The organism is Limosilactobacillus gastricus DSM 16045 (genome assembly GCF_001434365.1).
Taxonomy (GTDB): Bacteria; Bacillota; Bacilli; order Lactobacillales; family Lactobacillaceae; genus Limosilactobacillus; species Limosilactobacillus gastricus.
The window spans coordinates 1-48,782 of sequence record NZ_AZFN01000015.1; the positions used below are offsets into that span (position 1 = coordinate 1).

Here is a 48,782-nt window from a genome sequence, read left to right on the forward strand (position 1 = left end):
TCATTAGCCTAAAATCATTATACCTAATCAACATCGATTATCATATTACCATTTCAGACTATCTAAAAGAGGGTGGAAAGAAATACCAATTAACATTTCTTCCCACCCGCATTTCTTTTGATTACACTCGTAATTACGGTCAAAAAGAGCACCCACGAGTCTAACTATGAACTCACGTTGGCCCGTTTCGTACCAACATTCGTTCCTGTTTAGCCTTATGGGACGCCTTATTGCTTTTTTAGCTTCAATTAATTCTGTCGATAGTGTAAATCTAATTAACCGAGTAATTGCCGAATCATTTGTATGAAAACTTTTACTTTATTGTTTGGATGTTTTTCCGCTAGAATTCCATATTCTACCTTAATATTAGTTTCCAATGGGAGCGTAACTAGATTTGGGTGAATGTTTTTCCAAGGGGTTAAATTAATTAAGGCGACATTTTCATCGACCGCCTGGTTAAAGACATTGATATCATAACGACCAATGGTGTATTCAATTGAAATATTAGGATTAGTTGCCAATATTTGTTGACATAATTGGTCGTTTTTTTCACTGATGCCAGGTGGGACCATTAAAAGCGTTTGATCTCGTAATTCTTCTATTGAGACTTTTTCCTGCGTAGCCAATGGATTATCACTGCGGACCGCAATACCAAATTGATAGGTACCTAATGGAATCGCTTGAACAAGGCTTCGGGTGGTGGCTTGGTCAAAGGTCCCAATCATGAGATCGCATTCCCTTCCTAACATGGAATATTCCCGATTACTTGCTGTTAGATCTCCAGGGAGCTGGACAATCTGTAATTGATAGTTAGGTAATTGGCCCTTAACCTGATTCCAAGTTTCCATAAAAGGGGTGCTGGGGTGGAGGAGAGAGGTACCTAGCCGAAGCGTTTGGATTGTTTCTCCCGTTTTGTGACATTCAACATATACTTCATCAGTCAAGCTAATCACTTTTTTAGCATATTTTTGAAAAATTTCACCACCTGGGGTCAGTGTAACCCCAGTACTGGAGCGCTCAAATAATTTAAGGTCTAGTTCTTTTTCTAAGCGGTTGATTTGCTTCATCACCGCAGTACTTGACATAAAATTTTGTTCAGCTGTTTTGGTGAAACTGCCGGATTTAACAACCGAAATAAAGGTTCGTAAATTATTGGTATCCACTGTTATCACCTCCGCATTAACTATTGGTTAATGCCATCTTAACTATGAGATTCTTCCATGTCAAGGAGTATCGCTTCATAATAAAGACATCAAATGAAGAGGAGGCCTAGTTATGAAACGGGTATTAATTTTGGGCGCCACAAGTAATATCTCACGTTATTTAATTCCTAAGTTAATGCTCCCAGATATCCTTTTGACTTTATTTGCCCGCCACGGACGAAGTCGGCTCAGTAAATTCGCAAATCAAGCTAATGTTCAGATTATGAGTGGCGATTGGAATAATTTGAACGATCTGCAAAGTGCCATTATGAATCAAGACATAGTTTTTATGGCAACTGGTCAATTTGTTCAGGCCAATAAAAATGTGGTAGCAATTATGCAAAAATGCCAGGTTAATCGATTAATTGTTGCTAGTGAATTAGGGATTGAAAATGAAGTTGCCGGCCAATTTGGTCAATGGAACGCCCGAATGATGGGTAACAATCAAAACTTAGTTGATGCGGCCGAAATTATTAAGCAGAGTGGTTTAAATTATACTTTGATGCGAATGGCGTGGCTTTATGATAAGGAAAATGATGAACGCTATGAATTGATACCTTCTGGGCAACCATTTCTGGATACTCAGCTTACTAGACAAGGAGCCGCTAAATTTGTCGCTGATGTTATGCGGGATCCTAACTTGGCCGCTTATGAGAGCGTTGGAGTGGCTGAGCCTGATACTCAATGGGATAAGCCATCCTTCTATTGAAAGTTGATTTGAATTAATACGCGAGGAGAGAAAAAAATGGCAAGTAATATTTTAATCGCATACTTTAGTCATTGGAGGCATAGTGAAAACTTTGCTAAACAAATTCAAAAGTTGACGGGCGGGTATCTATTTGAAATTAAAACGGATACTTATTATCCCGAACCCCATGATCCCTGCTCAATTCAGGCCCACAAAGAGCAGTTGGCTGACTTTCGTCCAGAATTAACTAGTCAGGTCAAAGATATGAATCATTATGAGACGGTCTTCATTGGTCATCCGATCTGGTGGTATCGGGAACCAATGGTCATTCGGTCTTTCTGGGAGGCTTATGATTTTAAAGGGAAAAAAGTAATTCCATTTGCCACTTCTGGTGATGTGGGGATTGAAAATACTGAAAAAGATACGAAAAAATGGCTTCCTGATGCAGATGTAAGAACAGGACTGCGGCTTGGTACCCATGCTGTGGAGACTAGTATCGCTGAAATCCAAGATTGGTTAAAAGCTAATGGGGTGGTCAGTAAAAATGATCAAGAAATGATAATGAACAATTAGGAAAGGATTGAAAAATGAATCAAAAAACATTAGTTGAAATTATTGTTAATAATGAAGTTAAATTATCAGCTCAGTTTATAGATAACGTAACGACTCGGGAACTGATTTCCCGAATGCCGTTTACCATTAAGATGGATAATTTATATTCACGGGAAATGTGTCATCGCTATGGACATGGCGGACTACCGGTGGATGACGCTAAAAACCGAGGCTATCAGATTGGTGATATTTCCTATTGGCCACCAATGGGAAGCCTAGTATTTTTATATGAACAAAATGGGGAGGTCTTTGAACAACAACCAATTGGTCATATTGATAGTGATGTCAGTTTCTTTAATGGAGTTAAGTCAGCTGAAGTAACCTTTCAGGTTAAGGATTAGGCAAAAATTAAATTAGGAGGACATAAAGATGTCAGTAGAAGGAAAAGTTGTTGTAATTATAGGTGCTTCATCCGGAATCGGGGAAGCAACGGCTAAATTGTTGGCGGCTAATGGAGCCATGGTAATGCTAGGAGCCCGTCGGGAAGATCGTCTTTATAAAATCGCTGATGAGATTAATGTTAAGGGTGGACGGGCCGATTTTCGGACGGTTGATGTTACTAATCCTGCAGATGTTCAGGCTTTAGTCGAGGCGGCTAAAGATAGTTTTGGTGGCTTAGATGTCATTTTTAACAATGCTGGGATTATGCCTAACTCACCAATGAGTGCGGTGCGGACGGATGAATGGAATCAAATGATTGATGTAAACATTAAAGGAGTTTTGAATGGGATTGCGGCAGTTATGCCAACCTTTACTGCGCAAAAGCATGGTCATATCATTACTACTTCTTCAGTTGCTGGTTTGAAAAATTACGTCGGGTCAGGGGTTTATGGGGCAACTAAATTTGCCGTTAAAAACGCCATGGAAGTGACGCGGATGGAAAGTGCTAATGAGGGGACCAACATTCGAACAACGACCCTGTATCCAGCCGCAATTAATACGGAATTGTTAGACCATATTGGGGATGAAAAGACGGCTACGAATATGAAGAACTTCTACAAGCAACACGGGATTTCTCCTGATGCTATCGCACGAGTAGTTAATTTTGCGATTGACCAACCAGAAGATGTTGATATTGCTGAATTTACCATTTACCCAACTAACCAGGCTTAGTAATCAAGCTTTCTAATTGAAGATAGTTAAAAACCAGGTAGCATTTTGCTACCTGGTTTTTGGATTACATAAAATTAATTGCTTTAAGCCACTGATCAATATCTTTAGCATTATGTAAAATTTGACCAGTTCTGACGGTTGTTTGATAGTTATTTTCTTGAATAGTCCGTTCAATAAACGATTGAGATCGCGCATAGGTGGATCCACCGGAAGTTGCAAAAGGTGCTAACACCTTCCCATTTAAATCTACGTGGTCAATGGTATCCGCAATTAAGCGTGGCGGGATTCCCCACCAGATTGGGTGCCCAATAATCACTTGATCATACCCTGTTAGATCAGGTAGGCTTTGGGGATCAACGGGGACCCGACTATGATGGTCATGTTGTTCAATCGTCGTGCGGGCTTGTTCATCATGCCAGTTTAAATCAGCGGGAGTATAGGGGTCTAATGCTTTAAGTTCGACCATCTCTGCCGCTAGTTTATTAGCGATAATTTCGGCTAGTTGTTTAGTAGTTCCGGTACTTGAAAAATACAATACAATGGTTTTTGTCATTTATGCTCACCTCTCTTGGATATATCCTACTACCTAAAGCTAACTTTAGGTCAAGCAAACCAGCTTTGCGCATTATGGTTTGAGCACAATCCGACCAACTTGTCGGTTAATTTGGAGATCCTGATAAGCTGTAACGACTTCTGATAGGGGATAGGTTTTTGCAACGTGTGGGGAAAAGTGACCGTCCTCAACATTTTGTAAAATATAATCTACGGCTTGCTTGCGTGCCGGTGGGTTTTCTACCACTTCGCTGACGGCCCAACCTCGAATGGTCAAGCCTTTGCCGATTAATTGGCTAACTGGTAGCGGCGCCTCAAGACCATTAATAACCCCATATTCAATGATCATCGCCTGTGGAGCGGCAACTTCGGCTAAATCGGTAATGGTATCACCACCAATGGGATCAAAGATAAGACTAACTCCTTGACCAGCGGTTAATGAATTAATCTGGTCCAGTAAGTTTACTTCACTTGAAATAATTATGTGCTCCTCGGGTAATCCAGTAATGTCCTTTAATTGTTGAGCCTTTTCACGGGAACGGGTCGTTGCAAAGACCTGGGCACCAGTGGCTTGGGCGATTTGAATCGCAGCCAATCCGACTGAGGAAGTACCAGCGACAATTAAGACCCGATCTGTTGCGGAAATGTGGCCGAGGTATTTTAAGGCATAGGCAGTTAGATAAGGTACCCATAAAATCGTCGCTTGTTCAGGCGATAGATTGGATGGAGTCAAGACTAAACGATCAGCGGGAACGATAATTTCGTCTCCTAGGCTAGGGTAGCGATTAAAGTCATAGGGACCGATGGGGGTCACAGCTTGATTTAACCACTTGGGGTCGACATCCGGGCCGATCTCAGTCACGATGCCAGTGGCTTCATAACCTAATGGATAGACATCATGGTGGTTAGCTTCACCAGGTAAGCGACGTCCGTTGATAAAATTAAGTTGATCGCCGGTAATGGTGGTACTGAGAACTTTTAATTTAACGTCATTGTTCTTGGGATCAGGTAAGACTAGCTGGTCAAGTTTTAAGTTGGACAAACCTGAACCATGAACCCGTGCAATTCTTGCCATTGTTTTCACCTCCATATATCTATATTATAGCGAAAAAGATCGTAAAATCAGATTATTATTGCTTGTTTACGAATCTTGTTATAATAGAAGCTGGACTGAATAGACTTGGAGGGAAATAATGAAATTAATCTCATGGAATATTGATTCTTTAAATGCTGCCTTAACCGGGACCTCAGACCGGTCTGAACAGACTCGCGTGGTATTAAAAACGATTGCGGCCCAAGCCCCAGACACGATTGCCATTCAAGAGACTAAACTGGGGGCTAGTGGTTTGACTAAGAAGCATCAAGCGGGACTAGCAGAATTTTTTCCTGGTTATCAATACGTGTGGCGTTCTTCAGAAGAACCGGCCCGCAAAGGCTATGCAGGGACTTTGTATTTATATAAAGATGAGTACACTCCAACTGTTACTTATCCAGTCATTGATGCGCCCAGTCCAATGGATCAGGAAGGACGGATTATCACCCTTGAATTCCCAGATTTCTTCTTAACAGAGGTTTATACGCCGAACGCGGGGAATGGCCTCAAGCGTCTCGCTGAAAGGGAAGTTTGGGATGATCGTTTCCGGGAGTATTTACAATCCTTGGATCAAGAGAAACCCGTATTGGTTTCTGGCGATTTAAATGTAGCGCATGAAGAGATTGATTTAGCTCATCCTGGGAGTAACCATCATTCCGCTGGTTTTACGGATGAAGAACGGTCGCACTTTACCAAACTATTAGCAGCTGGCTTTACGGATACTTTCCGCCACTTAAATCCAGATGCGAAAGGTCAATATACCTGGTGGGCCCAACGTTCGTTAACCAGTAAAGTAAACAATTCAGGGTGGCGGATTGATTATTGGTTGGTCTCTAACCGGCTAGCCGATCGCGTTACTAATTCGACGATGTTAGATTCAGGGGAACGCCGGGATCATACGCCGATCATGTTAGAAATTGACTTGCAAGCAGATTAATAGACATTTATCAAAGGCTTTGTTAGGATAATTCAATATTATTGATGAATGGAGTATTTAATCATGACTAAAGCTTTGATTGTTCTAACTAATGTTGCCAAGTACGATTCCCTTGATCGTCCGACTGGATTATGGCTAAGTGAATTAACGCATTTCTATGATGTTATGCGCGACCATCAAGTGGAGGTTGACGTTGTTAGCCCTACAGGAGGCTACATTCCCTTAGATCCACACAGTATGATGTCAATGGATGTGACGGATTGGAAGTACTATCAAGACTCTGATTTTCGCAATCAGGTTTTAGGAGCCACCTTAAGTCCTGATCAGGTAGTCCCTCAGGATTACGACTTAATTTATTATGCAGGTGGTCACGGGGCCATGTGGGATTTCCCAGCTTCAACTGTGATTGCTGATATCGCCAGCCAAATTTATCAAAATAATGGTATAGTGGCAGCTATTTGCCATGGCGTGGCCGGTTTGCTACCGATTAAGGATGAAAAGGGAGAGCCATTAGTTGCTAATAAACGATTAACAGGCTTTAGTAATACCGAAGAAGCAGCGAATGAAACGACGGATGCGGTTCCGTTCTTAGCAGAAGATGCCTTAAAAGAATTAGGCGCCAACTATCAAGCAGGCCCTTCTTTTACCAGCTGTGTACAAGTTGATGGTCGTTTATTAACGGGACAAAATCCTCAATCAGCACGTGATTTAGCGGAAACGGTAATTGAACATTTAGGATAATTTTTCAGGACAGGTGCGAAAACGATCGCATCTGTCCTTTTTTCGTTATAAAATAAAAGGGTAAGAAAGCGTTAACATCTGCTGGCTTACGGAAAGCGGTTTGACAGATTAGATCATTCTTACTATAGTCTAATTAAATCGTAATTTGATAGTTGATGTGTCAAGAACACTCGCTGAATCATCCACAAAGGGTGATTTGAGGAGGTGGAGAAGAGTGTTTAAAAAGGTTTTGGTAGCTAACCGTGGTGAAATTGCCACACGCATTATCCGCGCTTGTCATGAACTTGGAATTAAAGCCGTGGCTGTTTATCCCAAAGAAGATGAATTTAGTGCCCATCGTCAGGCGGCGGATGAAGCTTATTTAATCGGTGCCGGGCAAGCGCCAATTGATGCTTATTTGAATATTGACGAAATTATTCGCGTTGCCAAGTTAAGTGGCGCCGAAGCGATCCATCCCGGATATGGTTTTTTGGCCGAAAATGCTGATTTAGCACAAGCTTGTGTCGATAACGGCATTAAATTTATTGGTCCCAAACCGGAACACCTCCGGATGTTTGGGGATAAACTAACGGCGAAGCAAGTGGCTATTGATGCCGGCTTACAACCGATTCCCGGCTTAGTTGGTGATATTGATGATGTTAATCAAGTCCGAGAATTTGCTCATCAGCATGGTTATCCCATCATGATTAAGGCTGCTAACGGTGGTGGTGGTCGTGGAATGCGGATCATTAACGATGATCAAGAATTGGCCGCGGAATATGATCAGGCGCGTGATGAGGCGATGAAGGCTTTTGGATCCAGCAAGATGTATGTTGAAAAAGACATCCAAAATCCTAAGCACATTGAAGTGCAGATCATAGCTGATGAACATGGGCATGTTATGCACTTGTTTGAACGGGACTGTTCAGTGCAACGCCGGCACCAAAAAGTGATTGAATTTGCTCCCAGTGTAGTTTTGAGTCCCGAACGTCGTGCTCAAGTCTGTCAAATGGCAGTTAAGTTAATGGAGAGTGTTCATTATCAGAACGCGGCCACCGTTGAATTCTTGGAAACGCCGGAACAATTCTACTTCATCGAAGTCAATCCCCGGATTCAAGTGGAACATACGGTGACAGAATTAATTACCGGGATTGATTTGGTTAAGACCCAACTTCAAGTTGCCGCGGGTGAAGATTTACACGCCGATATCCATTTACCACAGCAGGCTGATTTGAAATACAATGGAGCCGCCATCCAATGCCGGGTGACGACCGAAGATCCGGCCAATAATTTTATGCCAGATACGGGTAAAATTACGACTTATCAGGCACCAGGTGGACCGGGAGTACGTCTAGATGGTAATGTCTATCCTGGTTATCAGGTGACGGAGTTCTTTGACTCACTTTTGGTCAAATGTTGTACCAAAGGGGAAGATTTTGATGATGCTCGGGTGAAAATGGTACGGGCACTACAGGAATTTACAGTACGGGGCGTCAAGACGAATATCCCATTTATGGAAAATGTCTTGCAAGATCCAACCTTTAGGCAAGGAGATTGTTCCACTACCTTCATTGATGAAACTCCAGGACTCTTTAATTTCGAGAATCAAACGGATGCTAAAGCTCAGTTGGTTAACTATATTTCTAATGTGACCGTAAATGGTTTTGCGGGTGTGGAGCAGCGACCAGAATTAACGCTTCCCGAAATGAATGCACCGCGTTTGGATCAAATTGAACCGACGACACCAACTCCAAGAACGGTGAAGGACATTTTAGATGCTGAAGGGGCGGAGGCAGCTTTAGCCTTTGTGAAAGAGCAACCGAAAGTCTTATTGACGGATACGACGATGCGGGATGCCCACCAAAGTCTTTTTGCAACGCGGATGCGGACTTATGATATGTTGCCGGCGATGAAAGTGTATGATCAAGCCTTGCCACAGCTGTTCTCAGTAGAAAGCTGGGGTGGCGCCACTTTTGATGTTTGTTATCGGTTCCTTGGTGAAGATCCATGGGTGCGGTTACGTTTATTAAAAGAGTATATGCCACATACCTTACAGCAAATGCTATTACGGGCTTCCAATTCAGTTGGCTATCAAAACTATCCAGATAATGTCTTAAAACGGTTTATTGATCACAGTGCCAAAAGTGGGGTCGATGTTTTCCGGATCTTTGATTCTTTGAATTGGATTGAACAGATGCAACGGAGTATTGATTATGTTCGGGAAACCGGTAAGATTGCCGAAGGGGCAATGTGCTTTGCTGGTGATTTCTTAAATCCAAATGAGCATAAGTATACTTTGAATTACTATCTTGATCTGGCCCAGTCCTTAATCGATGCTGGGGCCCAAATGATTGGGATTAAAGATATGGCTGGTTTGTTAAAGCCGCAAGCCGCTTATGAGCTGGTGGGTGAATTAAAGGCCAAATTTGATGTGCCAATTCACCTACATACGCATGACACTACTGGGAATGGGGTGGCGACATATGTATCAGCTACCCAAGCAGGAGTGGATATTGTTGATGTTGCCATGGCTGCTATGGCTGGGACGACTAGTCAACCAAGTTTGGGAACCTTCTATTACGCTCTAGAAGGAGATGAACGGCAACCAGCACTTAACATGAATAATGTGGCGCGACTCAATAACTACTGGGCAAATGTCCGACCACTATATCAAGACTTCTCCAATGGGGTAAACGCTCCACAACCTGATTTGTATCAAACGGAGATGCCCGGTGGTCAATATTCGAACCTGCAACAACAATCAAAATCCTTGGGAATTAATGATTTTAGCAAGGTGGAAGCTAAATACCGAGAAGTTAATCAATTGCTGGGTAATATCATTAAAGTAACGCCAAGTTCAAAAGTGGTCGGCGATATGGCGATCTTTATGATTCAAAACCAATTGGATAAGGACAATATCTTAACCAAGGGGCAACAAGTGGACTTCCCTGATTCCGTGGTGAACTTCTTTGCGGGGGATCTAGGTCAACCATATGGTGGCTTCCCAGCTGATCTGCAAAAGGTCGTGTTAAAGGATCATCCAGCAATCACCGTGCGACCAGGGAGTTTAGCTGACCCGGTTGATTTTGCAGCGGTCAAGGCAGAATTAGCTGAGAAGATTCATCGTGAGCCGACAGAAGATGATTTACTCGGTTACCTCATGTATCCGAAGGTCTTTGTTGATTACTTCCATAACAATGAACAGTATGGTCCATTGATGGATTTGGATACGACCACTTATTATCAAGGAATGCGTCCGGGAGAAGAAATTCAGATCCAATTGTCAGTCGGACAAACTATGCTTTTGAAGTTGCTTTTTGTAACGCCAGCTGATGCAGATGGTTACCGTTCCCTTTATTATGAATTAGATGGGCAGGCCTACCAGATGTCAGTGAAGGATCAAAGTCTTAAGGGGCAGGTTGTTAGTGTCCCGAAGGCAGATCCCGATGATCCTAGTCAAATTGGGATGCCATTGAACGGGACCATCGTTAAGGTCAATGTCAAGGCGGGTGATCAAGTTAAAGTCGGTGATGTGCTTGTCACTACTGAGGCGATGAAGATGGAATCGGCCGTTAAAGCACCCTTTACAGGAACGGTGCAAGATGTATTGGTTAAAGTTGGCGATACTTTAAAGAGTCAAGACTTACTATTAACCTTAGCTAAATAATTTTTATCATAATTAAAGCGCTCGAGTTATAGGATGTTATTTGAGAAATCTTTGAAATTCAGAGTATCCCTAATTTTTTGCCATCCCGTATCGTTATGGTGTGCTCACCGTATAAGTTTAAAAGAGTTTAAGTTAAAACGTAGATGTAGTGTCAATGATCAAAAAGACATAGGGTAGTCTTGATTAATAACCAACTATAGTTTATCATTGTAAATGAAAAGAGAGCCAACCAGTACCAGTGGTTGACCCTCAATCGTGATTTGGCACTTATTAGTTAGCTATCAACATAGCTAACTCGCTTGATTTGCTAGCTGCGACTATTGTCGTGGTTAGCTTTTTTTAATTGCTACATATGCATATGCGGAAGCCAGAATAACCTTATCTAGCCTGGCAATTAGCATACAGACAATTATTGTCAAAAGCGTAGTGCCCTTTCTTATTAAATTTCACTTTGGTGATACCTCCATGATTTGACTTTGGTGAGGGGTATACCCAAGTGCCAAATAATAAGCAAAATGAACTTGCCTATTGGCTAGCATCATGGTTAATTACTCCTTGGTGCTAGCCTATTTTTTATTATATAAAATTATTTAAAAAATAACAAGATGTAGTACGCAAGACATGCAGTAAAGGAAATTATGTGGTAATAATCATTAATTGTATCAATCGTTTCGCAACGTTTAGTGAGAGAATCACATCATATTGAGACGGTTATTGACCATTGCTATTATTATGCTTGGATAGCAATTCTAACTCTCTATTGCGAATGATCTCTAGTCGCCTTGATCTATACTTTATATTTTTACAGTGTAAAAATATGACAAATATGGCAAATACAAGTATGACTGCTCCAATCCAGCCAAAGGTTATATTAATATTTGTCGATGTTTCTTTAATTAAAGTATAGATGGAATCTGGGTCCTTATCGAATTTTAGATAATAATTTAGTTCGAGTGGAAGCATAATGTAGCCTAGAGTTAGTAATGATGCTGTAGTAGATGCGAGAGATAATGTTAGTGTAAGAGGGTTAGTAGACGATTTTTTATTTTGTTCTTCCTCCCATTTATAGGCGTTTAGTTGAGCTAATGTAGTACAGGCATTAACGTTTTTCTTGAGTAAGTTTAATTTCTTTGGTTGCATAGTTTCTCTTTCTTATCATGGAATTTAAATTGTGGTGGAGTAAATGTATTAGATTTTTTGATAATAATGAACTGATCAGTGGGTTGCCATTGCCTATAAATAAATTAGGTGAAAAGAACTAGCTTGAGAAATGGGTGCAAAATCCTAGTAGCCTAATGTAGATAAATATTGATGACTAGCTAATTGCTCCTGACAATCAAGTTGATTTTTGAGATTGATTTCATAAATCGTGGTGGCAGATGGATTTAGTAATGGGATCACACTCGACCAATCAATTTTACCGGTCCCAATTGGCAAACTATCATGAGTTTGACCCAGGGAATCAACTAAGTGGTAGTGATAAATATTATTTTTAAGGTGGCGCAAGGAAGCTACTAAGCGTTCATTATCACCATGTAAACTGAAAAAAATATGCGAAACATCCGCGACCAAGCGAAATTGGTGGCGGATGATTTCGTTTTCTACTTGAGGATCGCCATAAGCAAAGACCGGCGAGATAGAATTTTCAAACATGACGTGATTACCACCGAGATTTTTTAATTGATCTAAGCGGTGATAGCAGGTTGCTTGAGCGTTGGTTAAGTTGCCATAGGCTGAAAGCATCGCCTTGAAGCCATGCTCGCCATCATAAGAACCATGGATTAAACATTGGCTATCAGTAGCAATTGCTAAATCAATTAGTTGATGTGCGGTGGTCATCACGAATTCATATAGTTCTGGGAATTGCTGCTCTGGAACAATTAATTCACTATGATAACCTTTGAAATTCATGGGTTGATGTAAAACGATGTTAGTTATCCCCTGATCTTGAACATATTCAATCGCTTGGCGGAGATGTTGGATACCTTGGGGAGTAAAATCAGGCACGTCTGTAAAAATCTCGAAAACATCGGGATGGTATTGGAGCCGATCCTTAATTTGGCCCCAATCACTACTAGCCTTAAGTCCTAGTAACATAAACAAAACTTCCTTTGTTAAATTTTGTGGTGGTACTTAAATTCAATAAAGATAAAGAAAACAATACAGATAATAGCGGAAATCGCCACAATCCCAAAGGCCCCATTCCAATTGTTAGAGCCAACAATCGAGCCAATTCCATATGAGGCAATTACTTCTCCAAAGGCATAACCAAAGAATCCGGAAAGGCCAATCCCCCCAGCGACCGATTCAATTGGGAGAACATCCATAATCACAATGCCCATTAAAACCTGTTGGGCATAGATACAAATCCCCATCAAGCCTAAGAGTAAGTAGGTTATTGTCACACTGTGGGTTCCGGCATAGAGAGGGGTTGCAATTAAGACTAAGGTCGAACAAGCCAAAGTAATCGGGACCCGCCGTCCTTTGAGCACCTTATCAGAAAATAGCCCAATTAGAATGGTTCCGGGAATGGCCGCATATTCAAAGACCGTATAGCCAGTATTAGTAATGACTGATGAGAACCCTTTTCCCGTCGATAGGTAAATCGGGATCCAATTTTCAATTCCGTAACGAAGGATATAGGAAAAAGCATTCATGATACAAAAGGCCCAGACAATGGGATTTTTAAGAATGTTATCGCGAAAAGCACCCCAAGTCGTTTTGTGCTTGATGTTCTTTTGTTCATCTTTATTTACCCGAGGCAGCCCGACCGATTCGGGAGTATCAACGCCCATGGTCATGACGATAATCGCCATCACAATGGATATGATCGAGGGGATCATAAAAATATTCTGAATATTAGCGGCCCCGTAGATCGATACTATCGTTGCCACAATAATTGAGGCTGTCCCAGAACCAATATTATGGGAAATATTCCAAGTACTGGTCGCCGTTCCTAAATTCTCGGCATCAAACCAGGTCGCCAGTGATTTCTGGCAGCTCGGCGCCCCAAACCCTTGGGTAATTCCCACAAAAATCATTAAAGTAATCATGACCCCAAGGCTATGGGTATAGCCGAAACACCAGTTAAAAATCGCAGAGAGAATCAGACCGATCCCTACTGAAAAGCGGGGATTCATACGGTCAACTAATAAGCCAACAAAAAACTTTCCAATCCCGTAAGAAACCGCTAATGCCGATAGGACTAAACCGACCTGGGCAGTTGTAAATCCAGCATATTTAGTCAGGTGGGGTGAAGCTAAGGTGAAGTTGGATTTAACAACATAATAAGCAGCATAGGCTAAAATAGTGCTGATAAGAATTCGACTCCGATATTTAAGATATGCCCGTGGTTGCTGGTCATTGGGAATAAGTTGAGTAGCAGGTGCACTGGGTAATAGCCAATTAAACATGTTTGAAGCCTCCTTTGCAAAGTAATCGCTTTCATGATTTTGGCTTTATTATATAACACTAGTAGCTAATAATGAATGGCTATCAGAGTTTTAAGTTTTATAAAAAACTTGCCTGTTGATAACGATGTTGGTAAAATAACCATATCCACCAATGTTAATCGGATTAACATTGGTGGAGAGAAGGACGTACCAAGGAGAAATAATAATGAGTGAGAAACAGAGGTTTCATCACGGGGATCTAAAAAATGCTGCCCTTAGAGAAGGTCTGAAAATTATTGAAACTCGTGGCTATCAGCAGGTTGAAATTAAAACGATTGCTCAAGCTTGTGGGGTTAGTTCACCGTCAATTTATCGCCATTTTAAGAGCAAAAAGGACTTAATGAATGCTTTGCTAGTTAAGACTTCAGAACTTTTCTATGATTATTTAGATTATCAGGATGACCAAGCTAAATCTCCTAAAGAAGAATTAATTGCTATGGGAATCAGATTTATTCGATTTTCGTGGGAGCAGCAGCATTATTTCGAATTTCTATTTAACAGTGGGTTTGCTTATAAGGTTAACTATGATCACGAGCAACTCTCCGTGGAGATGAATAATCACAATAGCTTTTCATTATTTGAGAAGACGGTAAAACGATATTTATTAGCCATGCAAGTTAAAGATAATATGGAAATGCATGTCATCAATTTGTGGTCATATATAAGTGGGCTCGCAAAGGTATCAGATCTTATCGAGAGTGGCAATAAAGAACAACAGTTAGAAGGTTACGTTAGGAATATGATGGCTATTTATACTAGTGGGATCAATAAGGCATAGATTTAAATACGGGGTGAAAAATGGATATAAAATACATAATGCAAGAACGGCATACTGTTAGAAAATATAAGGATGAACTAATTAGTGAGGATATCAAGGATAAAATCAACGCAAAAATAATAGAATTATGTCATGATCACGATGTTTTGGTGGGTTTAGAAACCGATGGGGCGACAGCTCTACGGGGTGTTATGACAAAGTTCATGTCCAGTAATGTTAAAAATATGCTTGTTTTCAAAGGTGACCGCTATCAGGTTGGGTATGTCGCTGCGGAGTTAATGTTATTTATCCAAGAGTTAGGCCTAAATTCTTGGTTTGTCGGTGGGAGCATTAATCGTAAAAAAATAGGCGAAGATGTGGTGGCGCTACTTGTTTTCGGTCATGGTCAGACCAATGGTAAAGGTCATCAAACTAAAACCATAAGTCAGGTCAGTGATTATCAACCGAATAGATATCCCGAATGGTATTTAGCAGGTCTGAATGCATGTCTTTTAGCACCGACGGCCTTTAATAAACAACATTTTTATGTTGATTATAATAATGGGAATCCGCAAATATATATGAAAACGGGTCCTTACGCAGAGCTTGAGGCCGGCATCTTAAGTTACTTTTTTGAAAAGGCTTCTGGTTATAAGCTAACTTATGGTGAAGCTTGATATATTATTTAGGATCAATCGGCCATCAATAGTGTAAAATAATCTAAAAAGGACAAGATCAATGTTAAAAATAAGGGTAGATCAATATCAGACCAAGGCCTTATTAAACGGGTTTTTGTATCGTGAATATCGTGATTTAACATATGTCGAACGGCCGGTATCGGAAATTCAACAGCTTAATCTATTCATTCCACAAGCATATTATCAGCAAGAATCCATTAATGGTTATACGGCAGCTACTGCACCAATTTTTGTTCCCAACACCGTGGGTGATTATTTGCCGGGGCCGGCTGATTTTCCGGGGAATGATCAATGGCCGAGTCGCTCCAAAACGATTGAAGCAGCTTTGCAACGAGGCTATGTGGTCGCTTCACCGGGGTTGCGGGGCCGGACTCAGCAAAATGAATCAGGCGACTATATTGGTAAAGCACCTGCTTTTATAGTCGATTTGAAAGCGGCGATCCGCTTTTTACGGCATAATGCTGATCATTTGCCGGGGAATTACGAAAGAATCATTACTAATGGGACCAGTGCTGGCGGCGCAACCTCGGCGCTGGCAGGAGTATCAGGTAATCATCCGTTTTTTCAGCCCTTGCTAGATGAACTTGGTGCGGCAAAGGAGTCCGACGCCATTTATGCCGCAAGTTGTTATTGCCCGATTCACAATTTGGAACATGCTGATCTGGCTTATGAATGGCAATTTAATGGGATTACCACTTACCATAATCAGCAAATGGATTTTAAGACTGACCCACCTCGAGCAATTGCGGTTGATGGGGAATTAACCAATGAGCAACAAAAATTGTCAAAAGAATTAAAGCAGGGCTTTAGAGCATACTTCAATCAGCTGAATTTACATGACCAGCAAGGAAAAGAACTGACCATTGATCAGGATGGAAAAGGCTCCTTTTTGAAACTCATACAAGCTCTAATCATGCAATCAGCTCAACAGGTACTTAATGAAGGACAAACACTTTCAGCGGAGGCGGGATTAACTGTTGTTGACCAACAAGTTGTGGGCATTGATTGGCCACAATATCTTGCCTATATTGGGCGAAAAAAGGCGGTACCGGCATTTGACGATTTGACCTTAGCTAGCGCTGAGAATGACCTCTTTGGGACTCGTCAGATTCCGCAACAACATTTTACGGATTTTGGTCAATTGAATTCACAGGTTAAGGCAAGTCAGGCTGATCCAGCTTTGGTCGCAGCAGTTAATCCAATCCACTACTTGACCGAAACGTCAGGTCAAACAGCCCACTATTGGCGAATTCGACATGGAGCGAGTGACCGAGATACTGCATTTTCCATTCCTCTCATCTTAGCCTTATTCCTTCAAGATCAAGGAAAGCAGGTTGACTTTGCTTATCCTTGGGGAATTGGTCATGATGGTGATTATGATTTAGTAGCCTTGTTTGATTGGATTGATCAGATTTGTCAGTAAAAAAGGAGTGATGAATCATGAAAAAAATCGTTGTTTTATCAGGAAGTCCGCATCATCCAGGAACATCTGAACAACTAGTAGATGCTTTTGTGAAGGGAGCAATAGAAGCTGGCAATGAGCTTTATCGGTTTGATGCTGGTCGGCGAGTTAATGAATTCTCTTTAATTCAACTGGTTGATAATCATTCTGGAATGGAAGTAGAAGAGGAACCCGATGATGTCATTAAAGAAGAAGTGATGCCGAAATTATTAGCAGCCGATTTAGTGGTCTTTGGATCGTCGCTTTACTATTATGGAATTAACTCCGCTTTAAAAGCCGTGATTGATCGTTTTTATAGTTATAATCATGAATTGCATGGTGACAAAGAAGCGATAACTTTGATTTCTGGCTATGGCGATGAAGATGCCTTTAAGTCCTTAGAACTTTACTTTGATCAATTATTACAATATATGCGCTGGCCACTGGTAGGTAAGGCCTTAGCGGCAGATTCATGGAACGAAGCTAAGCTTGCTCAGCATGTTGAAGCGGCCTATCAGTTAGGAAGGAAAATCCATTAAAAAGAGGGTAGGAAGAAAACGGATGTTTTCCCTACCCTTGTTCATTTGATTATACTAGTAATTGCGGTCAATAAGGCGCCCCACGAGCCTAATTGATTTTTTCACCAGTTTGTATCTTAATATTCACGCAAGGCTTTGATTTGGCGACCGTTAGCATCAAAATTAGCGGGATTAAGCCAACTTTCGAAGCGTCGTTTTAGAATCGGCCATTGTTCAGGAGTGATGGAGAACCAAGCGGTATCCCGGCTCCGTCCCTTATAGATGACGGCATTTTTAAAAGTCCCTTCATAGCAGAAACCTAAGCGAGAAGCCGCCTTGCGGGAGCGTTGGTTTAATGAATCACATTTCCACTCATAACGACGGTAGTGTAATTCTTCAAAGACGTATTTCATGACTAGATATTGAGCTTCCGTCGCTAACCGTGAGTGGCGAAGTTCCGGAAAGTAAATGACTCGTCCCATCTCAACCGTACGCCAATCTGGATTGATATTTAATAAAGCGAAAGTCCCAACCACTTGACCAGTGTCGTTAGTAATGGCGAGATGATAGGGATTGGCTGATTGTTCATAACTAGTGAGTAAGCTTTGGACCTCGGCCTTAGTTTGGTAGGGTTCCTCAAATAAGTAGGTCCAATCATCTAAATGGCTAAAATCAGTATAGTAGCGGCTGATGTCATCAAGATGACGAGCTAGGTCAATGTGTTCAACTTGACCATATTGACCAGCCAAGGTGGTGAAATTAGGTAGTTGGCCAGGCTGATCATTTTCAACGGTGGGACCAACTAATTGATTAAAACGATTCAATGGCATAATAATAACCTCATAATTATTTAATTTTTTATTAGTTTAGCACAGGAATTAAATAACGTTAATATGATAAGATGAAATTATTATGATTTCTTGAGGAGTGAGAAAATGGAATCAACCTTAATCATTGAGGATTTCTCGGCCTTAGGGCAAATTTCAATGGTTGCTTCATTAAGTATTTTGCAGACCTTTGGTTGTGCTACGGCAGCTTTACCAACGAGTTTGTTATCTACCCAAACGGAAGGCTTTGGTCAGCCGGTTCAGCTAGCAACTTCAGCTTGGTTCAAGGCAACTACAAGCCATTGGCAGGACCAGAATGTTAAGATTTCGGCGGCTTTAATCGGTTATCTTGGGAATCAGGCAACAATCAGTGATGTAATTGATGCCTTGACTAAATTCCGACCGAGTTTGGTCTTGGTGGATCCAGCCATGGCGGATCAAGGTGAACTGTACCCAGGCTTGAATTCAGACTATGTAGATGCCATTCGGCAGTTGTGCCATTCGGCAAATTTGATCACGCCCAATGTGACCGAATTAGCTTTGTTGACGGATTGTGAAGTGCCCAAGCAAATTGATTTAGCCTGGGTGCAGAATTGCTTAAATAAATTAGAATTATTGAGGATCTCAGCTTCGGTTGTGGTATCGGGGGTACGGATGGCGGATCAAATTGGCAGTGTAATTGCGGCGAATAATCAATTAGAATTTGTTGCTAGTCCATATTTTTCCGGGCACTTCTATGGAACGGGTGATACCTTCGCTCCCTTGCTATTAGGCTTTTTGCAACGTGGAATGTCACTAAAAGAAGCGGTTCAAAAATCGACTAAGCTTATGGAGATTGCGGTAGAAGAAACTAGTCACTTAACCGCAGAAGATCGCAAGTATGGTTTACAGTTAGCAAAATTGTTAGGAAAGTTAAGTACGGAAGTAGCTAATGGCCGCCAGAAAGATTGGTAACAACGACACCAATAACAATTAAGGTGATTCCAAGTCCTTGCATCATGGAAATATTTTCTTTGAAAATAACAAATGAAACAATTGCGGCGAGGACAATTCCGGCACCACCCCATGTTGCATAGGCAATATTCAGTTTAATGCCTTGTAAACATAAAGACAGAAAATAGAAACAAAGGGCATAGGAAGCTAGGGTTCCCAAGGAAAACCATAATTTGGTAAAGCCAGCCGAAAATTTCATTAAATTAGTCCCAAGCAACTCAAATAAAATCGCGAAAAATAGTTCTAAATAATATACAAACATGTGTAGATATACCTCCATTAGATAGTATTTGGATTATATCAATGCGATTTTTTTAAAAGTTGACTTGAATTTAAAAAATGACATGCGAGGTAACCTATTGGGAGGAGAGTGTTTAGTAATGAATCAGACCCAAACAAAAATTTTAGATTATATTGACCAACATTTGATGGAATATCAGAAATTAGCCCATTTTATTCATGAACATCCAGAAGTTAGTAACTATGAATTTGAATCATCAAAAGCTTTGGCGGACCGGTTACGAAAAACTGGTTTTACAGTCCAGATGGATGTAGCCGGTCATCGAACGGCTTTTGATGCTCGCTACCGATCCGTTAAAGATGGGCCAACCGTGGTCTTTTTAGCTGAATATGATGCTTTACCTAAGCTTGGTCATGCCTGCGGTCATAATTTGAATGGGGCCTATTCACTTCTAGCGGCGATTGCATTAAAAGAAGTGATGGATGAACTTGGTGGTGAAATTCGGGTTTATGGAACACCTGGGGAAGAAGGGGGCGAACTTGGTTCATCCAAAGGCTATTTTGTCGATGAGGGCTTCTTTGACGATGTCGACGCGGTCCTGTGCATGCATGCAGGGTGTCGTTGGATGCGCACAGTGCCGTATTTAGCTAATGCGCCGATGAATATTAAATTCACTGGAACGCCGTCTCATGCAGCCGCCTACCCAGAAAAAGGCCGTAGTGCCTTGGCTGGCGTCATTGAGACTTTTAATGGATTAAATGCAATGCGGGCCTACTTACCAAAAGATGCTAATGTCCATGGCATCATCACTGATGGAGGTGAGTTCCCTAATATTATTCCCGAACATGCAGCCGCCCAGTTCTTTATCCGTGCTTTTCAACGAAAAACGGTTGAACAAGTTTATCAACAACTGGAAAAAATTGCCCAAGGGGCGGCCTTAGCTACGGGGACCACCGTGACTTGTGAACCGGCACAACATCGGGTGGATAATCAGGTGTTGGTACCAGCATTTGATGAATTAGCTTGGCAACATATTGGAGATGCTCAAATACCCGATCGGGATCTGCAAACTGATACTTTTGATGTGGCGGCTTCATCTGATGTGGGAAATGTTAGTCAAGTAGTTCCCACCATTCAGCTAATTTCGTCAATTACTGATGATCTCATTAGTTTTCATACCGAAGAGTTCGCACAAGCTGCTGATAGCGAAAAAGGGATGAATTCAATTGCTCCGGGTGCTAAATTATTGGCGTTAACGGCCTATGATTTACTTGTTCAACCAGCAACATTGCAAGTCATTAAGGAGCAATGGCGGCTTGCGCTAGCGGATAATAATTAAGTAGCTATATAGAAATATATCAAGTTTAAAAGAGTTTAAAAATAAAATTAGAGTTTAAAAGAGTTTAAAAATAACGTGAATATAAAAGCAGGTTTTCTTCAATTTTTAGAAGTTAGCCTGCTTTTTATTTGTTATGGAGAATAGTTCGAAAAGATGGTTCGACGAGAGCTAATTTGCCAGCCTTATCCATGAGACGGTCAAGTTTTTCGTGATCAGATTGGCGAGCTTGTTCAGAATATTGAGTACGTTGTTGCAAAAGTTGCTCGTAAAAGGGAGTTAGTTTAGCGGCTCGCCAAAAATAGTCTTCATACATGACCTGATCGAAATGCCAGGGCTTATAGAATAGATTGTAGTGGACTAAGCGAGGATTAGCAACCATCTCATCGACATATTGCCAGTCTTTGGGCATTGCATTATTGATTTCAGCTAAATACTTAATTTTTCCTTGACCTAACCCGTTCAAATAATCTTGATCAGGAGCAATGCAGTCAAAGTGATATTGATCAATGAGGGATAATAGTTGTTCTTGGAACTTGATAGTGCGCATTTGAGCTAGATTTAAAACTAAAACCCCCGAATTAATATAATCGGCCGGCAATACTCCAATTGCCCCTTTAATATAAGCTAGCATGGGCGCAACGTGTTCAATGGAATGATCAGGCGCGGCCGCCATAAGGTAATCATCAAGCGGAGTATCTAATAACTTATCTGGGCAATCTGCCCACACCGTATCCGCATCAATATAGAGCGCCCGATCAAATTGTGGGAAAAGGTTAGCGATGAAAAGTCGATAGAAGATGGCTGGGGTATAGAAGTCGGCCCGCAAAAAATTTTCCGGTCGATTATCGATTCCCTCTAGCAGATCTGGGCCGATCTGGTAAAAATCAACCTGAATGTGATCTGGTACGAGGCTAGCTAAAATTGCTTTTGATTGTGCTGTGAGATCTTCGTGGATGAAAATTACTTGGTAGTCGCGGTGGGGACTGGCATATGAAATTAATGATTGAAGAGAAACGGCTGCGTAGGGGACAAAGTCATTGCTGATCGTGTAGAAAATGGGGGTGTTAGTGGACACGAGCTGCTCCTTTCAATTGGGGAATTAAGGCTTGGTATTGGTCTAATAATTGATCATATTCGTGTAAATGAAGTTGATTGTGCATCCGGTCCACTTCCCAAGGCTTAACAGTTAAAGTGTGAACCCAAGGGAAAAAGCGAAAGCTAGTCGGGAAATGCTGGAAAATCGTATTTTTATGGAGGCGTCGTTGGTCATTGTAGCGCCGCGGAGCGATCCGCTTGTGCTGCGCCAAAATATTCAAGGCAGATTGATCCGGCATAAATAAAGTTTTCGTCGCAAGGTATTGCCGGCATTTTTCAAATAAGCCGGTTTGTTTGATTTCGGCGAGGTTTAGTAAAAGGACGCCTGAATTTAAATAATCTAAGGCCCGGTGTTCGTGGTGGAAAAGCCACTTTCCGTAATGATCTAGGACGCCGACCATTTCGATCCCGGTCAGATCTTGATAATAAAATTGGTTAAATGGTTTCCGACAGATGATGTCATTATCTAAATATAAAATTCGATCAGGAATTGTGGGAATTTGATCAGCGTAGAGTCGTAACATCGAAAAGGGCGTGAAACGTGACGCCAGATTGGCAACTGGTGGTTGGGCTTGAAAGTAGTCGCCAGCATCAATTAAAGTCATGCGACTATCTGGATTGACTAGCTTAATTTGTTGCTCTATTAACTGAGCTGTGGCTGTATTGACCGGTTGGAATGTTTTCTCTGACGTCGTGATCGCCATAGTCATCACATAGATATGGAGAGGTTCACTAACATGCTCGGCTAGTGACAAACTAGTAATTAAAAATCCATCCGCAGCTTGCTGATCGCCACAAAATAGAATATTCATTGGTTAGCGTCCTCCTTTTGATAGTTAAATTGTTGATAGGTATTTAGTTGGGCGCGTTGTTGCATTTGACGACTAACTTGATCATGGAGCCATTTTTGCTGGGCTTTTGTTTTGAGATTAGTTGGCGCTTGATAAGGGCCATCCAGATAGACCACGATCTTAGGTTGGCCCGTCCACCGTTTTCCTTGATAGGTGGTGGTCATGACAAAAGTGGGGACCTGATGACTAACCGCAAAGCGAAATGAACTGGTCGCAAAGGGACGAATCTTGGTGTAGCTGGGCCAGACATGCGCCTCGGGATAAATGACGAGGTGGCCAGCTTGGTGCATAAGTTGGTCAATGGCGTCAATCATGGATCGTAGTTGGCTTTGAGTCTGACCAGTTGGAATGGCGCCACCATATTTTAATAGCTTTCCAATTATAGGAATGCCCCAATTAGCGGGTGCAGCTAAGGCATAGAAATGATAGGGATTGGTAATCAGTAGGGGCATAAAGACATCGTTAACGGGCTGTGTATGATTACCATAAATGATGTAAGCTTGCTGACGAAAGGGTTTGAGCTTAGCCAGATTGACGATCTTAACCCCGCAAAATAATCTGGTATAGATAAAGGCAAAGCCAGTTGCTCCGGTGCGGACTAACCAACGGATTAAGGATTGCCAAAGGCCGCGAGGTAGCCATTGGTAATCAGATGGTAACTGATAATCTTGATGCCGACTCTCGACAATATCATCGGTAAGGGAATCATAATAATATGTCTTTTGGTTCATGCAATGCTCCCCATATGTTTCGGATCATTAGGTTAATAAGTATATATTATAAACCTTTTTAATGAGTTACAAAACCGCCTAAATTAATTGGTTTATGACAAACAAATTAAGAGGAATAGCTAGCAGTGGAATATCAGCTTTGCTATAATAAAACGTATCTTTGAAAGCGGATTCACGGAGGCGACGATGGACGTATTTGACCGGATGCAGAATGGTCATCTATACAAACCAGAAGATCCCAACCTCGGGATTTCAAATACCAAACAATTAAAGAAGCAACGGTTGTTCAACCAAACGGCGGATCAAACCATTTTAAAAAGGATGTTCGCCGCTTTTGGTGATGGAAGTCAACTGAGACCTCCGTTATCTTCTGTATGGGGCGGTCAATTCGTAGAAGTAGGTCAGGATGTTAAGATTGGTCCCGGTTTAACCTTAGTTGATGATGCGCCGATTATAATTGGTGATCGGGTTCAGATTGGTGCCAGCGTAACCATTTCGGTTGCTGGTCATCCGGTTGACCCGGCCTTACGTCGGTGTCGATTAGCTTTTAATCTGGCTGTCCACCTAGAGGATGACTGTGTGATCGGTGATCAAGTCATTATTTTGCCAGGAGTAACTATCGGCAAAGGAGCAATTATTGAAGCCGGCAGTATTGTGACGAAAGATGTTCCAGCTCACGTGGTCGCTGCTGGCAATCCATGTCGCGTGATTCAGCAAGTGCAAGTAGAAAAAGGAGAACCTAAGATGGCAAAAAGTGAATTTGAAAAAATGCGGGACGGTAGTCTTTATTTACCTGAGGATCCAGCGATCTTAGCTGAACAGCAGATTCATATGAAATTGCAGTATCAGTACAATAATCTTGAACCAGGAGATCCCCAACAAGCTGCCATGTTAAAAAAGATGTTTGCAGAGTGTGGGGAAGAATGTTATGTTGAACCGCCCTTGCATGCCAATTGGGGTGGTTTCCATACTCATTTAGGTGATCGGGTGTATGCGAACTTCAATTTAACCTTAGTTGATGATGCCGATATTTATATCGGAGATGACACGATGATTGGACCCAACGTTAATATCTCTACGGCGGGCCATCCGATTTGGCCAGCATATCGGCTTAAAAAATATCAACATAATCAACAGGTTCATATTGGTAAAAATTGTTGGCTTGGGGCTAACGTAACAGTCTTACCAGGAGTAACCATTGGTGACAATACGGTCGTAGGGGCTGGAAGCGTGGTTACCAAGGACTTGCCTGCTAATGTCGTAGCCGTTGGGAATCCATGTCGGGTGCTCCGTGAAATCAATGATCATGATCGTCAATACTATTATAAGGATCGACGGGTAGATTTGGATGAGTAGAAAAAGGGTGGGAAGAAACTAATTTACAGTCTCTTCCCACCCTTTATAAGATTATCCGTGTAGTTGGTAACGACCAGTAGCCATGGCGGCAATGACTCCGCCATCAATTAAAAGATCAGTTCCGGTAATGAAACTATTTTTGGGATCAAGTAAGAATTCAGCGGCAGCCGCCACTTCATCTGGGGTTCCAGGACGTCCGGCCGGGCTTGTTTCGATCATTTCACCATAAGCTTCCGGTTGAGCTGCTAATTCGTGCCGGGCCAAAGGAGTGATGATGACCCCAGGACTGACTGTGTTCAAGCGCGCCCCATGATCACCCCATAAAACTGCTTCGTGTTGGACACGAACGATGTTAGCCCGCTTAGCAACACCATAGGCTAAGCCAGAATTATCAATTGCTTTAACGCCAGGTAAAACGGCCAATTGATCAGCGGGGACGGTGGCTAATTGTCGTTCTAATTCCGGATCGAGTGGGAACATGTGACCAGCTTGACTGGAAATAACTAAGCCGGCACCGCCAGGAGCGATCACATTGCGAAAAATTTCTAAAGCAATTGCGGTTCCGACTAGGTCCACATCAATAATAGGTTGTGGATTAGCCATGTTGGGCGAGACCCCAGCGGTATGGATATAGTTAGTTACTTCACCGAGTGACTGAGCATAATCAGCAAAGGCTTGGATCGACTCTCGCTGACTTCCGTCGACAATTTTAGTTTCGACGACGAAGCCGGCATCAAGCAAGCCTTCCTTTGCCCGAGCAAGATTGTCTTCGTTAATGTCACCTAATAAGATGGTGTGGTTACTAGCTAGGCGTTGGACGATTTTTAAACCCATTTGACCGGCACCTAACAAGACGATGATTTCTTTTGGTTGTTTTAACATAATTGTTGCCTCCTGATTTGTTTACAAGTTAATTGTAAAGGACCATAATAGAAAATGTTAGCTGAATATTTCTATTATCAATTCAAAAATTTAATTATGAGTTCAATAATGAATTCACGACAAATTAACTCCGCCTTAGAATTGGCGCGAACCTTAAATTTTAATCAAGCTGCAGAAAACCTATTTATTTCCCAACCAACTCTTTCCTACCACATTAAAACCCTTGAAGAAGAGGTGGGCATCAAACTATTTGAACGCTCAGGGAAGGGCGCCGTATTGACCCCAGGGGGGAAACAATTTATTCATGATCTTCGCCAAATCAACCATGACCTATCAATGGCGATTGAACGAGCTCAAAATTTAGGGTGCCAATATCAGTCCTCTATTCGCTTGGGGGTGTTTGGCCTTTCAGCTTTGCCCCATTTGCCAGAGGCCATTTTAGAATTTAATCAGCAATATCCAGAAATTTTTGTGGATGTGGTTTTTGAATCGGGAAACGATCAATTAGACCAACTGCTAACGGGCCAGCTAGATTTGTCTTTTGCAGTGACCTCGAGTTTGCCTAAGGGCGGAGATTTACAAACTATTCCCTTATACGACAGTCCCATTAATTTATTAGTTAATCAGCAGGATCCCCTGGCTAATTTAGGGAAAGTTGAGTTAGGTCAGTTAGCTAACCGGACTTTAATCGTCGGTTCGGTTAGTCCGAAGGAATTAAAACATCTTCAGAATCAAGTTGTCACCAATTATCAGGTCCAAACGATTAATTCCCCCAATCACGCCACCACCATTACCCATGTGTTAACGAAGCGGGGGATTTGTCTAACGCCGACTTTTTTAAAGGATGCGACGCCGGGCTTGACCTGGCTATCATTAGCAGAAGAAGTGTTGATCCCTTGCTCAATGGTGATGCGACGCGGTGAAATTCCAGCGTCTTTACGAACCTTAATTGATATCTTAATCCAGGTCCATCAAGGGGCTGGGCAGCGATCTGATTAACGAACTTAAAAAAGTTAAAAATCATCCTTGACAAAACAAAAGATGATTGTTAGGATAATTAAAAATTAATTATAAAACGCTGAGAAGAGATAAGTAGTAATGGTTTCGAGGAACAGAGAACTAACGGTTGGTGTGAGTTAGGCAGGTAAACCTTATGAAAATGGTCTTGGAGCTAGATTTATTGCAAGGATGACAAGCGATAAACGAGTGATGAACGATATCTCATCCGACTATAATTTTGTAGTTAGTAAGGGCTAATATGTGAGTATTAGCTGAAACGAGGGTGGTATCACGTTAATGGTTCCATTAACCGTCCCTAGGAAGTATCCATTGATATTTCCTAGGGACTTTTTATTTGCTCAGCGGAAAGGGGTTTAGAAATGACGAAAACTTCAACACAAGCGCTATTTGAACAATTAAAAAGTAAGCACTGGGTGGATTTGACCCATCCCTTTGGCCCGGATAGCCCACACTTCCCAGCTTTCCAGCCGGCGGAATTTAAAACAATTTTTACCACGGATCAGGATGGCTTCTTCGTTAAGCAATATACTTTTCCCGGTCAATATGGGACCCATTTGGATCCACCCGTGCACTTTTACGCAGGTGATCAACGCTATATTGATGATTTGCCGATCAAAGATTTAGTGTTACCTCTGGTGGTCATTGACCACAGTGAGCTAGCTGCACAAGATCCAGATCGCAGTTTAACTGTTGCGGATCTGCAAGCTTGGGAGCAAGAACATGGTGAAATCCCAGCGGGGGCTTTCGTGGCCCTGCGGACGGATTGGAGTAAGCGGTGGCCATCACAAGCCAAATTCGAAAATCAGGATGCGGCCGGACAAAACCATTATCCCGGCTGGAGCATTGAAGCACTTAAATATATTTATGAAGAGCGCCATGCCAAAGCGAACGGTCATGAAACCTTTGACACTGACACGGCGGTGGATCAAACGGATGGTTTGCCAGCGGAGTATTATGTGTTATCGCATGGTCACTTTCAAGTGGAGTTGTTAACGAATCTTGATCAAGTTCCAGCTACGGGAGCAGAAATTCTAATTTCAGTGCCGCGGGCTGAAAAAGCCCCAGGTTTTCCGGTACGAGCAGTGGCCATTTTTGATTAGTAACGAGGTAGAAGAGAAAGAGAGTGTGTAGATTATGACAAAATTACATTATGATATTGTAGGTAGCTTTTTACGTCCAGCAGCTTTAAAGACGGCGCGCGAACAATTTGAACATGGCCAGATTGATCATGACCAATTAAAGCAAGTTGAAGATCAAGAAATCAAAAAGTTGGTTCAAAAGGAAATTCAGGTCGGCTTAAAGGTGGTTTCCGATGGCGAATTTCGGCGGAGTTACTGGCACCTAGATACCTTCTGGGGCTTTGGGGGCGTTAAACATACAGTTCCTAAGAATGGTTACTTCTTCCATGATGAAGAAACCCGGGCCGATTCAGCGCAAGTTGCTGGTAAAATTAGCTTTCAACCAGGACATCCTGATGTAGAGGCCTTCAAATTCTTGAAGACTTTAACGGATGGGACCGATGTAACACCTCGGCAAAGTATTCCCGCTCCAGCTCAGTTCTATGCGGAATTAGTCCGCGGGGAAGAAAATATCGCCGCCATCAAGCAATATTATGACCAAGAAGCTGACCTTTTGGCTGATATTTCCAAGGCCTATCGTGATTTGATTTTGGCTTTGTATGACGCGGGGGCCCGGGATATTAAGCTGGATGATTGTACTTGGGGAATGGTCGTCGATGATGAGTTTTGGGCTACGATGGCCTCAGCTGGTTTTGATCGGGATGCCTTACAAGACACCTACTTAAAAGTTAATAACGACGCTTTAGTTGATTTGCCGGCGGATTTACGAATTTCAACCCATATCTGTCGGGGAAACTATCATTCTACCTGGGCTGCTCAAGGTGGCTATGCCCCAGTCGCTAGTCATCTGTTTGCCAAGGAAAAGGTGGAGGCCTTCTATCTTGAATTTGATGATGATCGGTCTGGGGACTTTGCGCCGCTTGCCGGGGTGCCAGCCGGTAAAGAAGTCGTGGTTGGTCTAGTCACTAGTAAAAAGCCGGAACTTGAAGATCCAGCAACGCTTAAAGCGCGGGTTCAAGAGGCCAGTCAATATGTAGCATTAGAAGATTTGGCGCTTTCAACGCAATGTGGCTTTGCCTCAACCGAAGAAGGTAACAAGCTAACTGAAGACCAACAGTGGGCCAAGATTAAGTTAGTAATTGATACTGCCAAGGAAATCTGGGGATAAAAGGAGATAATAAATTATGACGAACTTACATTACGATATTGTGGGGAGTTTTTTACGCCCCGAAGCTTTAAAGCAAGCCCGCGAACAATTTGAACAAGGTCAAATTGATCATGATCAATTGAAACAAGTTGAGGATCAAGAAATCCAAAAGTTAGTGCAAAAGGAAGTCGAAGCCGGCTTAAAGGTGGTTTCTGATGGTGAATTCCGGCGGAGTTACTGGCACTTAGATACTTTCTGGGGCTTTGATGGGGTTGACCATACCCAAGCGGAGCATGGTTACTTCTTCCACGATGAAGAAACCCGGGCCGATTCGGCGACTGTGGTCGGAAAGATCAAGTTTAACCCTCAACATCCTGATTTGTTGGCCTTCAAATTTTTAAAATCCATTACGCCAGCTGGAATTGTTCCCCGCCAGAGTTTCCCTTCTCCTGCACAATTATATTTTGAATTGGTGCGGGATGAACGTAATGTCAAAGCCTTAGAAAAGGTTTATCCAAATACAGACGAATTGTTGGCCGACGTTTCTAATGCTTATCGGGATTTAATCCTCGCTCTTTACGATGCGGGAGCACGTGATATCAAGTTGGATGATTGTACCTGGGGTGTCCTAGTGGATGAATCATTCTGGCAGGGACCCGGAAGTGAAATCTTTGATCGGACCGACTTACAAAGTAAGTTCTTGCAATTGAATAATGATGCCTTGGTTGATTTGCCGGATGATCTGCGGATTTCGACCCACGTTTGTCGCGGGAATTTCCACTCGACGTGGGCTTCTAGTGGTGGTTATGCCCCAGTTGCCGAAGATTTGTTTGCCAAGGAAAAGGTCGATGCCTTTTACCTTGAATTTGATGATGATCGGTCTGGAGACTTTGCACCTTTGGCCGAAGTGCCAGCCGGCAAAGAAGTGGTGATCGGTTTGGTAACAAGTAAGAAACCAGAACTAGAGGACCCAGCAGTCTTAAAAGCGCGGGTGAAAGAGGCTAGTCAATACGTGGCATTAGAAGATTTGGCACTTTCAACACAATGTGGCTTCGCCTCGACGGAAGAAGGAAATAAGTTAACCGAAGCTCAACAATGGGCCAAGATTAAGTTAGTAATTGATACCGCCAAAGAAATTTGGGGATAAATTAATCATGAGAAGATGGGGTAACTGTCTTCTCTTTCTTTTTGCTTTGTAAAATTAAAAGAGCACTGTTAGATTTCTCTATCAGTACTCAATAGTGAATAACCAAAGTTATTTTGTTATCTGTTTATATTTATTTATAGTGATCTCTAAAAGACAAGAAAAAGATTTCATCTTTTTCTACCATATAGACCAATCGATGTTCATCATTAATACGGCGCGACCAAGTTCCTGAGTAGCGATATTTCAATGGTTCAGGTTTCCCAATACCTTCAAAAGGATTGCGTTTAATATCATCAATCAAACGATTAATCCTCTTGAGTATTTTTTTGTCTTCACGTTGCCATGGAATGTAATCTTTCCAGGCCTGTTCTGTAAAGTTAAACATCTTCATCCTCTACCAGTTGGTGCTGTTCGACATTTCTTTGCTTAACCTGTTCTATCCCGGATAGAACCTTATCAGAAAGATATTCATTACTCATTAGTCGAATTGTTTCTTGAATACTATCCCAATTTTCTTTGGATAAAACAACAATGTCTTCGTCAGGGTTTTTGTTAACTACCATTAATGGCTCATATTCGTCATTAACCTTTTTCATGTAGTCCTTGAGGTTATTTCTAAAGTTAGAATAAACTATAGCGTCCATGTACATGACCTCTCTTTCTTATTTTATATAATTATATTATTTGACAAGAAGTTGTACAAGTTTAATTCGATTAATTTTAATATTTTTTATCTGTCAATAAAATGGGCAATTTTTCAACCCAAATTATATTAAGGATGGTTACCAAATTGAAATGCCCCTCTATACTGGATTTGTCTATCCAGCATAGGGGGCATCTCAACTAATTAACTAATTCCACTGTTCTTTTTGATAAGCCATTTCCCAGAATTGAAGCTCATAAGCGCTACTACGGATAAAGGCTTCCGCCATTTGATCCCGGGTAGTTGAATCAACTCGTTGAGCTCCTTGATTCACGAGATCTAGCATGCGATTAACTGCTTGGACATAATCATCATCAATATAATTGTCAATCCATTGTTGATAGAGGGCGACTGGTGAACCGTGGGCTTGTAAGTGCAGACCAACAGCATGATAGAGCCAGTAGCAAGGTAATAAAGCCGCGATGCCAACTTCTGGACCGCCTGAAGATAAGGCAGCACGCATGTGGTTGACATAGTTATAACAAGTTGGGGCGATGCCTAGTTGATTGACCTCAGCTTTTTCTATCTTGAGGGTTTTAAACATTCCCTGACGGATAGCGACTTCACCATGATTTAAGGTTCGCTCACCAGCTAAGAGAGCGTTTCTTTCTGCCTCAACTTGTGATTGGGCCGCGATTTTGCCATGTAGATCACAGAAATTCTTTAAATAAAAATAATCTTGGATCAGATAGTAACGGAAAGTGGACAGTGGTAAAGTTCCTTGAGTTAATTCTTGGATAAAGGGATGGACAAAACTACGTTGCCATAATGGCATGGCAGCTTCTTGAATTTGATCAGTAAAAGTCATGTTAATCCTCCTGTTGTTTGATTAAGTAACGGTTAATAAGTGGCCAAGCCGCCTTTAAAAGTAGGTAGGCAACTAGAGATCCGACCAAGGTACTGAGGAAAAAACTGGGCACAAAAATCCAAATTGCGCCCTTCGTTCCCATAAAAAGTGCTGCTACTGGTTGGGCAATAATGGCTCCAATGATTCCCGTGCCCACGATTTCACCTGATACTCCGGCCCAAAGCTTTTTCGTGTGTTGATAGAACCAACCACTTAAGAAGGCTCCAATCATACTGCCAGGGAAGGCCAGAATAGTTCCAGTTCCTAAGAGATTTCGTAATAGCGAAGTCAAAAAGGCCTGCAACAAAGCCCATTCCGGACCTAGCAAAATCCCGGACAAGACATTAATGAAGTGCTGGACGGGAGCAACTTTGGCAGCGCCTATGGGGAAGGAGAATAAACTAGCTCCACAAGTAGCTAGAGCCACCAGAATCGCTGTAAGAGTCAGGCGATAGATGTGTTGATGTTGATAATTCATTTCAACAACTCCTTTCTAAATAGATTTGACAATCCGTTATTAAGCGCTGTTGAAATAAAGAAAAAGGTTCGGTAAGGGTAGAAACCTACACGCTTACCGAACCGACTTAGATTCTTTAGATTAAGCAGCTTCCCTTCGCTAGTACNCTTAGATTCTTTAGATTAAGCAGCTTCCCTTCGCTAGTACTAACTAGATCAGGTTCAAAGGGTCGATAAAAATCTCTCAGCCGAAAACCGGCACCCCTAGCGTGTTGTCGCCTATATTGTGACATGGAGAGAAACCGCTGTCAATAGTGATTCGCCGGCTTTTTAGAGTATAATAGCCCTAAGAAGAAGTCGGGGGATTTATCATGAAAAAACAGAAATTAACGATCATTGGGCTCATTATCGTTGTCGTAGCCGTGATTGTTGGCTTTGCTTGGGTCAAAACGAGTAAAGCACAACGCTATGTCCAATCAACCACGCCAACCTTATTTTTTCATGGGGGTGGCAGTAGTTATCACGCCGAAGAGCATATGGTGAATGCAGCCAAGCGAGCTGGTGTAACCAATACCGTTATTCGGGCGAATGTTGATCCAAACGGAAAAGTAACCTTATCGGGTTCAATGACTAAGCATTCGATTAACCCGATTGTAGAAGTTAATTATGAGAACAATCGCCAACTTGATTACAGCCAGCATGGCCGCTGGGCTGCTAATGTCGTTAAACTTTTGCAAAAACGCTATGGTATTAAGCAAGTGAAAATGGTGGGGCACTCTTTAGGTAATATTTCCATCATTTACTATGAATTACAAAATGCGCAAAAGAAATCTATGCCTAAAGTAGTTAAGCAAGTCGATATTGCAGGGCACTTTGCGGGCTTGAACTTTTCCCAAGTCCCCGCTAGTATTCGCCAACCAGCTGGCCTGAAATTAGATTCTAAAACCGGTAAACCTAATCAGATGAACGCCACTTATCAAGAGATGACCAAGCTCCGGCAAGTCTTACCAAAGAATCAGGTGCAAGTCTTGAATATTTATGGAGATATTGGGGGACAGACGGATGGAACGGTGCCAAATGTTTCATCCCTATCACTCAAATATCTAATTGCTTCGCGAGCTAAGTCATATCGAGAAGTAAAGATTACTGGTAAGCAAGCACGTCATAGTAAGTTGCATAGCAATGCTAAGGTTGATCGCGCTTTGATTAATTTTTTGTGGAGTAAGTAAAAAGTAGCTCAGGCAAAGCGCCTGAGCTACTTTCGTAAATGGGATTATTCAATTTCAATATGGGTATCGCTGTCATTAACCGCATCTAGTTTTGGTAAGGTCAAAATCAAGACCCCGTCTTCATACTTAGCACTAGCATCATTGATGTCCACATCTGGTAGGCGGAATTCCCGACTCATTTGACCATAACGCCGCTCACTGTGAAGAATGTTCCCATCTTTGTCGGAAACATCATCAAAAGTATCACGAGCGCCGGTGATGGTCAAAATGTTGTTAGCATAGTTGATGTGAATGTCTTTCTTTTGGAAGCCTGGCATATCAACCTTAACCCGATAGTTCTTTTCGGTTTCGGCAATGTCAGTCCGCATGTGACCATCATTATTAGCCATCTTCGAGAAGAAACTATCATTCATCCAGTTCCGCATATCAAAAATGTCACCAAATAAATCGTTTCGACGTTGAATTTCGTTAGCCATAAGATTACTCCCTTTCTATATGTATATATCACTTCTTTGATACAACTATATTATAGCACCAACTTTTGACATAGTACTAATTATTTTGACCTTTTTTGACCAAATGAAATTGTGATTAGTTAATAGTAGTTAAGTCCGCTTGGAAAAGGATTTTAAGGTATAATATTTTCATCAAACTAAAGGAGCTGATCATCAATGGCAGCTGAAATTACGATCCAATATAACCAAGTTAATTGGCCCCTCAATCAACCCTTTGACCAGGATGGCTTTTTACAATTAGTCCAACCCCGGGTGGTTGATGGTGGGCAAGACTTGACTAATCAGTACGACTTATCCGTTGAACACCGCAATCTATTAGTTAATCAAGCGGGTCAATATCAAGTGACGATCAATGCCGTCTATGATTACCAAGTTTTAAAACGGTCGGTCACCGTGGTGGTTGGTAATGAAAATCAATCCTATGCGGCGAATAATCAGTCGAATAAGCGTCACCGTTGGTGGAAGTGGGCCTTAGTGATTCTGGTAATTCTAGTAGCCTGGTTTGCCCTGCATCAACGCAATGTCAATCGAGCTAATGAAGCCCTCCAAGAATCGCAATCGAGTCAGATTGCATCCAATTCAAGTCAAATTTCGAGTTTGTCGAATGACAATCAAAAGTTAACTAATCAAATTAATCAATTGAAGGCGGCAGTTCAACAATACCAATCTGACCATGATCAAAGTGAGTTGACTCAGAGTTTGAATACGATTAAGCAACAAAACGAGGAAATTAAGGCCGATTTATCAACGACTTCTCAAGCTAAATTACAAGCCATCAATACGGCGATTAATTCCATCAGTAATCACCCAGATCAAGCGGCGACAACAATTAGTAATTTGGAAGATAGTATGCAAACCGCGACAAATTGGTTCAATCAATTTACACAAACCATCTCTAACTGGCTCAATCGAATATAAGTGAGGAAAAGCAATGGATGAAGAAAGAGATTTAAAGATATTACAAGATTTAATTCGGCTTCAAACAGTCAATGGTAATGAGGCCCAGGCAGCTCATTACCTACAGGAGATTTTAAGGCAAGCTGGTGCCCGAGTTGAGATGGTAGAGTTTGCTCCAGAGAGATCAGGATTAGTTGCTGAAATTGGGCCGACCACGGGACCAGTCTTAGCTTTAGCTGGTCATTTAGATACGGTGGCGATTGGCGATCCAGCTAGTTGGCACCACGATCCCTTTGGCGCTGAAGTTGTGAATGGCCGGATTTATGGCCGGGGGTCCGTGGATATGAAGGGGGGTTTGGCGGCTATGGTAGCCACCATGCTAGCACTGGCGGAAGAAGCCGATCAGCTTAAAGGGCGCCTCCGCTTGCTGATTTCTGTAGATGAGGAAGTTGGTGGGCAAGGATCCCTCCAGTTAACCCGGCTGGGCTATGTTCATGATGTTGACGCTATGATTGTGTGTGAGGCGACTGATGATCAGATTCAGTATGCTCACTGTGGCTCCTTTGATTATCAGATTGACTCACAAGGGAAATTAGCCCATAGTTCACGACCACAACTGGGAGCGAATGCGGTCATGAATCTGGTAGATTATATCAATCAAGAGGTCCATGCCTTTGATGATCATCCGACTAGTCCGGTTTTAGGCGAATTAGTCCATAGTGTAACGGTCTTTCACGGGGGCGAACAATTAAACTCAATTCCTGCCAAGGCCTATTTACAAGGCAATGTACGGACAATTCCCGAATGCGATAACCAAGCGACTAAGGAACGACTCCAAGCCATCATTGATGACTTGAACCGAGATCCGAAACATCAGTTATCCCTTTCGATTGTGGCTGATTTTATGCCGGTTGTGACGGATCCCAATGATCCTTTTATTGGACAACTCCAAGATGTCGTCGAAGCAGTCACTGGTCAACGACCGACCGCAACTATTTCTCATGGGGCGACGGATGCTTCGCGCTATGTCATGGATGATCATCAATTTGCGGTGGTTGAATACGGACCGGGGTCAGAAGATCAATCCCATCAGGTTGATGAATCCTTAGACCTGGAAGACTATTACCAAGCAATCACTGTTTATCAAAAGTTAGCTCATGATTTCTTAATTTAATTTTAATAATAGGATTGACTTTTGGGATGCCCTCTCGTAGAATAATGGCAATATCAAAATACGTTGATCAGACTAGTAACTAATGACCGTTATATAGCAAGCCAATGTTGATGGGAGATTGGTAAACCGTAGTTAGCGAATCACATCTGGTAGTTAATCGTCTGAAAATAGTAGGATGATTCGGGAAGGCCCGTTAGCGCTGCGAGTTTAAAGTTTGAACTCTCTGAGGTGGTTATCGTGAGGTAATCATAAAATGAGGTGGCACCGCGTCCTACGCCCTCATCGTCGATATGACGATGGGGGCTTTTTAAAACTTTAAACTTGATAAGGTGATGAATGTGAATTGATCACGAAAAAAGGTGGTACCACGCCCTGGCGTCCTTTGGCTGAATTAGCCGAGGGCGTTTTTTGTTTGAGGAGGAAAAATTATGAAGAAGATGAAACAGTTCCTGGCCCTGTTATGCTTGGGAATAGTGGGGGTATTACTAGTTGGTTGTCAAAAACAGTCGGTGACCCAAAAGGCTAATACCCAAGACACTTGGGCGAAAATCAAAAAACGCGGCACCCTCTTAATTGGGGTAGATGACAGCTTTGTGCCGATGGATTTTCGGCAAAAGAATGGTCAACTGGTGGGATATGATGTGGATTTAACGAAGGCCGTTTGTAAAAAGCTGGGGCTAAAAGCGGAGTTTCAATCGATTGATTGGTCAATGAAGGAGACCGAGTTACGGAACGGCACGATCGATGTGATTTGGAATGGCTACACCCGGACCAAGGCACGAACAAAGAAAGTTGCTTTTAGTCGGGTTTATGAACGGTCTGGTCAAGCCCTCGTGGTCCGTAAAGATAGTGGGATTAATAAGTTTTCGGATATGAAAGGCAAGACTTTAGGGGTTCAACAGGGATCGACGGCTTATACGGATCTCCTAAAGTATCCAAAGTTATTGAAGCAATACATTAAAAACGGCACGCCAATTATCTATAATGACAATAACTCTTCTTTCTTGGATTTAAAGGCGGGCCGAATCCAAGGGGTACTAACTGGCTCGGTTTATGCTGGTTATTATGCGACCCACTTGGATAAAAATAAGTACAAACTGATTGGTTTGGATGTCTTTCCGAGTGATCAAGTCGCCGTTGGGATGCGTAAAGGTGATCGGACCCTCCTCAAGAAGATTAATTGGGCTTTAGGAGAACTACAAAAAGACGGTACCCTGCGCAAGATTAATCAAAAATGGCTGGGGATTGATGATGATTATTTGGGCCCCGTGGATTAGGTTTTGATATATAAAAATATGCATTGCCTGATACTCAGTCCTTCGCTATACTACTACGGTAGACAAATATTAACGTGTCAGAATGTTAAAGACTTTTTATATCGGGGGACGAAAATGACAACTTTTATGATGCAACTAATCACCGGAATCGTCTGGTTGGTTTTAATCATTGTTGGTTGGCGGCAAGGTCGGTTTAACTGGCTCGGTTATGTGTTATTAGTTGCCTTGGCGGGAATCATGCATGGGCTAGCACCACGGTTGCCAGAAAGCTGGATGCTCTGGTGGGCATTATTATGTGTCATTTTAAATTTCTTAATCTTTTTTGCCTTTAAGAAGAAGGTTAATTAGCAATAAGTAGCGTTTCTGAATAGGAGACGCTATTTTATTTTAGAAAAATAAGCCACTTCCTTAGATTTATGTTATTATTGATTACAATTCAATGAGAGAATACTAATCAAACAGAACGGAGGAAGATAAAATGTCACGAAAAATCGGAATTGTTGGGATGGGAAATGTTGGAGCTGCGGCGGCGCATTACATTGTGGCTAACGGTTTTGCGGATCAATTAGTGTTAATTGATAAGAATGAAGCCAAGGTTAAGGCTGATGCCCTTGACTTTGAAGATGCTATGTCAAACTTACAATACCATACTGATATCACGGTTAATGATTACAGCGCCTTAGAAGATGCGGATGTGGTGATTTCCGCGATTGGAAGCATTAAGCTCCAAGATAATGCAGGAGATGACCGCTTTGTGGAATTACCATTCACGCGGGTTAACGCCCGTGAAGTGGCGGAAAATCTCAAGGCGGCTGGTTTCCATGGTAAGTTGGTTGTAATTACCAACCCGGTTGATGTGATTACGTCGATTTATCAACAAGTTACTGGGTTACCAAAGAACCATGTCATTGGGACTGGGACGCTTTTGGATTCATCACGGATGAAGCGGGCGGTTGCTTCTCGCTTAGGCTTGGATCCTCGTTCAGTGGTTGGCTATAACCTTGGGGAACATGGGAACTCTCAATTTACCGCTTGGTCAACCGTCCGGGTCTTAGGAAAACCGATTACCGAATTGGCTGAAGCCGGGGGCTTAGATCTAGAAGAATTGGATCATGAAGCCAAGGTTGGTGGTCACACGGTCTTCCATGGCAAGAAGTACACTAACTACGGGGTTTCCACGGCCGCTGTTAAGTTAGCCTTAACGATTATGTCGAACTCCTTAACCGAAATGCCGGTCTCAAACTATCGGGAAGAATATGGAATTTACCTTTCATATCCAGCCGTTGTTGGTAATGACGGGATTGTAGAACAATTGCAATTGGACTTAACTCAAGAAGAATTAGATAAGCTCCAAAATTCAGCTAACTTCATCAAGCAAAAGTATGCGGAAAGTCAAGAAGCCTTAAAAGACTAGTAAAAAACTGCGCTATGATCGGCGCAGTTTTTCTTTTGTCCAAGACCAGCTAGTATGAAGCATAGCGGCGGTTCCAAATGCCAGCAACCAAGTACCGATCCACAGGGCGGTTATGGTAATGTAGGGGTGGGAGTACCGGAATGATGCAATCCCACTGTACCGCCATAGTAATTGTTGCCAAAAGACGTTGGCTAGATAAGCTCGATAGGCATAGTTGGCGAGCCAATGCATGATGGACGACCAAGTTTGCCAAGAGCGCTGGGATTGCCAGATGATCCCCACTAGGATAATCACCAAAAGACTATAAAAGGTCATGGAAGGCTGATAATAAGCCGCCCGACTTAAATTAACGGGGAAGCCACGGGAAAATAATTGTTGATTGGTCCAAGACCAAGTAATTAACCAAGCAAAAATTATTAACAACCAATATTGTTGTAGCCAGGGCAGAACTTTATCAAAGAAGTTCCAAGCGAGGATGCCACCGATTCCATAGATGATGAAGCTAATAAAAATATGATCCAGCAAATACCAGGAGTGCTGATGAGGACCATTTAAGACATTGACGTCATAAAAGTAGATCCAGGTACCGTAAATGACAGTTGTGATGATAGTAACGATCCATCCTCGTTGCTTTTGGGCATGTAACCAATGATGAATCCACCAGAAAAGGGGCATCAAGATAATGAATTGGAGCATCATTGTGTTGTACCAAAGATGGGGCGCGGCGTTCCCGTTAATTGCTTGCCATAAAAAACTTTTAACGGAGTGGTAATGCTCATGTTGTTGGAGCTTAGGCATGATAAGTAAATAAGTCAGTGTCCACCAAATTGTTGGAACGCCAAGTTGGTGCCATTGCTGGCGATAGTAGGGCCAAGCTTGCCAGCTTTGATCATGCTTGCGCATGGTGGTGTACAAAATTCCCCAGATGAAGGCCGGGGCGGTATATTTAACCAAATCATAAAGCATTCCCAAATTAAATTGGACACCGGTCGGCTGATTGGTAATGACCAGATTTAAAATTGGTTGCAACATGACGGCCGTACAAGCAAAGACTTTCAGATAATCTCCCCAATCAGCGGGCGCTTTATTCTTCATGATCCTTTCCTTTCGTAGAAATATTCATGGGTCTATTTTATCATTGCTTTCTAAATTAATTATCTTTAAAATTGTAAAGGTAAACTATTTTTTGTTAATTGTGTGAGGGGTACGGCTTTATTATCACAACCAAAAATTTAGAATAGTTAAAATATGTAACTTTTTTACCGAAAACCATTAAAAAACGATGAGAATAGGGTAAAATAGTTAACTATAATCAATTACTTGCTCGACTAGAAAAGGAGGCTTTTATGTCAAAATCTAGCCAGCCGAGTGGCTATGTGGAAGGCTCGAATGTCAATCCAGATGGAACTCGGCGCGAATTATCAAACTTAAATGTGCAAATGATCGCGATTGGTGGGGCCATTGGGACCGGGTTATTCCTAGGATCGGGGAGCACGATTCACCGGACTGGGCCATCGATCCTGTTGGTATACATCATTATTGGGTTCTTCTTTTACCTGATGATGCGGGCGATTGGGGAAATGATGTACACCGATCCCAGCAAACATACCTTTGTGGCCTTTATCCACCGTTATATGGGGCCTAAATATGGACGGTTTGCGGAATGGAATTATTGGTTAACCATCGTCTTAACCGCCATGGCTGAAATGATTGCCATTTCGACCTATGTCCGAACCTGGTTCCCGTCTTGGCCGGGATGGTTGGTGCAAATTGTCTTCTTATTGGCGATGATGGGCTTGAACCTATTTGTAGTTTCCGCCTTTGGGAAAGCCGAAACTGTGATGGCCTTAATCAAGATTTTTGCCATTTTGGCTTTGATTGTGATTGGGATTATTATGGTGATTATGCATTATAAGAGTCCAACTGGTCATATTGCTAGTTTTACCAATGTGCTTGGAAACTTTAAGATGTTCCCAAATGGGATTGATCAATTTATCTTTGCCTTTCCAATGGTCTTCTTTGCCTTCCAAGGAATTGAATTCGTGGGAATTACCACGGCTGAAACGAAAAATCCGCGGCAGGTGTTACCAAAAGCGATTAATCAGACCCTGTTACGGATCTTAATTTTCTATGTTGGGGCTTTGTTTGTTATCATGTCGATTACCCCATGGCGGCAAATTAATGCTGATTCCAGCCCGTTCGTCCAAATCTTCTCGTTAGCCGGGATTCCAGCCGCAGGGGACATTATCAATCTAGTGGTAATTATTGCAGCCACTTCGTCCTTGAATAGTTTTCTCTTTTCTGGTGGTCGGCACCTGTATCAATTGGCCTTAGAAGCGGGTCCTAATAAGATGCAGGTCTTTAAAACAATTTCATTAAACGGGATTCCCGTTTATGCTGTGATCGGGACCGCTGTCTTGACCTTATTTGCGCCGATTATTACCGCTACGGGAATGACGGATGCCTTTAGCTTTGTGACTTCCATCTCTAGTGATATCTATATTATCGTTTGTGTCTTGACGATGATTTCACATTTACGCTACCGTCAATCGAGTGAATTCTTAGATCATGAATTCCAGATGCCATTGGCGAAGTTCTCGAATCCACTGACAATTCTCTTTTTCGTTGTCATTTACGCCAGTCTCTTCTTTAGCCCAACATCCATTTGGGCTGCGGTCGGCGCTTCGGTCTGGGCAATCGGCTTCTTCTTAGTGATTGCTTACCGTGATAAGCATGGTGCCTACCCTAAAGATGGCTCTTTAAGTGAGTAGAGGTTAAAAATGGATAATATTGAGGCGTGGAACCAATTAACTGAATTTTGTGGTCCTCGCGATTTACCTGACTTATCACCAATATCTATCCAAGAACGGCTAGCCACAAATCAAGTGGACGTAGCCGTTCTTTTTGGTGGATCGATTATTGCTGGTGGAGATGCATTTGCTGAAGCGATCAGCCATGGGATTGCTAAGCATTATGTGATTGTTGGGGGACATGGTCATACGACGGCGACCCTTCGACAACTCATGCAAACAGAATTGCCAGAGCTGCAGGTGACTGATCAATCAGAAGCGGCTCTTTTTCAAGCATACTTAAAGACAAAGTATGACCTGGCTGCTGATTTGCTGGAAACAGCCTCGACTAACTGCGGTAATAACATTACTAATTTATTAGCTTTATTGGATGCCCAGCAAATTCAGGCCACCAGTTTTCTATTGATGCAAGACGCTAGTATGCAACGTCGAATGGCTGCCGGATTGTTAAAGGAGCGCCCGCAGGCACAGATTATCAATTACGCAACTTATCAGGTGCGGTTCGTTAAGCAAGGTGATCACCTGGGGTTTGATCATCAGCCGGCGGGAATGTGGGATCTAAAACGGTACCAGAGCCTGTTAATGGGAGAAATTCCCCGCTTACGAGATGATGAAGCGGGGTATGGACCACGGGGCAAGCATTTCATTGCCCATGTCGAGGTACCAGCATTGGTGCTGGCGGCTTTTGAGCAACTGCGTCAGCAATATCCGGGACTAATTCGGGAGGCTAATCAAAAATTTGCTAGTCATAAATAAAAAGAAGTTGGTGAAGAATCATTCTTCCCAACTTCTTTTGGCGTTATTGATTGTATGCTTGTAAAGCGGCCAAGACGTCGGTCTTTTCAGTTTGGACGAGAGCGACACGACTAGCAATTACCTTGGTATCCATTTCGATTTCTCGGGTAAGACCAGGCGTGTTCAGCTTTGGTTCAAAGAAGGCTTTAAATTCGGCTAAGCGATCGGCAGTCTTAAAGACTCGCGAAATTACCGTGATGTAAGTGGCAAATTCCATATCACCACCGACCGTAGCTTCTAACCAATCCCAATCATTACGGATCCAGTCCCAAGCATATTGTTGAGCAAATTCATTGGCTAAGAGGCCTTGGAACCAACCACGGAGATCTTGTGGTTTAATTGTTTCGGCATTTTCAAATTCACCAATTAAATGTTGAATTAGGTCAGCATCAGTGATGCTGGTGAGGGCCCCCCGTAAGGCTACTTTAAAGCTTGGATCAGTGGTTGTCCGGTATGTATTGAGCATTTCGTGGAAAATTTCAGCTGAAAGGTAATGTTGCAACTCATTTTTGATGATGGCCCCTCGCGTGTCAGCCGGCAAGTCCACTAGATGGTCATGATATTCAGCAAAGAGATCGTGGGCTTGACGGATGGCAACCTGGTTATGACCATACAAAGCAGCACTAATAATGGTTGGCCGCATTAAGATTTGATCGTTGGTATCCTGTTGGTTAGCCGTCCAGCCGAGTTGTTCTAATTGATCTTGACTCAAGGCTTTAAAGAAGTCTTGAAGATACTTTTCTTCCGCCTGGCCGGCTTGGATGAATTGTTTTAATTTATTAGCCGTTTGGTATAAGACATCGGTCACAATGTATGATGATTGATTAGCAAATTGTCCTAACCGGGGAATTAAATCAGCATACGAAATGTATTGACCTTGGGCTAATAGCGATAAGTCTTGAAGAAGTTCCCGTTGATCACTATTAGATAGCTGATCAACCTGGTCAAGCAGATCATTTAATAATTCGGTATCATATTGAACGATAAAGTGGGCTTGGTTGTCCTGGTTCAATAAGAAAGGTCGACCGGCCGTTTGACGTAAGCTTTGATAATCACCCAAGTCGAGACTTTCGGCAGTCATTAGCTTTGGCACGTCAGCGTAATTACTGTTCAGCGGAATCTGCCATTGGCGTCCTTGATCTTGATGCTCGCCAATAAAGAATTGGGCTTGCTTTAAGATTAGGTGACTGTTTTCTACCTTAGCTTGGACGACCGGATAACCAGGTTGTTCCAACCACGAGTTCATGATGTCGCCGATCGGCATGTTGGCGGCCTGTCCTAAGGCTTCCCAGAGATCGGTTCCCTTGGCATTACCATATTGGTGAGCAGCAAAGTAGTTTTTCAAACCTTGCCGTAGCGCATCATCGCCGATTAGCGAGCGGACCATCACGAGCATTCGCGAACCTTTGGCATAGACAATCGCGCCGTCAAAAATGGAGTCAATTTCTGCAGGGTTGTTAACATTAACATGGACGGATTGGACGCCATCGGTTGCATCCCGGTTAGTTGCCATTGGAACTTCAGTTGTTTGGAAAAGATCCCAAACATGCCAATCAGGTTCGAGGGCATCCACCGCCACGTATTCCATCATATTGGCAAAACTCTCGTTTAACCAGAGGTCATCCCACCATTGCATGGTCACTAAATCACCGAACCATTGGTGAGCTAACTCATGAGTAATTACAGTGGCGACCACTTGTTTCATTTCCAGGGCCGTGTTATCTGGATCTAGTAATAAGTAAGCTTCCCGATAGGTGACTAAGCCCCAGTTTTCCATCGCCCCAGCGGAGAAGTCAGGGAGGGCTAGTTGCCATGAATGTGGTAGCGGATATGGAGTTTGGTAGTAATCTTCGTAAAATTCAATGGCGCGTTTGGCGATATCCAAGGCAAAATCAAGTTCCTTGGCGGCATGGGCTTTGGTTGCGAAGACCCCGACTTGGACGCCGCTCTTCGTTTGGGTTAGCTTGCTTTGCAAGTCCCCAAAGGCAAAGGCCACCAAATAAGTTGACATTTTAACGGTCCGTTGGAAATAGTGATAACCATCGACCACCTTGGTTTCCGGCATATTGGCCAGGATTGTTTCTCCGGGTTGTTCGTCAAACTTAATCGCCAGGTCAAAAGTGGCCTTAGCTTCCGGTTCATCGATTGACGGGAAGGCTTGGCGAGCAAAGGTGGTTTCAAATTGGGTCCCAATTAATTGCTTCCGTTCGTCACCGATTTGGTAATAAGAAGGGTAGATCCCCATCATGGTGTCAGTTAAGGGAGCGGTATAATCAACGGTGATCGTTAATTCACCGGTGCTGGGACTCGTGAATTGGAGACTTTCCTGCTCATCATCACTCGTAAAGTCGACGGGACTTTGGTTAACAAGAACTTGACTAACTTGTAAAAATTTTTGGTGTAATTGTAGGTCGGTTTGGCTGGCATGACCTGTAATGGTGACTTGACCAGTAATGGACTTGGACTGACGATCAATCGCTAACTTAATTTGATAATTTTCCGGTTGGAAAAGATCATAAAAACGTGAAATTGCCATCTGAGAACTCCTTTATATCTGTGATAAGATTAGTATACGCTATTTAATGAATGAAACCCTAATTAAAACTTTAAGAGATGGAATGAATCATGTTAGAATTATCGATTTTAATGATGGAACGGGTCGGAATTGTCGTCCTGCTGGGCTTTATCTTGGTGTCGATTCCACAAATGCGGCGCTGGCTCTTTAATCCCACCATGGCCGGGAAATTTTGGCTAATTGTCCTCTTTTCCTTTGTGGCGGTAATCGCGAATATGACAGCGGTAGTAATTGGTCCTCATAACGAGATCGAATCATCCATCGTAATGATGAATTTGCCCCATGGCGATTCCTTAGCCAATGCACGGGTGCTGGCTATTTCTTCGGCCGGGATTGTCGGCGGACCTTTTGTTGGCGGTATGGTAGGACTAATTGCCGGCTTGCACCGGATGATGCAAGGGGGCCCGTCTGGCTGGTTTTATGTGATTTCTTCTTTAATTATTGGGCTTGCTTCGGGTGGCATGTATCGGTCACGCAATCATGAAGAGCAAGGTGGGGATCCCTTTGCGATTTTGACAACTCACCAAGCTTTTATTGTCGGCCTAGTCATGGAAACTCTCCAAATGGTCTTTGTTCTACTCTTTAGTGAACGGGGCTGGGAATTAGTTTCCTTTATTGCCTTTCCGATGATTGTAATTAATACCCTGGGGACGATGGTGTTTATCTCGGTTATTTCCATGTATTTCAAGCAGGAAAATCAAACTCGGGCGCTTCAGACTCAAACCGTGCTCAACTTAGCTAGTTCGACTTTGCCTTATTTTAGACAGGGGCTTAATTACGACTCGGCCCAAAAAGTCGCCCAGATCATTTTGGACAATACCAATTTTGCGGCCATTTCTTTAACGACCACGAAATCGATCTTGGCCCATGTGGGGGCGGGGAGCGATCACCATGTGGCGACGCATCAAATGGTGACTAATTTGTCACGAGAGGCGATCACGACTAATCAAGTTCATATTGCCCAGAGTAAAGAAGAAATTGGGTGCTCAAATCCTAATTGCCCTTTGCGGGCGGCGATTGTGGTCCCGCTGAATGTCGATCAAAAAATCGTGGGGACTCTTAAAATGTACTATACCGAAAGTTGGCGCCTGACCCCGGTGGAAATTGAATTGGCAAAAGGGCTAGCCGATCTTTTCTCTAGCCAAATTGCCTTAGGTGAAGCGGAACACCAAGCTAACCTGGTGCGGGATGCCGAGATTAAATCACTCCAAGCCCAAGTTAATCCCCACTTCTTCTTTAATGCTATTAATACCATTGCGGCAATGATTCGAATTAATAGCGAGCAGGCCCGCGAGTTGCTAATTAAGCTGTCGCAATACTTCCGGTCGAACCTTGTTGGCGCTCGGGCGACGACGATTACCTTGGATCAAGAACTCGCACAAGTAGAGGCCTACTTATCTTTGGAGCAGGCTCGTTTTCCGGGTAAGTATCAGGTTAAATTTGATGTTACGGCCAATCGGTCCCTCTTACTGCCACCCTTTGCCATTCAGATTTTAGTTGAAAATGCGATTCGCTATGCCTTTAAAGATCGACGCCAGGATAATCAAGTGACCGTGACCGCCCATGCTGATCAGCAATGGTTATCCATAGCGGTAGCCGATAATGGAGAAGGGATCGACCCAAATACTCTAGAAATTTATGGCGACCAAGAAGTCGAGTCCCAACACGGGAGCGGGACGGCGGTTTATAATTTAAACCAAAGATTAATTGGCCTCTATAACGATCAGAGTCGCTTACAAATTCAATCGAGTTCAGACGGGACAATTGTGAAGATGAAGATTCCAGTACAAATGGGAGGATAGGCATGAAAGTTTTAATTGTCGATGATGAACCACTGGCCATTGAGGAACTGAAATACCTAGTTGGCCAACATCCCCAAGTCACCCAAGTTGACCAGGCTGATGATGCCGCATCGACTCTAAAAGCCGTCAATGATCATCACTATGATGTCTTATTTTTAGATATTCATTTAGGGGATGAAGATGGCGTTAAATTAGGTAAGACAATTAGTCAATTTACTAATGCGCCTCAAATAATCTTTGCAACCGCCTATGATCAATATGCTTTGGCGGCCTTTGATGCTCACGCTACGGACTATATTCTCAAGCCCTATGAGGAGGCGCGCGTTCATGAAGCTTTAGATCGAGTCGCGACTAGTCAAAGTGAATCAAATCCGGCTACAGATAATCTCCAGCGGCCTTGGCTCGCCATTACGGCGGAAGATCGGACGGTCGTGATTCAAAAAGCGACGATTATTATGGCGGAAGTCACTGGGAATGAGGTGGTGATTACGACGACGGATGGGACATTTTATAGTAAACAGTCACTTGCTAAACTTGAGCAGGAACTTGATCATGAAGTCTTCATGCGAGTTCATCGTAATTATCTAGTTAATCTGACGATGGTGGCGGAGGCCGAACCAGGCTTTAACCATAATTATCAATTGACCTTACGGACGGGGCAGAAAGTCCCGGTTTCGCGGTCTTATGTCGGGATAGTTAAAACAACCCTGGGAATATAATTTAAGATTTTCTTAAGAGAATGGGTCGCTCGTTAGTTCACAAGGGCGGTCCATATTTATATGGGGCATTCTAGCCGAGAATTGAACCGTTTTCATAAAAATCACATATAATTAACCCTGTTAAAACTTTTGCAGATTAGGATTTAGGAGGGTTAAAGATGAGCGACAAGAATAATGGTGCTCCTGAAAAGAAACCAGCACCAATTATCATGCAAATGTCAATTTTTGCCATTATTTTGTTTATCTCGGGGATAATTTCATCATTCTTCCCCCAAAGTTTCGTGGTCCCAGCCGCAGTGATCGGAACGATCCTGTTGTACTTGGCCTTGACCTTTAAGATCGTTAAGTTGGAATGGGTAGAACAATTTGCTAATTTCTTAATTGGTTTGATTGGGTTCTTATTCGTCCCAGCCGGAATTTCTTTAGCAGCCCACTTGGATATTATGGCTAAAGAAGGGGTCCAAGACGTGATCGTGATCATCTTAGCAACGATCGTCTTATTGGTTGTGACTGCTTATACTGCTCGTTACATCATTCGAATTCACGAAAAATTAGTCGGGAAGAAGAAGGGTGAACTTGAAGGCGAAATTGAAGGGGAGGATAAGTAATCATGAGTGCAGCTTTAAATACCAACTTGATGCTACCTTTCACCGGAATCATTATCTGTTTAGTAACATTCTGGATCGGGCAATGGCTATTCAAGATTAGTAATGGTTTATTCATTTTCCACCCATTGTTTGTGGGGATGATTTTAGGAATTGTGGTCTTAGTCGTTTGGGGTAAAATTGCTCACTTACCAACGGCAACAGTCTACACGAAGTACTTTACACCTGGTGGGAATATTATTAACTGGTTCTTACAACCCGCAACCATTGCCTTCGCCGTCCCGTTGTTCAAGCGGAACGACGTTGTTAAGAAGTTCTGGTTAGACATCTTCTTATCATTAATTATTGGGTCAGTCATCTCACTCTTCATTATCTTCGGATTATCGAAGCTCTTCGGATTGTCTGATCAATCTGCCATCGCCATGACGACACAACCAGCTACCTTGGCGATCGCAACGCAAATTACAACATCACTTGGCGGGGAAGCCGCAATTACTTCATTGGCATGTATCCTGAATGCGGTTATCATTTACGCCATGGCTGATATCTTGATCAAGGTCTTCCGTTTACGCGGATCCAAGATCGGGTTAGGTCTTGGTCTTGGTACCGCCGGACACACGGTTGGATCTGCCAAGGGTGTTGAATTAGGTTCGGTCGAAGGTGCGATGGCGTCCATTTCAGTTGTTATTATTTCAATTGTTATGAATATTGTTGTTCCGCCGTTTGTACATTTGTTCATGTAATCTAAATTTGTTACGCTTACACGAAAAGGGTGCCTTTGAAGTGAACCCTTAAAGTTGGACACT

Annotated in this window: 49 protein-coding genes, 1 pseudogene, 1 riboswitch and 1 other annotated feature; of the genes and pseudogenes, 31 read left to right on the forward strand and 19 right to left on the reverse strand. The window is 42.6% G+C overall.

Translation table 11 applies throughout. From position 1 onward, the window contains the following. Window positions 1-275: 275 nt before the first annotated feature. Window positions 276-1,163, reverse strand: a complete 888-nt coding sequence (locus tag FC60_RS05965; RefSeq protein WP_056937527.1) for a LysR family transcriptional regulator — start codon at window positions 1,161-1,163, stop codon at window positions 276-278. A gap of 112 nt (window positions 1,164-1,275) precedes the next feature. Here FC60_RS05965 and FC60_RS05970 point away from each other — a divergent pair, with 112 nt between their 5' ends. The 4 genes from FC60_RS05970 to FC60_RS05985 are packed head-to-tail and all read left to right on the forward strand — an operon-like array spanning window position 1,276 to window position 3,615. Then, window positions 1,276-1,911, forward strand: coding sequence for an NAD(P)H-binding protein (locus tag FC60_RS05970; protein ID WP_056937528.1), 636 nt, complete (start codon window positions 1,276-1,278; stop codon window positions 1,909-1,911). Window positions 1,912-1,947: 36 nt separating this feature from the next. Next, on the forward strand, window positions 1,948-2,463 hold the full coding sequence (locus FC60_RS05975; protein ID WP_056937529.1) for a flavodoxin: 516 nt from the start codon (window positions 1,948-1,950) through the stop codon (window positions 2,461-2,463). 14 nt (window positions 2,464-2,477) lie between these two features. After that, window positions 2,478-2,843, forward strand: a complete 366-nt coding sequence (locus FC60_RS05980; protein WP_056937530.1) for a cyclophilin-like fold protein — start codon at window positions 2,478-2,480, stop codon at window positions 2,841-2,843. 28 nt (window positions 2,844-2,871) lie between these two features. Next, window positions 2,872-3,615, forward strand: coding sequence for an SDR family oxidoreductase (locus FC60_RS05985; protein ID WP_056937531.1), 744 nt, complete (start codon window positions 2,872-2,874; stop codon window positions 3,613-3,615). A gap of 64 nt (window positions 3,616-3,679) precedes the next feature. Here the strand turns inward: FC60_RS05985 and FC60_RS05990 are convergent, their stop codons facing one another. After that, window positions 3,680-4,168: a flavodoxin gene (locus FC60_RS05990; RefSeq protein WP_056937532.1), complete on the reverse strand. Its 489-nt coding sequence runs from the start codon at window positions 4,166-4,168 to the stop codon at window positions 3,680-3,682. A gap of 72 nt (window positions 4,169-4,240) precedes the next feature. Next, window positions 4,241-5,242, reverse strand: a complete 1,002-nt coding sequence (locus tag FC60_RS05995; protein ID WP_056937533.1) for a zinc-dependent alcohol dehydrogenase family protein — start codon at window positions 5,240-5,242, stop codon at window positions 4,241-4,243. Window positions 5,243-5,360: 118 nt separating this feature from the next. On the opposite strand from FC60_RS05995, the gene FC60_RS06000 reads away from it, so the two are divergent. The 3 genes from FC60_RS06000 to FC60_RS06010 all read left to right on the forward strand — a co-directional run bounded on the left by FC60_RS06000 (window position 5,361) and on the right by FC60_RS06010 (window position 10,584). Beyond that, window positions 5,361-6,197, forward strand: a complete 837-nt coding sequence (locus FC60_RS06000; protein WP_056937534.1) for an exodeoxyribonuclease III — start codon at window positions 5,361-5,363, stop codon at window positions 6,195-6,197. Between the two features lie 63 nt (window positions 6,198-6,260). Beyond that, on the forward strand, window positions 6,261-6,938 hold the full coding sequence (locus FC60_RS06005; RefSeq protein ID WP_056937535.1) for a type 1 glutamine amidotransferase domain-containing protein: 678 nt from the start codon (window positions 6,261-6,263) through the stop codon (window positions 6,936-6,938). Window positions 6,939-7,152: 214 nt separating this feature from the next. After that, window positions 7,153-10,584, forward strand: coding sequence for a pyruvate carboxylase (locus tag FC60_RS06010; protein WP_056937536.1), 3,432 nt, complete (start codon window positions 7,153-7,155; stop codon window positions 10,582-10,584). Window positions 10,585-11,295: 711 nt separating this feature from the next. Here FC60_RS06010 and FC60_RS06015 read toward each other — a convergent pair. The 3 genes from FC60_RS06015 to FC60_RS06025 all read right to left on the reverse strand — a co-directional run bounded on the left by FC60_RS06015 (window position 11,296) and on the right by FC60_RS06025 (window position 13,997). Then, window positions 11,296-11,724, reverse strand: coding sequence for a hypothetical protein (locus FC60_RS06015; RefSeq protein WP_056937537.1), 429 nt, complete (start codon window positions 11,722-11,724; stop codon window positions 11,296-11,298). Between the two features lie 144 nt (window positions 11,725-11,868). Next, window positions 11,869-12,687 (reverse strand): apurinic/apyrimidinic endonuclease family protein, encoded by an 819-nt coding sequence (locus FC60_RS06020; RefSeq protein ID WP_056937538.1) that lies wholly within the window; start codon window positions 12,685-12,687, stop codon window positions 11,869-11,871. 11 nt (window positions 12,688-12,698) lie between these two features. Beyond that, window positions 12,699-13,997: an MFS transporter gene (locus tag FC60_RS06025; RefSeq protein ID WP_056937539.1), complete on the reverse strand. Its 1,299-nt coding sequence runs from the start codon at window positions 13,995-13,997 to the stop codon at window positions 12,699-12,701. A 205-nt stretch (window positions 13,998-14,202) separates the two neighbouring features. On the opposite strand from FC60_RS06025, the gene FC60_RS06030 reads away from it, so the two are divergent. The 4 genes from FC60_RS06030 (at window position 14,203) to FC60_RS06045 (ending at window position 17,471) form a co-directional block, all read left to right on the forward strand. After that, window positions 14,203-14,814 (forward strand): TetR/AcrR family transcriptional regulator, encoded by a 612-nt coding sequence (locus tag FC60_RS06030; RefSeq protein ID WP_056937540.1) that lies wholly within the window; start codon window positions 14,203-14,205, stop codon window positions 14,812-14,814. A gap of 38 nt (window positions 14,815-14,852) precedes the next feature. Continuing rightward, window positions 14,853-15,470, forward strand: coding sequence for a nitroreductase family protein (locus FC60_RS06035; RefSeq protein WP_162252181.1), 618 nt, complete (start codon window positions 14,853-14,855; stop codon window positions 15,468-15,470). Window positions 15,471-15,531: 61 nt separating this feature from the next. Further along, window positions 15,532-16,914: a subtype B tannase gene (locus FC60_RS06040; RefSeq protein WP_235806093.1), complete on the forward strand. Its 1,383-nt coding sequence runs from the start codon at window positions 15,532-15,534 to the stop codon at window positions 16,912-16,914. A 17-nt stretch (window positions 16,915-16,931) separates the two neighbouring features. After that, window positions 16,932-17,471, forward strand: coding sequence for a flavodoxin family protein (locus tag FC60_RS06045; protein WP_056937542.1), 540 nt, complete (start codon window positions 16,932-16,934; stop codon window positions 17,469-17,471). Window positions 17,472-17,587: 116 nt separating this feature from the next. Here FC60_RS06045 and FC60_RS06050 read toward each other — a convergent pair whose 3' ends face one another. Then, window positions 17,588-18,280 carry a GNAT family N-acetyltransferase gene (locus tag FC60_RS06050; protein ID WP_056937543.1) on the reverse strand — a complete coding sequence of 231 codons (693 nt, stop codon included), beginning with the start codon at window positions 18,278-18,280 and terminating at the stop codon, window positions 17,588-17,590. A 105-nt stretch (window positions 18,281-18,385) separates the two neighbouring features. Between FC60_RS06050 and FC60_RS06055 the strand changes: the two genes are divergently transcribed. Further along, window positions 18,386-19,231, forward strand: a complete 846-nt coding sequence (locus FC60_RS06055) for a PfkB family carbohydrate kinase (RefSeq protein ID WP_056937544.1) — start codon at window positions 18,386-18,388, stop codon at window positions 19,229-19,231. On the opposite strand, the gene FC60_RS06060 is transcribed toward FC60_RS06055, so the two are convergent. After that, window positions 19,206-19,532 carry a DMT family transporter gene (locus FC60_RS06060; protein WP_040468662.1) on the reverse strand — a complete coding sequence of 109 codons (327 nt, stop codon included), beginning with the start codon at window positions 19,530-19,532 and terminating at the stop codon, window positions 19,206-19,208. The genes FC60_RS06055 and FC60_RS06060 overlap by 26 nt on opposite strands. Before the next feature lie 118 nt (window positions 19,533-19,650). Here FC60_RS06060 and FC60_RS06065 point away from each other — a divergent pair, with 118 nt between their 5' ends. Continuing rightward, window positions 19,651-20,850, forward strand: a complete 1,200-nt coding sequence (locus FC60_RS06065; protein ID WP_056937545.1) for a M20 family metallopeptidase — start codon at window positions 19,651-19,653, stop codon at window positions 20,848-20,850. Between the two features lie 124 nt (window positions 20,851-20,974). Here FC60_RS06065 and FC60_RS06070 read toward each other — a convergent pair whose 3' ends face one another. The 3 genes from FC60_RS06070 to FC60_RS06080 are packed head-to-tail and all read right to left on the reverse strand — an operon-like array spanning window position 20,975 to window position 23,527. After that, window positions 20,975-21,925, reverse strand: a complete 951-nt coding sequence (locus FC60_RS06070; protein ID WP_056937546.1) for a glycosyltransferase family 8 protein — start codon at window positions 21,923-21,925, stop codon at window positions 20,975-20,977. Beyond that, window positions 21,915-22,757 (reverse strand): glycosyltransferase, encoded by an 843-nt coding sequence (locus tag FC60_RS06075; protein WP_056937547.1) that lies wholly within the window; start codon window positions 22,755-22,757, stop codon window positions 21,915-21,917. Before FC60_RS06075 ends, FC60_RS06070 begins: the two co-directional genes overlap by 11 nt. After that, window positions 22,754-23,527 carry a lysophospholipid acyltransferase family protein gene (locus FC60_RS06080; protein ID WP_056937548.1) on the reverse strand — a complete coding sequence of 258 codons (774 nt, stop codon included), beginning with the start codon at window positions 23,525-23,527 and terminating at the stop codon, window positions 22,754-22,756. Before FC60_RS06080 ends, FC60_RS06075 begins: the two co-directional genes overlap by 4 nt. Window positions 23,528-23,848: 321 nt before the next feature. Between FC60_RS06080 and FC60_RS09670 the strand changes: the two are divergent. Both FC60_RS09670 and FC60_RS09675 read left to right on the forward strand, forming a co-directional pair. Further along, window positions 23,849-24,178, forward strand: a pseudogene (locus tag FC60_RS09670) (DapH/DapD/GlmU-related protein); the annotation flags it as partial. A 93-nt stretch (window positions 24,179-24,271) separates the two neighbouring features. After that, window positions 24,272-24,883, forward strand: a complete 612-nt coding sequence (locus tag FC60_RS09675; protein WP_056937571.1) for a sugar O-acetyltransferase — start codon at window positions 24,272-24,274, stop codon at window positions 24,881-24,883. Window positions 24,884-24,934: 51 nt separating this feature from the next. Here FC60_RS09675 and FC60_RS06090 read toward each other — a convergent pair whose 3' ends face one another. Continuing rightward, a complete protein-coding gene (locus FC60_RS06090) occupies window positions 24,935-25,765 on the reverse strand; it encodes an SDR family oxidoreductase (RefSeq protein WP_056937549.1) in 831 nt (276 codons plus the stop codon). Between the two features lie 108 nt (window positions 25,766-25,873). Here FC60_RS06090 and FC60_RS06095 point away from each other — a divergent pair, with 108 nt between their 5' ends. The 4 genes from FC60_RS06095 (at window position 25,874) to FC60_RS06110 (ending at window position 30,158) form a co-directional block, all read left to right on the forward strand. Continuing rightward, the gene (locus FC60_RS06095; RefSeq protein WP_056937550.1) at window positions 25,874-26,764 is read left to right on the forward strand and encodes a LysR family transcriptional regulator; all 891 of its coding nucleotides are present in this window, start codon (window positions 25,874-25,876) and stop codon (window positions 26,762-26,764) included. Between the two features lie 380 nt (window positions 26,765-27,144). Continuing rightward, a complete protein-coding gene (locus FC60_RS06100; protein ID WP_056937551.1) occupies window positions 27,145-27,885 on the forward strand; it encodes a cyclase family protein in 741 nt (246 codons plus the stop codon). A 34-nt stretch (window positions 27,886-27,919) separates the two neighbouring features. Then, window positions 27,920-29,032 carry a 5-methyltetrahydropteroyltriglutamate--homocysteine S-methyltransferase gene (locus FC60_RS06105; RefSeq protein ID WP_056937552.1) on the forward strand — a complete coding sequence of 371 codons (1,113 nt, stop codon included), beginning with the start codon at window positions 27,920-27,922 and terminating at the stop codon, window positions 29,030-29,032. A gap of 16 nt (window positions 29,033-29,048) precedes the next feature. Next, window positions 29,049-30,158, forward strand: coding sequence for a 5-methyltetrahydropteroyltriglutamate--homocysteine S-methyltransferase (locus tag FC60_RS06110; protein WP_056937553.1), 1,110 nt, complete (start codon window positions 29,049-29,051; stop codon window positions 30,156-30,158). 130 nt (window positions 30,159-30,288) lie between these two features. Here FC60_RS06110 and FC60_RS06115 read toward each other — a convergent pair whose 3' ends face one another. The 4 genes from FC60_RS06115 to thiW form a co-directional block, all read right to left on the reverse strand. Beyond that, window positions 30,289-30,543 (reverse strand): Txe/YoeB family addiction module toxin, encoded by a 255-nt coding sequence (locus FC60_RS06115; RefSeq protein ID WP_056937554.1) that lies wholly within the window; start codon window positions 30,541-30,543, stop codon window positions 30,289-30,291. Then, window positions 30,536-30,802: a type II toxin-antitoxin system Phd/YefM family antitoxin gene (locus FC60_RS06120; RefSeq protein WP_056937555.1), complete on the reverse strand. Its 267-nt coding sequence runs from the start codon at window positions 30,800-30,802 to the stop codon at window positions 30,536-30,538. Before FC60_RS06120 ends, FC60_RS06115 begins: the two co-directional genes overlap by 8 nt. 207 nt (window positions 30,803-31,009) lie before the next feature. Further along, the gene (gene tenA / locus FC60_RS06125; RefSeq protein ID WP_056937556.1) at window positions 31,010-31,669 is read right to left on the reverse strand and encodes a thiaminase II; all 660 of its coding nucleotides are present in this window, start codon (window positions 31,667-31,669) and stop codon (window positions 31,010-31,012) included. A gap of 1 nt (window position 31,670) precedes the next feature. Then, window positions 31,671-32,186 (reverse strand): energy coupling factor transporter S component ThiW, encoded by a 516-nt coding sequence (gene thiW, locus FC60_RS06130; RefSeq protein ID WP_056937557.1) that lies wholly within the window; start codon window positions 32,184-32,186, stop codon window positions 31,671-31,673. Between the two features lie 154 nt (window positions 32,187-32,340). Beyond that, window positions 32,341-32,440: riboswitch (TPP riboswitch) on the reverse strand. Window positions 32,441-32,535: 95 nt separating this feature from the next. On the opposite strand from thiW, the gene FC60_RS06135 reads away from it, so the two are divergent. Further along, on the forward strand, window positions 32,536-33,393 hold the full coding sequence (locus FC60_RS06135; protein ID WP_056937558.1) for an alpha/beta hydrolase: 858 nt from the start codon (window positions 32,536-32,538) through the stop codon (window positions 33,391-33,393). A gap of 44 nt (window positions 33,394-33,437) precedes the next feature. On the opposite strand, the gene FC60_RS06140 is transcribed toward FC60_RS06135, so the two are convergent. Continuing rightward, complete coding sequence (locus FC60_RS06140; protein WP_007122049.1) at window positions 33,438-33,869, reverse strand: Hsp20/alpha crystallin family protein; 432 nt, start codon at window positions 33,867-33,869, stop codon at window positions 33,438-33,440. Between the two features lie 195 nt (window positions 33,870-34,064). Between FC60_RS06140 and FC60_RS06145 the strand changes: the two genes are divergently transcribed. The 5 genes from FC60_RS06145 to FC60_RS06165 all read left to right on the forward strand — a co-directional run bounded on the left by FC60_RS06145 (window position 34,065) and on the right by FC60_RS06165 (window position 38,670). Continuing rightward, a complete protein-coding gene (locus FC60_RS06145) occupies window positions 34,065-34,826 on the forward strand; it encodes a hypothetical protein (protein ID WP_056937559.1) in 762 nt (253 codons plus the stop codon). Between the two features lie 13 nt (window positions 34,827-34,839). Further along, window positions 34,840-35,979 carry an ArgE/DapE family deacylase gene (locus FC60_RS06150; protein WP_056937560.1) on the forward strand — a complete coding sequence of 380 codons (1,140 nt, stop codon included), beginning with the start codon at window positions 34,840-34,842 and terminating at the stop codon, window positions 35,977-35,979. 54 nt (window positions 35,980-36,033) lie between these two features. Then, window positions 36,034-36,263, forward strand: a binding site (T-box leader). A 144-nt stretch (window positions 36,264-36,407) separates the two neighbouring features. Continuing rightward, complete coding sequence (locus FC60_RS06155) at window positions 36,408-37,256, forward strand: amino acid ABC transporter substrate-binding protein (protein WP_056937561.1); 849 nt, start codon at window positions 36,408-36,410, stop codon at window positions 37,254-37,256. Between the two features lie 114 nt (window positions 37,257-37,370). Beyond that, window positions 37,371-37,604 carry a hypothetical protein gene (locus tag FC60_RS06160; RefSeq protein WP_040467998.1) on the forward strand — a complete coding sequence of 78 codons (234 nt, stop codon included), beginning with the start codon at window positions 37,371-37,373 and terminating at the stop codon, window positions 37,602-37,604. Between the two features lie 130 nt (window positions 37,605-37,734). Continuing rightward, a complete protein-coding gene (locus tag FC60_RS06165; protein ID WP_056937562.1) occupies window positions 37,735-38,670 on the forward strand; it encodes an L-lactate dehydrogenase in 936 nt (311 codons plus the stop codon). A gap of 12 nt (window positions 38,671-38,682) precedes the next feature. On the opposite strand, the gene FC60_RS06170 is transcribed toward FC60_RS06165, so the two are convergent. After that, window positions 38,683-39,765 (reverse strand): acyltransferase family protein, encoded by a 1,083-nt coding sequence (locus tag FC60_RS06170; RefSeq protein WP_056937563.1) that lies wholly within the window; start codon window positions 39,763-39,765, stop codon window positions 38,683-38,685. A gap of 251 nt (window positions 39,766-40,016) precedes the next feature. On the opposite strand from FC60_RS06170, the gene FC60_RS06175 reads away from it, so the two are divergent. Further along, window positions 40,017-41,441, forward strand: coding sequence for an amino acid permease (locus FC60_RS06175; protein WP_056937564.1), 1,425 nt, complete (start codon window positions 40,017-40,019; stop codon window positions 41,439-41,441). A gap of 9 nt (window positions 41,442-41,450) precedes the next feature. Further along, window positions 41,451-42,236: a YdcF family protein gene (locus FC60_RS06180; protein ID WP_056937565.1), complete on the forward strand. Its 786-nt coding sequence runs from the start codon at window positions 41,451-41,453 to the stop codon at window positions 42,234-42,236. Window positions 42,237-42,279: 43 nt separating this feature from the next. Here the strand turns inward: FC60_RS06180 and FC60_RS06185 are convergent, their stop codons facing one another. After that, window positions 42,280-44,811, reverse strand: coding sequence for a M1 family metallopeptidase (locus FC60_RS06185; RefSeq protein ID WP_056937566.1), 2,532 nt, complete (start codon window positions 44,809-44,811; stop codon window positions 42,280-42,282). 89 nt (window positions 44,812-44,900) lie between these two features. On the opposite strand from FC60_RS06185, the gene FC60_RS06190 reads away from it, so the two are divergent. From FC60_RS06190 to FC60_RS06205, 4 genes are all read left to right on the forward strand, one after another. Next, window positions 44,901-46,652 (forward strand): sensor histidine kinase, encoded by a 1,752-nt coding sequence (locus tag FC60_RS06190; RefSeq protein ID WP_056937567.1) that lies wholly within the window; start codon window positions 44,901-44,903, stop codon window positions 46,650-46,652. Window positions 46,653-46,654: 2 nt separating this feature from the next. After that, window positions 46,655-47,371, forward strand: coding sequence for a LytR/AlgR family response regulator transcription factor (locus tag FC60_RS06195; RefSeq protein ID WP_056937568.1), 717 nt, complete (start codon window positions 46,655-46,657; stop codon window positions 47,369-47,371). Window positions 47,372-47,529: 158 nt separating this feature from the next. Further along, window positions 47,530-47,979, forward strand: a complete 450-nt coding sequence (locus FC60_RS06200) for a CidA/LrgA family protein (RefSeq protein ID WP_040468003.1) — start codon at window positions 47,530-47,532, stop codon at window positions 47,977-47,979. A 2-nt stretch (window positions 47,980-47,981) separates the two neighbouring features. After that, on the forward strand, window positions 47,982-48,719 hold the full coding sequence (locus tag FC60_RS06205; RefSeq protein WP_056937569.1) for an LrgB family protein: 738 nt from the start codon (window positions 47,982-47,984) through the stop codon (window positions 48,717-48,719). Window positions 48,720-48,782 lie beyond the last annotated feature (63 nt).

What these genes read in the sequence shown, in the direction of transcription:
- FC60_RS05970 (WP_056937528.1), top strand. Translation starts at nt 1,276, where the DNA reads ATGAAACGGGTATTAATTTTGGGCGCCACAAGTAATATCTCACGTTAT.
- FC60_RS05975 (WP_056937529.1), top strand. Translation starts at nt 1,948, where the DNA reads ATGGCAAGTAATATTTTAATCGCATACTTTAGTCATTGGAGGCATAGT.
- FC60_RS05980 (WP_056937530.1), top strand. Translation starts at nt 2,478, where the DNA reads ATGAATCAAAAAACATTAGTTGAAATTATTGTTAATAATGAAGTTAAA.
- FC60_RS05985 (WP_056937531.1), top strand. Translation starts at nt 2,872, where the DNA reads ATGTCAGTAGAAGGAAAAGTTGTTGTAATTATAGGTGCTTCATCCGGA.
- FC60_RS05990 (WP_056937532.1), bottom strand. Translation starts at nt 4,168, where the DNA reads ATGACAAAAACCATTGTATTGTATTTTTCAAGTACCGGAACTACTAAA.
- FC60_RS05995 (WP_056937533.1), bottom strand. Translation starts at nt 5,242, where the DNA reads ATGGCAAGAATTGCACGGGTTCATGGTTCAGGTTTGTCCAACTTAAAA.
- FC60_RS06000 (WP_056937534.1), top strand. Translation starts at nt 5,361, where the DNA reads ATGAAATTAATCTCATGGAATATTGATTCTTTAAATGCTGCCTTAACC.
- FC60_RS06005 (WP_056937535.1), top strand. Translation starts at nt 6,261, where the DNA reads ATGACTAAAGCTTTGATTGTTCTAACTAATGTTGCCAAGTACGATTCC.
- FC60_RS06015 (WP_056937537.1), bottom strand. Translation starts at nt 11,724, where the DNA reads ATGCAACCAAAGAAATTAAACTTACTCAAGAAAAACGTTAATGCCTGT.
- FC60_RS06025 (WP_056937539.1), bottom strand. Translation starts at nt 13,997, where the DNA reads ATGTTTAATTGGCTATTACCCAGTGCACCTGCTACTCAACTTATTCCC.
- FC60_RS06030 (WP_056937540.1), top strand. Translation starts at nt 14,203, where the DNA reads ATGAGTGAGAAACAGAGGTTTCATCACGGGGATCTAAAAAATGCTGCC.
- FC60_RS06035 (WP_162252181.1), top strand. Translation starts at nt 14,853, where the DNA reads ATGCAAGAACGGCATACTGTTAGAAAATATAAGGATGAACTAATTAGT.
- FC60_RS06040 (WP_235806093.1), top strand. Translation starts at nt 15,532, where the DNA reads ATGTTAAAAATAAGGGTAGATCAATATCAGACCAAGGCCTTATTAAAC.
- FC60_RS06045 (WP_056937542.1), top strand. Translation starts at nt 16,932, where the DNA reads ATGAAAAAAATCGTTGTTTTATCAGGAAGTCCGCATCATCCAGGAACA.
- FC60_RS06050 (WP_056937543.1), bottom strand. Translation starts at nt 18,280, where the DNA reads ATGCCATTGAATCGTTTTAATCAATTAGTTGGTCCCACCGTTGAAAAT.
- FC60_RS06055 (WP_056937544.1), top strand. Translation starts at nt 18,386, where the DNA reads ATGGAATCAACCTTAATCATTGAGGATTTCTCGGCCTTAGGGCAAATT.
- FC60_RS06060 (WP_040468662.1), bottom strand. Translation starts at nt 19,532, where the DNA reads ATGTTTGTATATTATTTAGAACTATTTTTCGCGATTTTATTTGAGTTG.
- FC60_RS06065 (WP_056937545.1), top strand. Translation starts at nt 19,651, where the DNA reads ATGAATCAGACCCAAACAAAAATTTTAGATTATATTGACCAACATTTG.
- FC60_RS06075 (WP_056937547.1), bottom strand. Translation starts at nt 22,757, where the DNA reads ATGAATATTCTATTTTGTGGCGATCAGCAAGCTGCGGATGGATTTTTA.
- FC60_RS06080 (WP_056937548.1), bottom strand. Translation starts at nt 23,527, where the DNA reads ATGAACCAAAAGACATATTATTATGATTCCCTTACCGATGATATTGTC.
- FC60_RS09675 (WP_056937571.1), top strand. Translation starts at nt 24,272, where the DNA reads ATGGCAAAAAGTGAATTTGAAAAAATGCGGGACGGTAGTCTTTATTTA.
- FC60_RS06090 (WP_056937549.1), bottom strand. Translation starts at nt 25,765, where the DNA reads ATGTTAAAACAACCAAAAGAAATCATCGTCTTGTTAGGTGCCGGTCAA.
- FC60_RS06095 (WP_056937550.1), top strand. Translation starts at nt 25,874, where the DNA reads ATGAATTCACGACAAATTAACTCCGCCTTAGAATTGGCGCGAACCTTA.
- FC60_RS06100 (WP_056937551.1), top strand. Translation starts at nt 27,145, where the DNA reads ATGACGAAAACTTCAACACAAGCGCTATTTGAACAATTAAAAAGTAAG.
- FC60_RS06105 (WP_056937552.1), top strand. Translation starts at nt 27,920, where the DNA reads ATGACAAAATTACATTATGATATTGTAGGTAGCTTTTTACGTCCAGCA.
- FC60_RS06110 (WP_056937553.1), top strand. Translation starts at nt 29,049, where the DNA reads ATGACGAACTTACATTACGATATTGTGGGGAGTTTTTTACGCCCCGAA.
- FC60_RS06115 (WP_056937554.1), bottom strand. Translation starts at nt 30,543, where the DNA reads ATGTTTAACTTTACAGAACAGGCCTGGAAAGATTACATTCCATGGCAA.
- FC60_RS06120 (WP_056937555.1), bottom strand. Translation starts at nt 30,802, where the DNA reads ATGGACGCTATAGTTTATTCTAACTTTAGAAATAACCTCAAGGACTAC.
- tenA (WP_056937556.1), bottom strand. Translation starts at nt 31,669, where the DNA reads ATGACTTTTACTGATCAAATTCAAGAAGCTGCCATGCCATTATGGCAA.
- thiW (WP_056937557.1), bottom strand. Translation starts at nt 32,186, where the DNA reads ATGAATTATCAACATCAACACATCTATCGCCTGACTCTTACAGCGATT.
- FC60_RS06135 (WP_056937558.1), top strand. Translation starts at nt 32,536, where the DNA reads ATGAAAAAACAGAAATTAACGATCATTGGGCTCATTATCGTTGTCGTA.
- FC60_RS06140 (WP_007122049.1), bottom strand. Translation starts at nt 33,869, where the DNA reads ATGGCTAACGAAATTCAACGTCGAAACGATTTATTTGGTGACATTTTT.
- FC60_RS06145 (WP_056937559.1), top strand. Translation starts at nt 34,065, where the DNA reads ATGGCAGCTGAAATTACGATCCAATATAACCAAGTTAATTGGCCCCTC.
- FC60_RS06150 (WP_056937560.1), top strand. Translation starts at nt 34,840, where the DNA reads ATGGATGAAGAAAGAGATTTAAAGATATTACAAGATTTAATTCGGCTT.
- FC60_RS06155 (WP_056937561.1), top strand. Translation starts at nt 36,408, where the DNA reads ATGAAGAAGATGAAACAGTTCCTGGCCCTGTTATGCTTGGGAATAGTG.
- FC60_RS06160 (WP_040467998.1), top strand. Translation starts at nt 37,371, where the DNA reads ATGACAACTTTTATGATGCAACTAATCACCGGAATCGTCTGGTTGGTT.
- FC60_RS06165 (WP_056937562.1), top strand. Translation starts at nt 37,735, where the DNA reads ATGTCACGAAAAATCGGAATTGTTGGGATGGGAAATGTTGGAGCTGCG.
- FC60_RS06170 (WP_056937563.1), bottom strand. Translation starts at nt 39,765, where the DNA reads ATGAAGAATAAAGCGCCCGCTGATTGGGGAGATTATCTGAAAGTCTTT.
- FC60_RS06175 (WP_056937564.1), top strand. Translation starts at nt 40,017, where the DNA reads ATGTCAAAATCTAGCCAGCCGAGTGGCTATGTGGAAGGCTCGAATGTC.
- FC60_RS06180 (WP_056937565.1), top strand. Translation starts at nt 41,451, where the DNA reads ATGGATAATATTGAGGCGTGGAACCAATTAACTGAATTTTGTGGTCCT.
- FC60_RS06185 (WP_056937566.1), bottom strand. Translation starts at nt 44,811, where the DNA reads ATGGCAATTTCACGTTTTTATGATCTTTTCCAACCGGAAAATTATCAA.
- FC60_RS06190 (WP_056937567.1), top strand. Translation starts at nt 44,901, where the DNA reads ATGTTAGAATTATCGATTTTAATGATGGAACGGGTCGGAATTGTCGTC.
- FC60_RS06195 (WP_056937568.1), top strand. Translation starts at nt 46,655, where the DNA reads ATGAAAGTTTTAATTGTCGATGATGAACCACTGGCCATTGAGGAACTG.
- FC60_RS06200 (WP_040468003.1), top strand. Translation starts at nt 47,530, where the DNA reads ATGAGCGACAAGAATAATGGTGCTCCTGAAAAGAAACCAGCACCAATT.
- FC60_RS06205 (WP_056937569.1), top strand. Translation starts at nt 47,982, where the DNA reads ATGAGTGCAGCTTTAAATACCAACTTGATGCTACCTTTCACCGGAATC.